We start from the raw sequence: 57671 nt of genomic DNA, 5'->3' as shown, positions 1-57671 counted from the left end.
CCAAAAGCAATTTCAGATAACAAAAGCGTAGACCAAGTACGCGATGTTATCGTTGACATGCAAACAAAATTAGACCGCGCTAAAGTATTGCTTGAAGAAGCGGAAAAAGCACGTAAGGATGTATTTTAAGTGAAGCGTAGGACCTTTATACAAGGCCTAGCTGCGTTAGGGGCGATTGGTTCTTTACCATTGCCTCTTTCTCACGCACTAGCTGCCAGCATAGCAAACCCTGTATCCGTTGATGATTTACCAAAGCTAAAAGGTCAATTGACCTTGTATTTAGGCCGTGGTGAAGGCGGTTTATATGAGAATGTGCTGCAAGCAATTGAAAATAAAAATCCTGACTTCAAATTAAACATTCGCCGTGGCCCTACTGCCGCTTTGGCAAATACCATTGTTGCCGAAGCAAAAGCTGGGGTTCGCAGAGCTGATTTATTTTGGGCTGTTGATTCGGGTGCAATTGGTTTAGTGTCGGATGCAGGTTTAGCGCAACCACTACCGAGTGATTTGTCAGCGCAATTGCAACCGCAATTTCGTTATAAAGATTGGGCACCGGTAACGGGGCGTATTCGCACGCTGCCTTACAATACTACCCGTTTAACTAAAGAGCAAATTCCTACCAGTATAATGGACATTGCTGATAGTAACTTAAGTATTGGTTGGGCACCTGCCTATGCATCGTTTCAGTCTTTTGTTACAGCAATGCGCATACTCGAAGGCGACGATAAAACAGCTAAATGGCTGAAAAAAGTCAAAAAACGTTCTAAAACCTACGCTGGTGAATTAGGTGTTGTAATGGCTGTTGAACGCGGTGAAGTAGACATAGGGTTCGCTAATCATTACTACACATTACGTTTAAAATCAGGTAAACCTGATGCTAAGCTTGATCTAGCTTTTACAGAGCAAGATGCAGGTTGCTTAGTCAATGCCTCTGGTATTTTGGCTTTAAACGAAGACCCACTGGCAACTAACTTTATGCGTTACCTATTAAGTAGTGAAGTACAAGGTTACTTAGCCCGTGAAGCTTATGAGATACCGTTAGTAAATGGGGTTGAACAACCTAAAGGGCTTCCTTCTTTAGCCAGTGTTTCTCCTCCTAAAATTGACCTTACTCAGTTAGCTGATTTACGGCCAACCATAGATTTGATGCGTAATAGCGGCGTATTGTAATGCGACTACCGGCTTCTTACCCAATGGCGCTGCTTGCAGCGCTCATTACACTGACCCCAATTTTTATTTTAATTACGCTGGCAACTGACGCCAGCTCTTTTTTTGATAGCCATAACTTAAAAATTTTAGGTAATACCCTTTCTTTGATGGTGTTGACCGTGATTGGCTCTATTTTAATTGGCGTGCCATTAGCGTTTATTAGCGCCTACGTACATCTACCTTTTAAAAAGTTTTGGCTGGTCTTTTTTGCCGCCCCTTTAGCTATTCCAAGCTATATCGGCGCATTCACACTATATGCTGCTTTTGGCTCTGGCGGCGAAATACATAACCTTTTGGGGCTTGACCTTCCTGCGATGGATGGCCTAAGTGGCGCAGCCATTGTTATGACACTATATACTTTCCCATTTGTCATGATGACAACTCGCTCTTCTTTGCTTAGCCTTGATGCCAGTATGGTTAATGCGGCGCGTACCTTAGGTATGTCGATGACCCAAAGCGTATTTAAAGTCATTTTACCCCGCGTGGTAAATGGTATTGCTGCAGGTTCTTTACTTGTAGCACTTTATACTTTGTCTGACTTTGGTACTCCTGCAATGATGCGCCTTGATACATTTACGCGGGTTATTTACGTTGAATATAATGCCTTTGCATTGAGCCGAGCGGCTATGCTGTCACTGCAACTATTAGTAATCGTTGGCTTTTTACTGTTAATAGAATCACAAATCAAAACAGCCAGCGAGCGCCATGGAAGAGCATTAACCTTATTCCCTAATAAATGGCAGCTTGGCGCTATGTTTGCTACTTTTGCACCTGTGTTGCTGTTGGCTATTGGTTTACCTTTAGCAATATTTTCTCTGTGGCTCGCCCGTGATGGGTATAGTTCATTTGATTTTAGCATTGCGTGGAACTCAGCTTATGCCTCAGCCATCGCTGCTGTAGTGGCTGTGATTGTTGCCATTCCCGTTGCTCATGCGGCGCTTAGTGGTAAAGCGGGCCGTGTAATGGAGCGTGTGACTTATTTTGGCTTTGGTATTCCAGGTATCGTGATGGGTACCGCGTTGGTATATGGCGGCCTTCAACTGCCATTTTTATACCAAACATTAGGACTTTTAATTATCGCTTATATGTTGCGTTTTTTACCATTAGCAGTCGGCTCCGTACGCACCAGCACCGAACACCTCGACCCAAGTTTAGTTAAATCTGCCCGAGTGCTGGGGGCAAGTCCTCGTGAAGCGTTTACACGCATCACGTTACCGCTGACCATGCGTGGTATAATTGCCGGTGCTGCCTTGGTATTTTTAGAATCAATGCGCGAATTAGAAGCCACCCTACTGCTTGGACCAACTGGATTTGAAACCCTATCAACTTATTTGTGGCGTGTTTACGAAGCGGGCTATTTTGGTCGAGCTGCAATACCCGGCCTATTATTAGTGGTGATTTCTGCATGCGGGTTAGCTATTATGATGTCTGGCGAAAAACGTAACCAACTCGAACACTGAGGATTTAAATTTAAATGCTATCTGTAAGCCAGTTGTCTATAGATTATGGCACTAACCGCGTAGTGAGCGAGCTCAACTTATCGCTCGAAAAAAGTGAAATTCTCATGCTCGTTGGTCCTACGGGCTGTGGTAAAAGTACAATATTGCAAGCACTTGCAGGACTTATACCTATCAGTGAGGGAGAAATCAAACTCGCTAAGTGGAAAGCAACACCTAAACTAACGGTTCCACCAGAAAAACGCAGTGTCGGTATGGTGTTTCAAGATTTTGCCCTATTCCCACATCTAACCGTGGTGCAAAATATCTGTTTTAGATTAAAAGACACAGCCATTGCCGATCACTGGATAAAATTACTCGGCCTTGACGACTTTCGTGATAAAAAGCCTGCAACGCTCTCAGGTGGGCAAAAACAACGGGTAGCCCTTGCTCGCACACTCGCCCACCAACCTGACTTTGTATTACTCGATGAGCCACTTTCTAACCTAGATGCCGCATTAAAAGACATGCTGCGCTGGGATATTCGTAATGCACTCAAAGAAGCTGGCGTTCCTGCTATTTGGGTCACCCATGACCAAGAAGAAGCGCTCTCTATTGGTGATCGTGTCGGAATTTTGCAGGCGGGTAAAATTCAACAACTCGATACCCCAGAGCACTGTTTTAGTATGCCAAGCAATCGCTTTGTCGCACGTTTTTTAGGTGAGGCAAGCTTTATTCGTGGTCAATTTAGTCAAGGTATAGCTCGCACAGATATCGGAAATGTTCCTGCGCACGGCGTAGATTGTGAGAACGGCGATGTCGACGTTCTGTTACGCCCAGACGATGTTGTTCTAGTGCAAGGTGACACAGGTAATAATGGTCATGTTGTGTGGGTGCGCTTTGAAGGCGGCAGTCGTTTATGCGCCGTTGAGCTTGATTGCAAAACACTGGTTACCAGCCGAGTAAGTCATGAAGTGGTCGTAAATCCTGGCGATAAAGTACATGTGTCATTAAGTACATCTCATCCACTTGCAGTTTATAAACGCTAAAATATATTAAACACAAAGCCCATTTTCATGGGCTTTGTGTAGTAATTATACTTTTATAACAAAGTGTTATTAACGGCAACCTTGGCTATTAAAATCAACCACCAAACTTGCGCCATTGCTATTTCCAGCCACTTTTAGATAACCCCAATATTCATTCTGAGCTGAGATATAAATACATTCAGCATTGCCACTATTATTAGACTGCGCTACTTCATTACTGCCATTAGGCCAGCCACTTGCTGCGTAGCTTAAGCTGATATCGCCTGAACCATTTGCTGTTGTAATTGCAATACCATTTTGGCTTTGCACATCGGCAATACTAAACCACATTGGGTCGCTGTTACCTAAGCAAATCACTTCACCATCATTTAAACGCCCATTACTACGGCTTCCTTGAGTCGAACATACATCGGGTACATTTGATGTTGCTTGCGTAAACGATGCCGTAAGCGCTACATTATCAAACGCATTATATCCGCGTAGCATTATTTGATATGTCCCTTGCTCGGCTGGTTCAATAACACATTGCTCATTGTTACCACCAACATATGGACGACAATCATAAATCGCTTCGTTTGGTGTGGCCTCATAACTAACATATAAATCGGCATCACCTGTACCACCCGCGATACTGAATGTAAGTTCGCTTGCGCCTTGCGGAACGACAAAAGTGAAATACTGAAGCTCGTCCTGTAAACCATTTACAGTAACTGATTGACCATTTTGCAGTACCCCATCCCCACCGCTGTTGCCTTGTTCGATACTTGCAGTCGTCGTCACAGATGTACTGGCACCTTCGTTATCAACAACTGTTAAGCTTACATTGTATTCGCCTGCACTCGTGTATGTATGGAATGGATTTGCTGCATTTGATGCACTGCCATCACCAAAATCCCATTGGTAGCTTACAATTGAGCCATCGCTATCTATACTACCATTGCTCGTAAAACTCATTTCACTATTTTGTACACCTGAGTATGGGCCATTTATTTGCGCTATAGGCAAACTGTTTGTTGGCGTGCCTGCCACTAAATCATCGCACCATTGCACAAATTCATTTTCATAACTATTTGCCCACTGTACCGTTTTAGCTTTATAAGCACTCCAGTTCCCGACTCGGGTATGTGCTAGCATGGCATTTACTTCATCATTATGACGCTCAAACATAAAGCGTACAGCCAAATAGCCCCAGCGGTAAATACGGTCTTGATCAAAGCCGTCGTAAGTGGTGGAAAACACTTGTGCTAAGGTATAACGCGAGCCATCACTAATAGTATTTTTAGCCGCATCATTGTTATCTAGATTTGCAACATACTCTGCAACGCCTTCAGACCACCAAACAATATCCTCAGTAGGGGAATTGAAGTTACCATATAAATCAAACCGTCCATCAAGATAATGAACATACTCGTGCTCTAAGTTCCATACATAATGCTCTGCATTGGCATAACTTGCTTCATAGGCAATAAAGTTTGCTTGATTACCTACTACTGATGGGTCACCTTCTAAATACATTCCGCCATTATCGGTATTGATCCCAAAGATTGCGCCTGCATATTTACCGTAATCATCACTGCTATCAAAAATATTAACTTGCAAAAAGTTGTTATTATCATCAGCAACGGGGGTGTTATTCGTTGCTAACTTAGTATGAAATAATCCTTCTTCAGCGCCCATTGCATCACACGCTGCCGCATGCTGGATAGCAGTCATGTTTTGCGAACGAATTTTAATAGTGCTACTACAGCTATAGCTTTGCGATAAAGCTTGTGTAATAAGATCATCCACAAAACCACAAATACCATAATCATTACAATCAGTGTAATAACTTACAGAGTCTGCCGCCGCAAGCCAAACAGCATCTCCATAGCCAAAGCTGCTATAAGTACTAAAAATTGCTTTTAAGCCATTATCAACCGTTGTTTGAATTGAGGTATTTGAATATTGCTTGAGCCTAGCTAATTCACTGGCTGCATTAACGATAAGAAACTGTGCATCCGAGCCAATCATCCATTGTTGTTGCGTAAACGCATTAAGTTTTATAACTAAATCTGTGTCTGTGCCCACAGCTGTGACAAACGCATTATTCCATTGCCCACGATACAGTAAGGTAAAGATACCATTCACTGCACCACGAATATTCCATTTGGTTGCATAGCTTTCATTAAAACGTGTTAGCCATTGTTTTACAACGTTCAAATAACGATGCTGCTGCTCTGAACTGTCCATTGTAATTATCACTTCATTTAATGTTTTACCATGCCCATCGTTGTCATCATAAAAATGGCTATTAGCAACAAATGCATCTATCGCACCGACTACAGCGGTTGTTACCCAAGTAGCAAAGCTCACATTGTCATTATAAAATTCAGCATAAAACCCTGTTCGTAAATATAAAAATAACGCTTCAAGCTCAACGTCTCCACCTCCTGCATAAGTCTGCGAAAGTGACTTTGCATGATTTGCAACAGCGAACATTTTATCTGATGTAAACACTTGGCTTTGTATTGACGCTGAGGCACTAAATAACTCATTAATACAACTTGTACCTTGGCTTTTTATTTCAGTGATAATGCTCGATGTATTTGCACTAGCCAATGCATTTAAATCACAGCTTAAAACAGCAGCCTGATGACTCATAATGCGGGCGCTAAAAAGCGATGGCTGACTTTCTACCTGAGCAACCGGCGCCTTTTCATTGTGGAGCTCCTCAACTCCATGATGGTGTACTCGTTCAATGACAGCAGACAGGGGCTTAAAAGTTCGTTCATTCAACGTATTTGCCAGCGTTACAGAACTCATACCTAATATAGGAAGAGCCAAAATCAATGTGTTAATTTTCATAATATACCTTTAATTATTTTTTATCTTTCAACCCAAAAGGGGTACTTGAAAACACATTTGTAACATTTAATTATCATTGCATACAATATATTTTATATACCATTAACGAATATCAATATATTAGTTTTACAAAAATAAATTAAATTAATACCTTTTAACTAATTTATAAATATGAATAATTAATGGATAAATAAATCGCCCAGGGGATTTTTTATCAAAACGAGCAAAACGAAGTTTTTATTGAGGAGAATTCAGCAGAGGTGAGCGTAGGAGTCTGCTCACCAATATTGATTTTTTAATTTTATATCACTGTTTTAAAAGGTTTTGTAATGCATCGGCTGACATTGATTTAGCATACATCCATCCTTGGCCGTAATTAACACCAGCACTCTTTAAGATCGTTTCTTGTTCTGGAGTTTCGATTCCTTCAGCAATGCAGATATAATCGAACTTTTTAACCAGCTCCATAATATTTGGGATCAAAGATGCTTTTATACCTTCTGTGGTTATATCTTGGACAAACGTTCTATCTATCTTAAGTTGGCTAAAGCTCAAGTGGTGAAGGTTAGATAAATTAGAGTAACCTGTTCCAAAATCATCAATAGAGAGCGAAAAACCTGCTGAGGCTAATTTTTTTAACTCATTATGTGCAGTGTTTGAGTCAAGGTACTCATCTTCAGTGATCTCTAAACAAATACTAAATTTTGATTTCAGTAGCGCCGGCATTTCTAATAATTTAGACACATTTGCGCATTTTACATCATACGGAAATATATTCATTGATACTTTAAAGTCATCAGGAAGTTCACTGTCTTCATTAAGCTGTGCCATTACGGTGTTAACCATAGTAGATGTAAAAGCCCACGTTTGATTATATTGACGTAATAAGGGAATAAATACATCAGGTCCAATAACACCAAGCTTATCTTTAAAGCGCGCTAATACTTCGCAACCCACGACTCGATGAGTATGAAGATCGACTATTGGCTGGTACTCCCAATAAAAAGCTCCCTTAGTGAGCCCTCTTCGAACTCTGCGCCCGATGGAGCGTTTAGTTGCCATGTAATAACTGGTCAATAATCCACTTGAAAGCCCTATTGAGGCACACAAAATCAATGCAACAATAAATAGAGCTTTATTGTCAGATATAAAATCGCGCCAAGGGTAAATAATTGCCACACAATAACGGCTATTAATTTGGCTACAGGTAACTAAACTCTCGTAGGGTAGTATGGAACGACTAACTTGATCGTAGATACCATTATGTCCTGCAAGGTGATTCGTACCATCTGTATTTTTATAAAAAACTTGCCAAAAACTAGATCGAATCGATTCAGGCTCTATAGCCCCTGGTTGAATCACCATATTATAATGACCTTGGCGAACAAGAATTCCCTGCATTCGCCGATTAGGAAATAACAATAAACTTAACGAAGGTTCAAACTTCACACTTATTCCCTTCGACTGCACATAATCTGGCTGTATCTCGTTTACAGGAGATTCCAATACACCTGTACCTGTCGTGCAAATTAATTTATCACCAACCAAAAAACCAATATCAATCGCATACTCAGCATCAAAAAGTGCTCTACGCATAGCTAATAGCGTCTTATCATCGCATTGGGTATAACCTAGTAAATTTAACGGAGTAAGTAATTTGTCTCTTTCAATTGACGCTGCATCTATATGTTTAAGGAGATGTGCCGTATCGGTAAGTTTATCGTTAATTATTTGACTACTTGCAATAACCGTAAGGATTATAATGCCTAAGCCAAAAATCATAATACCGGAAAACACAGCAAATAATGATTTTTGCGGATACTTTTTCATTTTTAAAACAGAGCAACTCTATTGATATCATTATGTTTATTTGCCTAGCTTAGATTACTATTCACGTTTAATCCATCTTCCTACCTAACTTTTTGCTGCAACAATTAAATTAACCTTAACGAAACCAGTCTGTTACAAAGTGTAACTAACTATTATGCTGTGAAGTACACTTTTTTAATTAACAGACTTTTTTACTAGCCCCTCGGATAAAATGATATTTGTGCAATTAACACTTTGATTCAACGCTAAATATGATAATTTACGTATTCATAAGAGAATATCTGGTTATACATTGACATGACTAAAAAAAACCACTGGACGCTAAAAAGTATTGCTAAAGAATTAGGTGTTTCAAATGCAACGGTATCCAATGCATTTAATCGCCCCGATCAGCTTTCTAAAAGCCGTCGAGAGTCTATTTTAGCTGCATGTAAAGAGCTTGGGTATTTTGGTCCAAATAAAGCAGCGCAATCACTTCGTCGTGGTAAATTTAATATTATTGCTTTAGTACTCCCTGATAGCGTTGAATACATGGTGTCAGATCCAGTTGCGAGTAGTTTTATGCGTGGTGTGGCATCTGTACTTGAGAAAAACGGTAATAACCTTTTATTGTTCTCAGGCAATAACGATAATTTAAACAGTGTAGTCGATTTTGTTGATGGCTTTATTTGTTATGGCCGCCCACGTAATCAGCTCTTAGTTGAACAATTAAAAATTGTTCCAAAACATGTTGTTACTGTCGACTTTGACATAGGCCGTAACGCTTCTGTGAATATCAATAATGAGCAGGCGAGTTATGAAGTAGCAAAACATGCACTGACAAGTAAAGATGATCAGGTGGCAATTTTAGGGCTACGTTTGCTTGATGAAAATGTGTTATGTCGTGTCTATGAGCATCATGAATGTGAAGCAGGACAATCAATTGCACATCAACGCTTACGCGGATACCAAACGGCATTATCAGAACTTGCCATCCCTATTGCTGAAGATAGAATTTGGAATATACCTGAAAGCAGCGAACGATTTGCAACTATTGCTGCAAAAGAAGCGCTATCGAGCATACCTCGCCCCACTGTTTTATTATGTATGAGTGATTTAATTGCCTTAGCAGCTATGCGAGAGGCTTTGACACTCGGGCTAACTATTCCAGACGATATTAAAATTGTGGGTTTCGATGGCATAGATGAAGCTAAACGCTTTGTACCAACGCTAACGACAATTCACCAAAATAGTGAAGAAAAAGGCGCATTAGCAGCGCAATTATTTATGAGTAAAGAAGAAGAAAAAGCACTTATTAACTGCCATTTGCAAGTAGGGCAAAGTGGCTAAGATACCCAAATCAGCTCAAGGTGTGATATGGGTATAAGTGCTTATTGTCGAATGAAATAATTTAACCGAGTAAATCACTTAGCGATGTAAGGGTCTGCTCATTTTCAGTGTGTTCGATAATTAACGCTTCACGACGCTCAAAGTTCACTCTAAGCTCAATTGCTATGTCATTTAGCTGCCATTTCAGAGCACATTCGTTAGCACTTCCTGCTACACTAAATTCACCGTTAAATGCGTTATGCCTATTACGTATAGAAATTAACTTTAACAGGCCTTGTACTACAGGCTTCGCTAATGATCGACTTATCTGTTCTGTGTCTAAATACGGGCGATTAATATCACGACCAACATTCGTGCTTGTTAGTAATTCCATGTCATTTTCACACGCAAATAATCCGCCGTAATAGACTTGCGGTACGCCTGGGGCAAAAAATTGTATTGCGCGAGCTACCAAGTAATCAAAGTCACTGGCGCCTAATGCATTATAATACGTACAATTTACTTGGTATAAGTCGACATTGCTGGCAGCTGCGCCTGTAGCTTGACGGCTTTGATCATGACTATTTGCATGAATCGTCTCAACCAAGTTATCAATTTGTTCGCCATTTAGTAGCCCCGCTTTATCACCCATTGGTCCCGCATCAATGATGCCAATGCCATCATGGGTATCAAGCACCGTTAAACAGTTTCGAGGTGAAATTTCTAACCATTGCACCAATGCATCGCTATTGTTAGTAAATAAGCTATGTAATATTAATGGTGGTAATGCAAAATCATAAACCATATTCACACGTTTTGCGACTTCAACCTGAGTTTGATAATGGCTGTGGATCTCAGCAATTGTTTCCATCCCTAATTCATTCGCTTTAGCTGAAAGTTTATCAAGATAATCAAATGTTTGATCAAGCATAAAACAGTTTGTACCGGCCTCTTTTATCGCATAACCAGCAGCATCTAAACGAATAATATTAACGTTATTTTGTGAGAACTTTGTCAGCACATTATCTAAATATTCAACACCTGCTGATGACTTCACATTGATATCGATTTGATTATCAGTAAACGTCGTCCAAAACTCATGTGTTTCTGCGTCTGCACAGGTTATTGGCGTAAAGCAACTTCCTGGGCGCGGGCGATAAATCGCTTGTTGCTCAGCATCACTCATGCCTTTTGGAAAAACATTTTCTTTTGTTAAGAACAAATCCCAATAAACTGATTTTTTACCATTTTTTAGCACATCTTTAAATTGATATGATTGCGCTGACACGTGATTAACAATCAAATCAGCCATCAAATCATACTCTTTACCTAAATTTTGAATGTCTTGCCAAGTGCCAATACGCTCATCAACAGCGCTATGATCAATAGGGTCAAAACCTGCATCACTGCCATCAATTGGGTTATAAAAAGGTAATAAATGTACCCCACCAAAAACCTCTTCAAGGGGGCCATTAAGTAAGTCGGTTAAAGCGTTAATGTCTTTACCTGTAATTCGATCTGCATAGGTGATCAGTTGAACTTTATTCTTCATCATGTGTAAATACCAAGTTGAATCTTAATCGATTAAGATATATCTTTAACTACGAAACCAATTTTTACAAGAAGTTTTTACAACTTTGATACAAAAACGGTGTGGTTAAACTATGATTTAATAATTAATCTATTGAGTTAATTACTAAAATGCTTAGCCACCTGACGAGGATATAAAGATGAATAAAACACACACACTCGTTAGCAATGCTTCATTGCAACACATACGCTGGTTAACATATATGATGTTTTTTATGTTTGCCATGACATCAGATGCAGTTGGTATGATCATCCCAGAGTTAATAAAAGAATTTAACTTAAGTATGACACAAGCCAGCGCATTTCATTATGCACCTATGGCCCTGATTGCCTTGAGTGGACTATTTTTAGGTTTTCTAGCTGACAGTTTTGGTCGAAAGCAAACCATTATGCTCGGTTTATTTATATTTTCTATAAGCTGCTTTTTGTTTGCGTTAAGCAGCAGTTTTATTATCTTCGTGATACTTTTATGCCTCATTGGTTTGGCCATTGGCCTTTTTAAAACAGGTGCTTTAGCCCTGCTTGGTGATATATCACATAGTAACAATGAACATACTAAAACCATGAATAAAGTCGAAGGCTTTTTTGGCATAGGCGCTATAGTTGGGCCTGCTTTAGTGAGTTTTTTATTAACCCAACAAGTTAGTTGGACATATCTGTATATTATTGCGGGCTTTATGTGTTTGATCCTCGCAGTACTGGCATGGCGTGCAGAATACCCACCTGTTGTTAAAACCACAGAAAAACCGACCTCTTTTGCCACAACCATGAAAATGGTCAGAAATCCTTATGCTTTGGGCTTTTCACTCGCTATTGCATTGTACGTTGCAACCGAAGTAGCTATTTATGTATGGATGCCTACTCTATTGGCTGACTACACAGGGTCTTGGACCTTAATGGCTACTTACGCTTTAACAATTTTCTTTATCTTACGTGCCGCCGGACGATTTATTGCCGTATGGTTACTCAATCGCTTTAGCTGGCAAAGTGTTATGGTTTGGCTAAGCTTAGGTATCGCTCTTTGTTACGTGGGTACATTAATTGGAGGTGTGGACGCCGCAGTCTTGTTATTGCCTCTTTCAGGTTTGTTTATGTCTATGGTTTACCCGACACTTAACTCAAAAGGCATTTCATGTTTTGCTGTACAGCAACATGGTGCCGTTGCTGGGGTGATTTTATTTTTTACCGCCCTTTCCGCAGCATTAGCACCCCTATTTATGGGGGTGATCAGCGATATGTTTGGCCATGTACGCTATGGCTTTATTCTCGCAACAGGGTTCGCTGTATTACTGTTTATAGCTATGCTGTACAACTATTTTAAAGACCCTTCGGCAGCGGCTTTGCAACAAATTAGCTCTCTAAAAGAATAATTTGATGTAAATAGACTCAAATAAAATGTCTTTAAAAACAACAATAGTTAAAAAAAGTACGATTAACCAGCAAAAAAAAGTTGCTTAATGTAAAAACTTTGTTATTTTTACTTAATCGATTAAGTAAAAATAACAACCCACTGGGTGAGTAATCAACGAGGCACACAATGACAACATACAACACATCACTTTATTTACTTAGTTCACTCGCTTTAGCTGTTAGCCAAGGGCTGTATGCTGAAGAGACACAACAAACTGATCAAGCAAAAAAAGGCTTAGAGACTATTGTTGTAACCGGCGTACCAAGACGCACGACAATAATGGCATCGAGCGTGTCAGTAAGCAGCGTTTCTTTAGATGAAATCCAAGTTGCAACACCTCGCTCTACAGCTGAAGCATTTAGAATTATCCCTGGTGTTCGTTCCGAATCAACCGGTGGCGAAGGTAATGCAAACATTGCAGTTCGCGGCTTACCCGTTGCATCGGGTGGTGCAAAATTTTTACAATTGCAGGAAGATGGCCTCCCTGTAATGCAATTTGGTGATATCGCGTTTGGTAATGCTGACATTTTCATGCGCCTAGATAGCACAGTGCAAACTGTTGAGTCTATCCGTGGTGGTTCAGCATCAACTGCTGCCAGTGATGCACCAGGCGGTATTATTAACCTTATTTCCAAGACCGGTGAAGAAGAGTCAGGCAGTGTTGCAACAACTATTGGTTTAGACTACGACTCTTTAAGAACTGATTTTGAATATGGCACCTACTTAAACGACAGTGTTCGCTTTCATGTTGGTGGCTTTATTCGCCAAGGTGAAGGCCCGCGTGAAGCTGGCTACACAGCAAATAAAGGCGGTCAGATTAAAGCTAATATCACTAAAGAGTTTGATACAGGTTATGTACGCCTTTACTATAAGCATTTAGATGACCAAAGCATTGGCTATTTACCTATGCCTATGTACTCTGATGGCAGCTCAATTGAGGGCTTTGATGCACAGTCAGATACACCCCACTCTGCACAATTTTTATCTACAACTCGCCTTGATGGCAACAATCAAATCAGCCAAGGCGACATGCGAAATGGTATGAACCCGCAAGTTGACGCCGTTGGTTTTGAAGCTGTATTTGATCTTGATAACGACTGGCGTATTGAAAACCGCTTTAGAAAATCATCAGTAAGCGGTAACTTTACTTCACTAATACCTGCAGAAGTTGGCAACGCAAACGATATTGCTGCCAGTATTGCAGGCTCAGGCGCTACGCTAAGTTATGCCACTGGTGGGGCGCAAGGGCAAGCATTTACCGATGACCTTGCTATGCGCATTCATACATTTGATGTAACCATGAATGATTTCGGCTCTATTGTTAATGATTTAAAGCTTACAAAAGAATTTGGCGAAGATACCAGCCTAACATTTGGTTATTATGCATCAAGCCAAACTATTAGCATGTCATGGCTTTGGAATTCTTACCTAATGGAATTAAAAGGCGATAATGCGGCTTTACTAGACGTATACGCAGCAAATGGCGATAGCTATTCTGATAGCGGTTTATATGCATATGGCACTCCTTTCTGGGGCAACTGTTGTCAGCGTAACTACGATACTGACTACGAAACGCGCGCGCCGTATGTTGCTTTTTCAACAAAGCTAGGTGATGTAAGTATTGATGCCAGTGCACGCTATGATAGTGGTGAAGCACGTGGTAATTACGCTGGTGCTGTGACATCAACGGTTGATATGAACCGCGATGGTTCAATTTCAATTCCTGAACAAAATGTAGCTGGTATTGATATTAGTAACCCAAGTATTGTTAATTACGACTGGGATTACGCATCATATTCTGTTGGTGCAAACTACCAGATCGATCCAAGCTTTGCTGCTTTTGCTCGCATAAGCCAAGGCGGACGCGCAAACGCTGACCGCTTATTATTTGGTAAAGTCGCGGCTGATGGCTCTGTGGCTGATGAAGATGCTGTTGATGAAGTAAATCAGTATGAGTTTGGTGTTAAAAAGCGCTTTGACTCACTCTCTGTTTTCGCAACTGCGTTTTATGCAGAAACAGAAGAGCAAAACTTTGAAGCAACATCACAAAAGTTTTTCGACCGCGAATATGAAGCAAAAGGGATTGAGCTTGAATCAACTTACTTCTTAGACGCGTGGGATTTTCGCGGTAACTTAACGTGGACCGATGCTGAAATTGCTAAAGACGCACTAACCCCAGATGTTGTAGGTAATACACCACGTCGTCAAGCAGATTTTATTTACTCACTAATGGCACGTTATAACTTTAATCAAGGCTCTGCTGGCCTTAACTTTATTGGCACTACCGATGCGTATGCTCAAGATAACAATGACCTTAAGTTTGATGGCTATACACAAGTAAATGGTTTTGTAAGCTATGACTTAACTGAAAACCTCAATCTTGCGTTTAATGTTAACAACCTCTTCGATACTGTGGGTATTACCGAGGCTGAAGAAGGCAGTGTGCCAGAGAATAACATTATTCGAGCACGTGCAATCAATGGTCGTACAACATCACTCACATTAAAGTACATGTTTAACTAATTAAGTCACTCTCCCTCTGTTTGTGCCCAGCCTTTAGCTGGGCTTTTTAAGGTTACAAAACATGAACAAATTACTAAGTTATGGCGAACTTCTCATAGATATGTTGCCTCATGACAATAGAAATTCGGCTTACTCGCCCATTCCCGGTGGTGCACCCGCTAACGTAGCTGTAGGCTACGCAAAGCTTGGCGGTAGTGCTACTTTTTGTGGTGGGATGGGAGATGATAATTTTGCAAAATTATTAACCAACTCATTAATTGAGTACAATGTTGGCACTGATTACTTGTTCACCATAAAAGATGCTCAAACTGCTATGGTCATTGTCAGTTTAGATGAGCAAGCCGAACGCAGTTTTAACTTTTATCGCCATAAAACAGCTGACTTATTAATTAATGAACAGCACTTAGAAAAAATTGAATGGAAAGATTTCTCTGTACTGCATTTTTGCTCAAACACTCTAACAGACTCCCATGCAGCAAACGCGACCGTGACCGCACTCGAGCATGCTTGTCAGCATGATTTATTAATCAGCTTTGATGTTAATTTACGCTATAGTTTGTGGAAAACCCCCGATCAAATTGAAAACGTAGTAGCGCGCTGCTATGGTTTATGTGACATCATAAAATTATCCCGAGATGAACTACAATTCTTAGCTAATAAAAAAGGGGTAACCCCACATTGCTATCTTGAAGAATTACTCACTCTGGGAGTTAAACTGATCTTTGTCACTGATGGACCTAACCCAGCCAAAGCAATAAGCCGTACATTTTCTATAGAACAAAATGCTCCAGAAATAACAGCATTAGATACAACCAGTGCTGGTGATGCATTTATAGCGGGTGTTTTGTTTTATTTCCATCATTTTAACTCGAACACCCCCGTTAATGAGCAAATTATTAATGAGCAAATAGTCGCCCAAGCGATGGCTTTTGGCTTACGCTGTGGTTCAAAGGCATGTCTAAAAAAAGGGGCTTTTCCCGCACTACCTTATCTAGAAGATGTGTTAACAAACAAACTTAACTAAATGAGTATAGTTAACCTGAACTCTGGATAATAAATCTATCTCCAGCGGCTACTTTCAACGCAAACTGCGTTGAATTTACTTGCAATAGGCTAGCTATTGACGCGTAAATTCGCCTTGTTATCGCTAAAAGTCTCCGGCTGGAGACTAATAAATATATTTGTGATTTAATATCAATACATTAGTACATCTCTTAACCAGAGTTCAGGTTAGTTACTTAATTCAAGCGATATTGATAATACATACCTTGCAACTAACACCTCTAATATCGTTAATAAGCTAACCATGATCGGAATATCAAGCACAAAAAAAGCGAGCAAATTACTGCTCGCTTTTTTATCTCAACTCGCGATTACTGCGCTAGCGGTTTCTTATGTTTCGAGTGCGTTATAACAAGCCCTATTAGTCCTACTACAGCAACAACTGCACCAATTGGTTTACCAAAATCACTTGATAAATTAAAGCCAATGGCCGCAGTCATTATGTACGAAAGAGTCACTGCGGTGGCAATTACTGCAGGTACACTTGCTATCCAGTGGAACGCGCCACGGTCAAATAAGTACTTAGTTGCCAGCCATAATACACTGGTCGATAACAACATATTTGAGAACGCAAAATAACGCCAAATAAGTGAGAAATCGAGTTTTGTCATAAAAAAGGCTATGGTCAAAATTGGCACAGCTAATAATAAACGATTGCGTAAACTTTGCGGTATATTAAAGGCATCAACCACAGTCAAGCGCAGCGAACGAAACGCTGTATCACCTGAAGTGATAGGGAATACCGCAACAGCGATAATAGCCATAATGCCACCCAGTACACCTAAATAACTATTGGCAATGTGGTTAACCACCAGCCCTGGGCCACCTAAATCAAGCATTGATTTTAAGCCTTCATAGCCTTCAGGGAATGCAGCAATACCGGCAAGTGCCCATACACAGCCGACAATACCTTCACACATCATAGCGCCATAATAAACTGGGCGTACGTACTTTTCGTTAGTTAAACAGCGCGCAATGATAGGCGCTTGCGTTGAGTGAAAACCACTAATAGCACCACAGGTTATAGTAATAAACAATAACGGCCAGGTTGGTAGTCCATCAGGGTTTGGCGATAAGAAGTCATGTGCGTGATCTGCTTCAAAGTAAGCTAAAAAATCGCCTGCAACAGGTAGATGCGGTGCATTCATTAATAATGACACGGCAACTGCCACTGTCATCACAATCATTAGTAAACCAAAGATTGGATAAAAACGTGTAATTATTTTATCTATTGGCAGTAAAGTGGCTAAAAAGTAATAAGCTAAAATAGCCAACACCCAAAATGTATTATTGGCTAAAAAGGTGTCTTTGAATAAATCTAAGTTACTCAATAAACCCGCTGGGCTCATGATAAATACAACACCCACAAAAAACAGTAGCATGGCGGTGAAAATTAACATAAAGCCTTTAAACACCACATTGTAATACTTACCAGCTATCTCAGGTAAACTTTTGCCATCTTCTTTTATGCTCATTACACCTGAGAAGAAATCATGAACAGCACCACCTAGTACATTACCCAATACAATCCATACCAATGCGACAGGACCATATAACGCGCCAAGGATCGGGCCAAAAATAGGCCCTACACCGGCAATGTTTAAAAATTGAATTAAAAATGCACGAACTGGATGAATTGGTACATAATCAACACCTTCGCTAAAACGCGTTTGTGGTGTGGCTACAGTCGAGTCCATACCCGCTTGTTTTTCTACAAAAGGACTATAGAACTTATAGCCCAGTATTAAAATAGTTAGACAGATGAAAAAGATTATCATTAGCACGTTTCTCTTTTTTTATGAGTGTATTAGAGCGTGTTGTCGGCCGCTCCGCCTTTCAATCCGTGAATAATCGCCGCACGTTATCAGTGCTTGGCTCGATAAACAATTAGACTATAAGATAATATTGCAAAATACATAGGTACAAAGTACTCATACCTACAAATCATAGGCAACAAAAAAGCGGTTAATAAAACCGCTTTTAAAAAAACCGCTTTCTAAATAGCAGTTGGATCACACAGGATCCATAAACTCATTAATTTGTTGATGGCTTAAAATTGGCGTAGCCCCCTGACTTTCTGCAACCATGGCCCCCACAGCACATGCAAAGTCAACGCTGTGTTGAGGAGCATTACTACTACACAATTGGTATATAAGCGCACCTAAAAATGAATCCCCAGCACCCACAGTATCAACCACATTGATTAAATAGCCAGAGTTGTAGTAATTAACCCCTTTAATCGTAAGTAAAGCACCGTGGCTGCCTTTAGTTACGCATAAGTAATCTGTATTCGTGTGCTTTGCGATAAATGCGAGGTTTTGCTCAAGTGAGTGATGCTTACAACCCATAGCTTTCGCTATCTCATAAAGCTCATCATCGTTAAGCTTGATAAAGTCTGCTTTATTCATAAGCTCTATTAAGGTATCAAGCTTATAATGAGGAGCACGAAGATTAACATCAAATACTTTAAAGTTCGCCACCTCAAGTAGTTGCTGTAAAGTAGCATGAGAGTGAGCACTGCGGCCAATGAGGCTACCAAATACAAATACATCATCCGTAGACACTTTGTTTACTAATGTATCGGTTAAAGCAATGTTATCCCATGCCGTATCCGCGACAATGGTATAACTTGCACTGCCACTATTATCGAGTGTCACTTCAACAGTACTTGTCGGTTTGCTGTTTGTTGCGATGAAGTCACAACTAACGCCCCTAGCGGCTATTTCACCGAGCAATTCACGGCCAAGCTCATCATTACCTACCGCGCTTATCATATCCGCTTTAATACCTAGTGCGTTTATGCGAACACACATGTTTAAAGGCGCACCACCTAATCGCTTACCGGAGTCAAAGCAATCCCATAAAACTTCACCAAAACAGCTAATAGTTAAATCGCTGGCTACTTTTTGCTTTATTAATACACTCATTTTTATTTACCCTTTTTAGCTAAGGTTGCAGCCATTACATCTTTTATTTGGCTCTGGGGTGCATAAATTGCAGCTATTGCATGAGTATACTGGCTGATAAACTCTTCATTATCGGCTAAGTCACCAAAAAGACTTTCAAGTTCAATAAATGACGTCGGCTTTATTGTCGTTAACTTAGCCGCGGTACTTAACTCTTGAGCCATATCATCATGAATTTCAAGCGTTTCACCTTGTTGATTTACACCCTTATCACTGTATAGGCACCAACTTGCAATTACCAATGTGGCCAATGCAATATCTCGCTCTTGGATAAGATTGTCACTGATAGTTGCGATTAAAAATTTAGGTAATTTTGCTGAACTTTGTGAGCAAATACGCGCGAGGCTGTCTTTAATATTTGGGTTAGCAAAACGCTCGATTAAAGTATCTTTGTAGCTATCAAGATCAATACCATGAAGTTCATCCAACAGAGGTGTTACTTCTAAGTCCATAAATGAACGAAGATATTTAGCGAATAATGGATCGGATACCGTTTCATCAATGGTACTATAACCATGAAGTTCACCTAACAACCCAAGCACTGAGTGACCTGCATTTAATAAACGAATTTTCATTTTTTCATAAGGCGTAACATCGCTGACAAACTGCGCACCAACAGTATCCCAGTCAGGGCGACCATTACTAAACGAATCTTCAATAACCCATTGAGTAAAAGACTCACACGTAATTGGCCAACCATCTGTAAGACCGTAGGTTTGGCTCACATAATCAATATCAGACTGTTTAGAAATCGGCGTTATACGATCAACCATCGCATTAGGAAATGCAACATGTTGCTCAATCCAATGCGCTAATTCCGCATCTTGTTTAAGCGCAAAAGCTAATAACATTTTTCGCGTAACGTGTCCGTTATGTTGAATGTTATCGCACGATTGCACTGTAAATGCCGCAAGGCCTTGCTCTTTGCGTAGTTTAAGCGCCGCAGTTATATAACCAAAAGCAGTAATTGGTTCTGATGGATTAGCAATATCATGCACAATATCGGGGTTAGTATAATCAAACTCCCCAGTAGCAGGGTGAAAATTGTAACCGCCTTCGGTGATGGTTAAAGACACTATCTTTGTCTCTGCGTGTGCTAGTTTATCAATAACTGCTTGTTTGTTTTCTGGTGCAAACAAGAACTCCACCATTGAACCTATAACCGTGTTTTCAACACGCCCATTTGGATGCCTAATAGTAAGTGTATAAAGATTGTCTTGTTTGGCCAGAACATCTCGCAAACCACGGTTTGCTTCTAACAGACCAACGCCGCAAATTCCCCACTGCTCGTTCCCAGGGGTTTTAAGCAACTCATTTATATAAGCTGCTTGATGCGCACGGTGAAAGCCGCCCACACCTATGTGTACAATACCTGCTTTAACTTTGCTACGATCGTAAGTAGGAACATCAACAATACTCGATAATGAAGCAATATTGTGCTGATTTAGCTCAGTAGAATGAGCTTGTGTGTGTTGTAATTTGGTCATATCGTTGCCTTACTAAACAGATTTACGATGAGGTATTCAATGCTTTATGACGCTTGAGCGACCAGTAAGCAGTTGCAAAATAAAGAAGCGTACAGATGAAGCACACTATTTCAAAAAGTGATTTGTTATCTTTATAAATGCTCATAGTGTCGCTAAAAAACATCACTTGGCTGGCAAAAATAAAAATAGTGATTAATGATAATGTTGATATCGCATTTAATACTTTCGTAAACACTGATGAGTCAATAACAACAGGTGAAAGGGTTTTAGCCGCTTCTTGCTGATACGCCTTAATTGCTTTTAACTCTTGTTCATCTGCAATAATTGCATCGCTGTAATCTTCATCAGCGCCATATTTTTTAGCTAAGGCGGTGTATATAACGATGGTAAAAAACCATGTAGGAATAAATAAATAATAAAACGACATCACATCAAGCGCATTTAAACCAAAACCAAATACCAATGCAGCAGCCCAAGAAGCAATGGCAGGTACACTGCGAGTAATATTTTTATATTTAGCCCAATAACGTGTTAAGCCAATTTTAGGAAATAACACGTGCTCAGCAAATACAATGCCGCCCACAGGCACAACTAATAAACCAGCGTAGGTAAGTAGCGGTAGCATTTGTGAAAATACAAATGGGAAACACGCAATAATTACAGTGACCACACCAACAATAGCGGTTGTGCGTTCACGTGATTGATTAACAAATATAGATTGCGCTGCAAGGCCTGCACGGTAAAGGTTTGCGTTAGCCGTTGTCCAACCAGCAATAATAACTATAACAAAACCAGTCCAACCTAATGCATGGTATGCAACGTCGCCCGGATCCAGTGATGAAATCGTTGTTTTTAGTAATACCGCAACACCTGCGCCCATAATACCCGCAGAGATCCACGCTAAGTAATGACCAAAAAACATGCCCACACCAGAGAACAAACCATAGCTTTTACGTTTCGCAAATCTAAAAATAGCCATGTCGATTAAACCAAAGTGGGTAATTGAATTAGCAGCCCATGCAAAGCCAATCACTTCTAAGAGACCAATGCCCTTTTCACCATCAGCATTTGTTCCGGTCCAAATTGAAGCGTCGCCTATCGCAATAAAGTCACTAAACCCTGATAATGTGGTTGACCCCAATACGTGATTTGATAACTCAGGAAAAAGCACGAACGAGCCACCCACAAAAATAACAAATAGCCACGGCGCGCACAGTTTTGAAAAGTCAGCAACCGTAGAAAAACCATACATAGCGACAAACACCACGATAGAGCCAACGGCTAAAACAATGGCTACAAACGACAAGCTATTTGGATACCAGTCAAGCTGCGCGGGTATATCAAACAAAAACCGCACTGCGGTGGAAGAGACCGTGATCATCGCCGCTGATATCACACTAAAAATAACTACGTTAGCCCAGTTATAGAGCTTGGTCATTGAGTTACCAGCAATTTTGTTTAAGTAGTTATATAAACTCAAGCGGGTTTCTACTGCGATGGGCGCTGTGATAAGCCACCAAGAACACATAGCAAGTAAATTACCAATTAATAAACCGAGTAATATATCCATTGTTGAGGCACCGAGAGCCACAAATGTTGCACCAATTACAAACTCAGTGGCTGCAACGTGTTCACCTGCATATAGCCCAGCAAAATGCTTCCAGCCATGAAGCTTATGTTGAGCAACCGGTAGCTGCTCCTCATTTACCTCACTAAAATTAGGTGTGTTTTGATGTGTTGTCATTATCACTTCCTATACCCGTGTCATTGTTAGTACCCTTGTACGAATAACGATTTAAGGCGTGTTATTAATTTTTATGAAATACGTTTAAGAATTTGTTCAGCAGTATATTCATTAGTAATTAACGAATTAATCAGCTTGCCTTTCAAAGCGCTTGTTAGAGCAGTCACTTTTTCAGGGCCTGCAGCAATACCAAAGACAGGTTTATCTGTATTAATTTGTAGTGGCGTACTCAATAAGCACTGAGTGAGCTCGTTACTAATAAGCTTACCGTTTTCGTCATAAAGCCAACTTACAACCTCGCCTGCTACGCCAGTCTCTTGAAATGAGTGCAGTTGTTCAGGCTCAATAAAACCATCCATAAGTAATGGTGAGTTTTTTGTCATATGGCCTATTCCCACGAAAGTCGCATCGGCATTCGCAGCTAATTGGAAGATATTTTTAACGGGAGCTAAGTCGTGTAATAAGTGTTTTTGCGCTTGTGTTTGTGCAAATAAAGGCAGAGGTAACGGGAAATGCTTAGCATTAACACGGTTAGCCATACTCACTACAATATCAAATTTTGAAGCTGAGCCATCTTGCATCATATTGCCCACTATCGAGACTAATTTATGCTGTTCGCAATCCATGTTAGGCAGCTCTTCAATACATGCTTTTAATGAGCGCCCAGTTCCAAAGGCAAGTGTCTTAGGCTGTTTTGATTTTAAGTAACGCTCTAATATTTTTGCTCCACTTTGTGCAAGGCCGTAAGTAGAATTAATATCAGTTGGATCACTGGGTGCAACCTCACATTCTAATAAATTAAATGCTGTTTTTAGCTGCTCGGCAAGTTCCATGCACCGTGTTATAGGATGCTCTAATCTAACTTTGATTAAACCTTCGCTTACAGCGAGTGCAATCAGTCGTTGCGCTGATTGACGTGATACATCTAATTTTTGCGCTATCTCATCTTGTGTATTTTTTGCCACATAATAAAGCCACGCCGCACGTGCAGCATCTTCTAGTTTTTTTAGTTCGCTGTTTGATTTTTGTTTCATAATAACGACTTACTTTTAAGCTCTGGATGGGAATTAAAAAACGACTGCCAATGATCAAGCAATGCAACTTCAGGGAAGTTTATATGTACATGATTAACACCCTTCTCTAAATGCTGACCGCCAAAATAGTGCATGACTTGCATATTTGCGCTTATTGCAGCTTGAATGCCTGCGCTACTATCCTCAATTACTAAACAGTTTTGCGGCAAAACACCCATCTGATTAGCGGCATGTAGAAATAAATCTGGCGCTGGTTTACCTAAAGTAACTTCTTCACTGGTAAATATCTTTGTAAATAATGAGTCAAATTTAACTGCATGTAATGCTTTTTGCGTTCTTTGTAAACTGCTACTAGTTGCGATACAAAATGGTACATTTAAGTTTAACAATATGTTCTTAATACCTGCCGTTGGCTGTAAGTGCTCTGCAAACATAGTAACCAGCGTGTGCCTGTAATCGCTTTCAAACTGATGTGGTAAATTAACCTCAAAAGCGGTTGCTATTTTCTCGCTAACTGATTTAAAGCTACAACCTAAAAAATGACGCTGAACATAATGCATGTCTATATTGATATTAAAATCTTTTAACATGTCTATTAACACTCGGGCACTTAGTACCTCGCTATCAATAACAACACCGTCACAATCAAATATAACTAGCTCTATCTTATTGGCCATTTGCCACCTTTTTGTGCAATTAAACCTATCACTCACCAATTTGGGCATTAGCCCACAGAGCGAGCATATTCTCTTCTATATGGATAAATGTCAATAAAAAGTGAATATCTAATGCACCAGAATGAATATCATTGGTGAAAAAAAGGAATAAAAACCTGTAGTTTCAAATGAGTTAACGTCAAGCATAAGACTTAAGTCTAAGAGTGATTAAAAGGCACTACAACGAACCAATCCAAAATACTAATCACAACAATCTAAACAATCAATTTTACCGAAATAAAAACATTCCATACACTGGGTTCAATTAAAGGGCTTGCACGGCGCAAGTTTATAAATAGATAAGGCCAACATATGAATACTCAATTAAACATAATAAACAATAGAGCAGCTCTAACATTAAGTGCCCTTGCGCTAGCGGTCGCATTACCTGCAAGTGCAGCTACTACACTAACAAAAGACAATGGCGCAGCCGTTGGCGATAATCAAAATTCAATCACTGCGGGTGAACGCGGTAGTGTGTTACTTGAAGATGTGCAGTTAATTCAAAAGTTACAACGTTTCGCTCGCGAACGAATTCCTGAGCGTGTGGTGCATGCCCGTGGAACAGGTGCACACGGCGTGTTCGTTGCAAGTAAAGAATTAGACGATTTAACTATAGCGGCACCATTTAGCGAAGCGGGTAAAGAAACAGACGTGTTTGTGCGCTTCTCATCTGTTATACACTCTAAAGGTAGCCCTGAGACCCTTCGCGACCCACGCGGCTTTGCAACTAAGTTTTACACTGATGAAGGTAACTGGGATCTAGTAGGTAATAACCTACCGGTATTCTTTATACGTGATGCGATTAAATTCCCAGATATGGTGCATTCATTAAAACCATCACCGGTAGATAATATTCAAGATCCAAATCGCTTTTTTGATTTTTTCTCGTATGAGCCTGGTTCAACTCACATGTTAACCTGGGTTTACAGCGACTACGGTACACCAGCCAGCCTGCGTAAAATGGATGGTTGGGGCGTACATGCCTACAAAATGATTAATAAAACAGGCGATGTTAAATACGTTAAATTTCATTGGGTAAGTCAGCAAGGTATCGACAATTTAGACAGCAAAGAAGTGGCTGAAGTACAAAGCCAAGACTTCCAACACTTAACCCGTGATCTTTATGCAGAGGTAGGCAAAGGCAACTTCCCAAAATGGGATTTATACATTAAAACCCTTGAGCCTTCTCAGCTTGATGATTTTGACTACAACCCATTAGATGCAACTAAAATGTGGTTAAATGTTAAAGAAACAAAAGTAGGCACAATGACATTAAATCGTATGCCAACTAACTTCTTCCAATCAACTGAACAAGTTGCAATGGCACCGGCTAACATTATTCCAGGTATTGAGCCATCGGAAGACCGCTTATTACAAGGGCGTGTGTTTTCATATGCGGATACACAAATGTATCGCTTAGGTGCAAACCACCAGCAATTGCCAATTAACCGTAGCAAAGTGGATGTTGTAAATTACAACCAAGACGGCGCAATGAACTATGGCAACACCACGAGTAACGTGAACTACCAACCGAGCCACGAAAATGTCAGTGAAAACCCAATTGCACGTAGAAGCCAAACGCAGCTGAAAGGGTATGTACAACAAGCCGCTATCAAAAAGCAGCAAAACTTTGCCCAAGCTGGCGTGTTATATCGTGGCTTTAGCAAGCAAGAGCGTACTAATCTCATTAATAACCTTGCAGGGGACTTAGGCAAAGTACAAAACAGCGATGTTAAACACAAAATGTTAAGCCACTTTTATAAAGCTGATAATGAATACGGCACCCGTTTAACTAAGGCCGTAAATGGCGACCTGAAAATGGTTAAGCAACTGGCAAACAAACTTTAACTGATACACCCATTCCCAACCTTGATGAGGAAGCTGAGGGTCTGTTGACCTTTTAAGATTAAATTTGCAGCAGTCTATTTGGTATTTAGGCAAGGCAGCGCCTATGTAGTGTGGTTATTCCCCATAAATAGGCGATAACGCAGCATCAATGCCAAACAGGCGCTGCCCTTCGGGTTCTGCCTCGGGGCGATTTACTCTTTGTTGCTCGGTTTTTACTTAGCCCACTAGGTTACAAACCTCGCGCCGCGATTAAACCGCCCCGAGCTTGAACAAACTTTAATCTACAAAGGTCAGCAGACCCTGTCTTCCTCTTTTTTTAAGGGTACACTTTTTTAAGGGCATATAAATGCGTAAACTATTTATTATTCTTATCACTGTTTTAAGTTTTAACTCCGTGGCAGTAGAGTCAGCACAAACTGACACGCAATCACAATATGACAACCTACTTGCCTACTATTTTGCAGCAGCCCGTACAGGCGATGAACAGGTAATTCAACAATTTGTAACCGCGGGCATTCCAATTAATAGCTATAACAACAAAGGTTACACAGCGTTAATGATTGCAACCTATCACGGTCACAAAAACACGGTAAATTCACTATTAAATTTAGGTGCTAATGCCTGTCTTGAAGACAACCGCGGTAACACAGCATTAATGGCAGCCATTTTTAGAGGCGAATTTAGTATAGCTAAAACCCTAGTAAGCCTGGATTGCGATACCAATCACGCAAATAAAGCAGGCCAAACAGCCGAGCAATTTGCACAAACATTTGGTCAAGATAAAGTACTAGCGTTATTAGATTCATTAAAACCAAAACAGTAAAAAGCCCTGCAGGGGATGTCAGGGCTTTGTTATAGGTTTGCTTAAACACCTAAAAACAACTCATTTATTAATGCGATATCATTCTCAGGAATTTGTTGTTTTAACGCCTGAATAAAATCCATTGCCGTTGCAGGCCAATTTGGGTATGCATACTCCTGCCATACTGATTTAAGTGCTTTTACTATTGGCTCATCGCCTACTTTAGCCCTTAATTTTGCAAATACGATTGTGGCTTTAGAGTATTGATCATAGCTTTTTGTTGAATCAATTAACGCCATTTTAGCGGTAATGTCCATACGTGATGCTTGCTCGTATCGCTGTGTTTCATAATCTACTAATACGTTCATAGCTGCTTTTCCAAAACGCTTTTCTATCACCACTAACTCGATATATTTTGCCATCGACTCAATTAAAAACGCACTGTCGGCAGGTACACTATTACCTATATCATGACCAAACCATTGATGCGCGGTTTCATGTACTGCACGGCGATAACGCTGATCAAAACCAGCATCAACACTTGGCCGAGCCCTAAAACCGACGGTATCCTCAATTAATATTATTTGTGGTAAGGCATACCCAGTGCCCCCAAAGGGTGGAGCTGCAAGTATGCTCAATTGCTTAGCTTTATAGGCAACAATATTATTTTTAAACCAATCAAGTGTGTCGATCATCGCTTGAAAGTGAACGGCAATTGCATCTGAACGCTCAATCAGCTCTTGTTTTTTTACAAATACTTGTAACGTAACACCATCATGCTTTTTAGTTTCAGCAGTAAAGGGCACTGACAGCCAAGCTGGTAAGTTATTAATTTTATTGTATGTTCTAAACTCAAATATCTCACGTCCTTGTTCACGTTTATGTGCTATTTGCTTGCCCTGTGTCACAACTTGATACCCAGCTGCCGTTGATACAGTGCTCGACATCGTTATGCGCTCATAGTGTTCAGGCCTTTTTTGCTGCTCAGTAAATAACGTTGCAGCTAAAGGCCTAGCCTTTTGTTGCAAACCATATTGAGCACGTAACTGTGTATCGGTTAGCTCATAGTTGGCTTGATAACCAATAGTTGGTAACGCAGGAACTGCGCGAATATAACTAAACTCTGGCGTAATTATTTGATGCCCACCAGCAGGCCACAATGTTGCTTGATGAATCTCAAATTGTGTGGTTAATTGTCGTGTTTCATGCGGTTTTAATGCAATATCAAACTCATACACAGCTTGATTTAAGTCAGGGTAAAACCCAATTTGGGTCGCACCAGCAATCTTCACATTCGCCCATTTATAAAACCCTGCCCTGCCCACTAAAATTTGCTTAATAGCCTTTGAATGAAGATTTTTTAAAGTGTATGTCAGATCAAACTTAGCAAACTGTTGATGCGGGTAAAAATCAATGTGTGCATCAATATGGCTAACTTGTGGTTGCAACTTATGCTGCCAATCGGCAAAGTTCCTTTCATAATTGGCTTTAAAGGCTTCACGTTTATGTGAATTGGTAAGGGGCTTTTCTTCAACTAAACGTAGGTGTAATTGCACAATTAAGCTAACGCAGAGCAACACTGGCATTATTAGCCATGCATCTTTTCGAACAACTGCACGCCTATCAAGCCCCGCACCACGGTGACTAAATACACACGTTAGCAATATTAAGCTTATACAGGCTGGTAACCACACCTGCATATAAGGCCAATAACTGCTAATACTCGCCCGATAACCCCAAAATTCACTCGGCGGCTGCAATGGCGTCCAAGCTAGGCTCCAAAATGTGTGTGTGAGTCCTAAATAAGTCATAACGGGTGTAAATTTTAGCAACAGCATCACAAAAATGATTGCTCCAGCAACCAGTGTTGAGCGACAAATATTAAATACACATACCGTTACCCAACCAATCAGCATTAAGGGTAGTGCCATTAAACACAGAATATATACATGGTCATATGCATTATATTGGCTATCAATAAACCATTGTGCTAAAGAAGCCCCCGCAAAGCTCATCGTTGAAAAAATAATAACCAGAGTAGCCAATACCAATAATTGACTATATAAAATAGTGGCAGTTTTGATAGGCGTTGCAGCAATTAGCTCAGCCATATTAAAGCGCTTTGCATAACAAGTTATTTGCCAGCTCCAAAGCACCGTCAGTAAACACCCAAACAGTATTTGCATATTAAAAGCATAGTGACTAATAGCATCAATGCTGGTTGCATTTATTACACTCAATGGCTCAGCATAAGCAGCAGAAGAGGCTACATTATTAAACACCATGGCCGGCCAAGCTAATAAAATTATTAATGTTATTGGATGCTTTAATACATTGAAAAGCGCTACTTTATAGAACGTGATAAATATCGCTAGTCCATGTTTTTCTGCAGCCACAGGTCGGTACGAGGCATTTGCTACTGTAACGGGTTGTAGCTTGCTCACTGGACTTTTTGCTGGCTTACTAAACGAGTTAGACCCATTACTTGCTACAGCACTAAAACAGATAAGACTTGTGAGTAATAAGATCAGCACCCGATTAACAGCGATAATCCAGCCTTGGGGGTCAATAAAGCTGGCTATAATGGTGGTGTATGCGAAAGGGTCTAACCATATAAATAGTTGATAGCTGGTTTCACTGATAATACTACTGCCTGCCAATATAGGATTGCCAGTAACACTTGCAAGCAATAAATAGCCAATCCACAAAGCTGCAAATGCCACATAATTCACCAAAGCACTGCAGAACTTTTGACAAAACCAAAATGCAATTACACTGAGAAAACACGTATTAGGAAACAACACAAAAAGGCTATTAACAACCAGGTGATTAATAATTTGCCAGTCAAACCCTTTACTAAACAACTGCGTTACAACCATCACCAGCATACTAATAAATGCAATCGCAAACACACACAGCACCAAAGCGCTTAAACGTAGCAATGCGCGTTGCTTTAACGTAACAGGTGTAGCAGCCACAAGCTCATGCATATTATGAATTTTATCACGTAAAAAAAATGTCGGTGCAAGCGCACCTGTTAGTAAAGCTAGTTGCATCATTTGCAGTGCAACTAGGTGCAGCTTTATTTGGTTTGTCGCATCACTTCCTTCAACAGCTAACCCTGCTGACAATGTAAACGCAAATAAAGGTGCTGCTAAAAAGCACAGCCAAAGCAGAGGCTGACGAGTGATATAACGAAGTTCATTGATCAATAACATGTGTGACACCCTCTAGCTTTCAATTCATAGAAATAGCTATCTTGCAGTGTCGGTTCTGCGGGTATTGCACTTTCAGCTGGGGTCGTTGTAGCATAAACACGAAATGAAGGTTTGCCGTAACGATAGCTTTTACTTAGTACAAAGCTCTCTTGTGGTAGTTCAATAGGAAGGGTGTCTAGCAGCCATACACATCCATGCAATGGCTTAATAAGAGCGGCGACTTCACCACTTTTAATTAGCCGGCCTTGGTTAATCATTGCAACAAAGTGACACTGATTTTCTATATCTTCCACAATATGGGTCGATAACAGCACTAGGCGCTGTTTACTAATGGTCACCAATAAATTATTGAGGCTTTCGCGCTCAGCCGGGTCGAGCCCTGCGGTTGGCTCATCTAGAATAATCAGTTTAGGGGAGCCTAGCAACGCTTGTGCAATACCAAACCGTTGTTTCATTCCCCCCGAAAAGTGGCTCACCTTTTTGTTTGCAAACTGAGATAAATTTAACAGCGCCAAAAGCTCATCTATTTGCTGCTTTCGGTCTTTTTTATTGAGTCCTTTTAAAATTGCAATATGTTCTAGCAATGCAAAACAACTCATATTTGGATAGACACCAAATTGTTGTGGTAAATAGCCCAGCTGTTTGCGCATCTGTTCGGGATGTTGCAATACATCTAAACCGTCAAAATTTATCTGACCATTATCAACACTTTGTAAACACGCAAGTGTGCGCATTAAACTTGATTTACCCGCCCCATTTGGCCCAAGTAAACCAACCATACCAGCAGGTAAGTGAATCGAGACATCATTTAATGCATGCGTACCATCTGCGTATCTTTTATTTATATTTGTAAGTGTCAGCATCTATTGCGCTCCTTAATTGACGAATAGTCACATTAAGCAACGCTTAACAAATCAGCTAGCAAGTAATGATCAAAGCCTATAACTAAGGGATAAGAGTAGCGATTTGCTTCTCATCATTAAAAACCTTACTTTCATCATTATTTGTGGTTTTTTAGCAACGTAAAGATGTGTTAATAATGTTTAAAGGGTAAAGTAGTGTGAAATTAAAATTATATTTAGGTGAAATGTGCAGGCGGTTATTTCCTTTTTATCACAACGGGTTAAGGTAAAATATGTCATTGCCTTATTGCCTCTTTTCGCTGCAATTTTACTTGAAGCACATATACACTTTTTATCGTTAAGGCTTAGCTCAGCGGCACTTTACTTACAAATAAATGCGCAGCTACTATTTGTATGCCTGCCTTTTTTAATCGCCCATGTATTAGCATTTAAGCACTCTTCAAGGCTGGCCTTAATAAGCTGGTTATTAGGTTTTATTGCTTACCCTATCTTGATATACGCGCTCAGTGTGCTGCTTCCACAATTTGCCTTGTGGCACTATTTAGTCCCACAAGGCTGGGCCTTATGTACGGGAGCAAGTCTTGTGGGGCTAATATCTCAACGTGTTGCCACTCGGCCTTCACTCACAAGTAAACGGCTAAGTACATTAATATCATTGGATAATGTAGTGTTGCTCACTCTTTTGGGCTGGTGTTTTCTAATGGCCGGGGTACTTAATACACATAAAGATCCACTATTAAATCAACCATTTGATTTAATTTTTGACCCAAGTAAAGTTATCTCGCAGTTTGGTCAATTTATCACTTACTTTTGGCAACTAGGCGTTTATACTGCAATTGTTTACGGGTTGTATTTATTTAACCGATACTTTCTCATTCGCCACTTGCTTGCAGTTCACGGCGTATTTTTGTTTGTAGCCGTTTGCGTTATTGTAATGCTGGTATTAACACCTTTGTTGATAGCTGCCGTTCTATCGCTACCAATTAATGACTTACCCCATGGCGTTGCTAACCTCACACCAAGTGGTGACCAAAATATTTTTAGTAAGTTTAATTATCAGTTTATGCTGCTTTTTCTTGTTATAAGTACACCGATTATTTTGGCGTTTGAACGTCAACAGCAACAAAGCAAGTTAAATGAAGTCGCTAAACAGCAAACTCAAACCGAACTAAAATTACTCCAACAACAAGTGAACCCTCATTTTTTATTTAATACATTAAATAACTTATATGCGCTTACGCTGACAAAATCAGAACAAGCTCCACAGTTAGTGCTGCATTTGGCAGACTTACTACGCTATACAGTTTATGAAGGGCAAAAGTCATCCGTGCCACTAGAAAAAGAGCTAGACTACCTTAAGAACTTTATTGAATTACAAAAGATAAGAAGCGCCAATAAGTGTAAGTTTAACCTTGTTTGGCCACACAATTTTAACGCCTTGTGCATTACACCACTACTGCTGATAATTATCGTTGAAAATGCCATAAAACATGGTGTTGAACCCGGGACCGACAAAACACATGTATCAATTGAAATAATAATCAACGACAATGCTTTAACACTTTATTGCGCCAATCCAATACCCGCTCAAGTAGCAAAAAATAAACAAGGGATGGGACTTGCTAATTTACAAAAACGACTGCAACTTTTATACCCTAATAAGCATTCTCTAATCACCCATAAGCAAGATGCAATGTGGCAAACAACACTGACTTTGGAGTTATTAAAATGATCAAAGCCATCATTGTCGATGACGAGCCATTGGCACACCAAGTGCTGCTGCATCATTTAACAGAACACACTAATATAAATGTGGTAGGCCAATACTATAGCGCTAAAGATGCCTTATGTGTGCTTGCCAAACCAGGTGTTGATTTAGTGTTTCTCGACATTAATATGCCTGAACTAACAGGGCTTGAGCTATTAAATGCGCTTGCTAATCCGCCGCAAGTAATTATCAATAGCGCTTATCAAGAGTATGCCTTAGCTGGCTTTGATTTAAATGTCACAGACTACTTGCTCAAACCCGTTTCAGCGCCAAGGCTAAAGCAAGCTCTCAACAAAGTGTGCCAACGTGCGGCACAGCCTTTAGATCAGCAACCCAAAGATATAACGCTTAAAGTAGACCGAGAAAAACGCAAATTCTCGTTAGACACAATTGAATATATTGAAGCTTACGGTAATTATGTAAAGTTACATCAAGCTGGCTCTTTTACCCTTGCCACAACGACACTTAAGCAACTGAGAGAACAGCTAGTAGGTACATTTATACAAATTCACAAGTCATATTTAATTAATAAAAACAAAGTGACTGCTGTTAATCATGAATATGTTGAACTAACAACAGGGGCTATTGTTAAAATAGGCAAATCATATAAAGAGCTCTCTCGCACGCTGCTTTAAACTAAAGGGAGTAGCTGTTTTGCAAGGCGAAAGTGCTCTTCATAAGGCCAATGTACACCTTCACTTTCGCAAGCACAGATAAGTGAAAAACCATCGATAAAAACACATGCGTGACGATCGGCGATGGCTTTAAATTCAAAAGATAATTGCTCGGCTTTATTACCTGCACCTGCGTAGATACTTTCATACTTCCCCACTTCATACACCTTGGCTGGGCTCAAGATGATTATTTTTGGCTGTGCTTTATCGTGATAAAACGCTTTAATGTGTGAAAGTAACGTCTCAAGCGCTTTGCCAATATCGATAGCAGACAGCCCAAAACGAACTTTTAAGTCATTAGTACCAAGCTGAATAATAACAACATCCAATGGCTGCGCTTCAAGATAAGGCTTTAGATACTTTACACCCGATTTATCGCCGTTGAACGGCGGGTTATTCACCAAAGTTCGATTTGGCTGCCCCGCTTCAATAACTAGGTGTTCTGACCCCAATCGCTCTGCTAGTATGCCCGGCCAGCGTTCATGCGCAGGCAGGCGCTTCCCATCAACCGGGGAGACTCCAAAAGTATTAGAGTCGCCAAAGCAAAGAATATTCATTTTTAAAACGGATTCAATGTATAGCCTTGTTGCTGTAACTGAGCGTGTGCAGTCATCGCTGAAAGTGCCATTTGCACTCCAGGTATTAATTGTTCAGGCTTTACTTTCATATGCGTTGCTGACTGCCCACACACATACACCTGGGTATTATTAGCGAGCAGTTGTTTAATCAAAGATTGGGTTTTGTTATCTTTGTCAAAACGGGCTTTATAAAAACTATTTTCTAACACATCAACACTCGCGCCACCATGAACTACTAAAGCCAACTGAATATTTTCTGGCTTTACACCATGAGCAACATGCATATTTATAAAACGCGCTAACGAATTAATATGATTATTTTGCGCGCCCTTTTGTGCGCCATCCCCTACATCAAACGCTATCTTAAACTGGGCTTGGCTTAAATCCGACTTATGGTTTGGCACATTATAAAAATAACCATAGTCTTTAATAACAGGTGCAGGCTCTGCCGCTAGAGTACTAAAGCTAGTTAAAAGAAGGCTAAAACCAGTAAGTAATGTTTTCATACATCATCCTTTTTTACTTTTTGTTCAGCCTACCCTAACGCTATTTAAAGTAATTAACTAGCCTGAACATGTGAATGCGTTTTAAAAGTCATACCCAAGTAGTTAAAAGTATGTTTAAACATATCAAGAAATGCATCTGGCGCAGAAGGTGAAGCCGCATTAGATAATATTGAAAATTGTTTTTGTCGAAGGGTTCGAAGCTTAGGCTTTAATACTTCATCATCCATATAATCAGTAATTCTATCCATAAACGCCTTCATTTGCGACGTCGTGCTGTACCAATAAACTGGTGAGGCTATAACCCAGTGATCGAAAGTAAGTAACTGTTCAAATAAAATGTAAAAGTCATCGCCTTGATATTGTTTATCATAACGATATGGCGAAATCACAAAGTCATCTAAACAAAAAACCTGCCCCCCCTGTTTTGCAGTATAATCATTTACTTGTAAGCTAGTATTTCCTATCTTACGCGCGCTTGAAAAAATAATGGCTGTATTTGAATTTAATTTACCTTGCATTTGTATCACTCCTTTTTTTATGATGGAGCAGAGCTTAAAACCTCAAGTTAAGTTAAGGTCAATAAGTAAATAAAAATTTTTAAAAGGAATTAAAACATATGACCGTTCAACAAAAAAAACTCACCGAAGCAAACTTAACCGTAGGCTTTGTCGCCAAGCGCAGTGGTGTAAAAGTCTCAGCCCTACACTTTTACGAAACCAAAGGGCTGATACGCAGCTGGCGTAACAACGGTAACCAACGCCGCTATAAACCAGACGTACTTCGTCGTGTAGCAGTCATCAAAGCCGCCCAAGCTATGGGTATAACGCTAGAGGAAATAAAACAAACGCTTGCCACACTGCCCGATGAACGCACTCCTACAAAAAAGGATTGGTCAGCACTATCTAAGCAATGGCAAAGCCAACTAGACGAACGTATTGCCTTTATGCAACGCCTGCGTGAGCGAGTTGATGGCTGTATCGGTTGCGGCTGCTTATCGATGGACAAGTGCCCTATTTATAATAAAGACGATTACTTAGGTGAAGAACAAAGTGGTGCTGTTTTATTAGAAAATGGTTAATTTTTATGAGTTTTTCAAAGCTTACAGGTTGTGTAGATAGTAAAGGTGTGACCATTGTTTTCAGCTATTGGTATGTCATATGTCTGTGGTTCTTGTGCGATATCACACTCTAGGCTACCTAATAATTCAATAAGCGTTTGGCTATCTGGGTTCAAGGAAATTATTGAATACCATACAATTACTCCCTCTAGCGTACCATTATCAATATAAATATGCTGATGCACAGATTCATTATCAAACATGTTACTAGGTTTAGACGTTCGAATAATTTTTTTAGGAAATGAAAAACGACCAGCCTCATCCGTAACTGACTTATCAATATACTCTTTGCCATATGTAAGTGATCTCAGTACCTCAACTCCCGATTGTGGATTGCCACCTTTCAGCAAAACTCCTTTGACTGGAGCTGATAAAACATAATCTTGTTTCTTTAAAAAGCCAAACATATCTGCATAAGCCTGTGTTGATATTAAAAACGTAATTGCCAATAGAGCAATATTTATTATTTTGCAGTTTAATTTAACTATCACATACACCTCAAATACAAAATACCAATTTTAAAAAATGCTAAGCGCCCTCGATAGAAGCTAAATAATTTATTGTCTAAATCTATAAATTAAAGTAGCCTTACGCGCTCAAAAAGGAAGCAACATAAAAGGAGCTTAATATTGGATCCCTCAAATCAAGCAGCTGCGCCTGCGAAAAAACCCAAACTAGCACAAGCTTTGAAAACTGTAGACAATAAAGAGCTTAAAAGTACAGGATTTTGGTTAAACCAAGTGTTTTTAGTGCTTTCAACTATTTTTGGAGTTTACCTAGCCGCACAAAGTGGTTTAGAACAAGCCTTGAAGTTTGATAGCTACAGCAAAATGGAAGACAACTTTTATTTACGTACGTCGCTTTATGATGAAGTTAATGATAACGCAAATAATATTAGGGCCTATGCAGCTCGTTTAGCTAAAAGCCCACCTAGCTCAGAAATGCAATATCACAAACCCACTTTAGAGAAGTATATTTGGCAAACGATGCAGTATTCGCCAACGACCCTTGAAACACCCAGTATATTTTTAACCCAAGTTAGGCGCTTTTACAGCCGTGCGGAGTATGTTGTTGAAGCCGTACTTAAGCGACAAATGTCTGCACGACAAGCATCAATTGAGCTTAATAAAATAACCGACATCATTGAAAAGCAAACCTTACCGCAACTACAAGCAAGTGCTTTGCACTTACAACAAGAATTGAAGAAAAACGATATTATTATCGGCTCACTAAAGGACTCTAGTAATGCCAACTAAAATTTGCCCGCACTGCAAAGATAGCCCATTAGATGTTACTCATTATCACGGTGAAGAAATTGATATCTGTCGCGAATGTGGTGGGTTATGGTTTGAAAAAAACGAAGTAAACCGTATGATTGCTGAGATCAATGAAGGGCCTATAGGTGAAAAATACGAAACTCATTTTGGTGAATCACTAGGTATTTCAAAGCTGGATTGCCCTGATTGTAATAAAAACCTTGAACGCTTCCATTTACTCGAAGATTTTCATACAGAAATTGATGTGTGTCGCCATTGTGATGGTAGTTGGATTGAAAAAGATCAATTAGAAAGCGTTGAAAACAGCCCTGAACTAAAAGCAAGTTTAAGTGAGCTGAATCAAAAAATTAACTGGAAAACGTATTTATTTCAATTTTTGACGCAGATGCCTGTTGAATATAACCTCAAGCCCAAACAAACACCTTGGATCACTCGTGGGCTAATAGCCATTAATGTGATTATTTTTGCATTGTACTTTTTTAATACCGACACGTTTATGGCTACTCTTGACCTGTTTGCTATGAATCCAAGTAAAATATCGCAAGGTGAACACCTATGGACGGTGCTCACCTGCGTTTTCTTACACGGTTCAGTTATGCATTTGGTAGGCAATATGTACTTTTTGTATATTATTGGTGATAACCTTGAAGATGTACTCGACCATAAAAAGTTTTTAATGTGGTATTTGATTTGTGGTTTGGCTGCATCATTTGCCAGTTTTATTGTTCACCCAAGTTCAACCATACCAAGCGTAGGTGCCAGTGGTGCAATAGCAGGGTTATTTGGTATGTATTTAATGTGGTTTAGACATGCCAGCTTAACGTTTATGATCATTATCTATCAGAAAAAAATCTCCGCTGTTTGGTTTTTTGTAATTTGGCTGGGTATTAATATTTTTGGCATGCTCTCTGCGCCGGATGGTGTAGATTATGGTGCACACATTGGTGGTTTTGTCGCTGGTTTACTGATTGGTTACCTGCTTAAGGCCAAAATAACCCAAGATAACCCAATTATTCGCTTATTAAATCAACCACAAGCACAGCTTAAACGTTAGCAATACTTTTAATAAACAGCCTTCAGAAGTGCATCTAGAGGCTGTTTATTCACTCACTTTACTAATAATCGCTTCACATTGCTCTTGGTTCATAAAAGCAGGCACGGGGTAATCCGGATGCGCCTCTTTTAATGCCGCTTTTGCTAGCTCTTTAATATCACTGCGTTGTATCTCTGGCAGGTGTTTAGGAATGTTGAGTACCTCTAATAACTGCTCTATGGTAGTAAGTAAAATGTTCGCTTTTTCTTCTACGCTTTGATCTGGCTGCGTCAATTTACAGTAATCGGCGATCTGTGCAAGTTTAGAGTATATAACTGGACCATAAAATTTAAGTACCGGCATAAGCAATACACTATTAGCCAAACCATGCGCTGTCCCATAACGCGCACCAAACTGATGTGCAATGGCATGAACATAACCTACCGATGCCCGCGTAAACGCTTGTCCTGCGTAAAATGATGCTAACAACATGTTTTCTCTGGCAACTAAGTTATCTCCATCCTTATAAGCTGTTGGCAAGTTATTTATTATAAGCTCGATGGCTTGCAATGATTTTTGATCACTAAAGTTTAGCCCTATTTTACCTATGTATGACTCTATTGCATGTGTCAGCGCATCGATACCGGTTGCTGCAGTAATAAAATCAGGGACTGACTGAGTAAGCTCTGCGATGAGAATCGCATCACTGGGCACCAAAGAAAAATCGGTAGCTGCATATTTTGTTTGAGTTTGTGGATCATTTACAACAGCAGCAACGGTTGTTTCAGAACCTGTACCTGCCGTTGTAGGAATAGCGCACAGAGGGGGAAGTTTTTTTAATACTTTAAATAGCCCCTTCAGTTGCTTAACTGACTTTTTTGGCTTTACTGAACGGGCTGCTATTAATTTAGCGCAATCTAACACTGAGCCACCGCCAACAGCGATGATACCTGCACATTGTTGAGCGTTATAAACTTGTACGCCCTTTTCAACGTTATCAATGCTTGGGTTAGGCGCTACATCAGTATATAAATACCACTTTATTTGTTGCTCATCTAATGATGCTAATGTTTTTTTAAGCACTCCGAGCTTTAATAATGTTGCATCACTTACGACTAACAAAGGCTTTTCTGTTTGCCAGGTTTGTAACCATTGCGCTAAGCCACTATACCCTGTGTACAAACGTGGATTAGGAATACCGATAAATATAACAATACATTTTAAAGCAAAGTGATAGCAACGATAAAAAATGGTCATAAAGGTAATCTTATAAATTTGTAGTACCTAATACTGCACTTAAATTAGAGATATTGCCAATAGTAAAGGTAAGCCAATGCGCTGCTGTTGATAATAATCGTTAACCATAATACAGCGATGAATGGTCGCTTCTTAGATTTATGCCGAAACCACTGCTGAGCTATTAATGCTCCTGGCCAGCCACATAATAAGGCTAAAATATGCAAGCTACGCTCTGGTACTCTGAGTGTTTGATTTGCTGTGTCTATCGCTAAACGCTTATCCCATTTGTACACCAAAATGGTGATCGTACTCATAAATGCATACACACTCGCTATGAATACAGGCCAATAGTTCAGCCAACTGCCAAGAGCTAAAATCGCAAGAAAACTTCCTGCAAACAGCAATAATACTTTTTTAATTAACAAACGTTAACCTATACTGGGACTATGAAGAATAACAAGATTTTATTATGTCATACTTAAAAACTATTTTACTAACCCTTTGTTTCACAGCGACAAGCTTATCTCTAGCGAGTGACTCGCCTGATATAGCAAAAGAGCTGGCTGTCTTTAAGCCCTATTTAGGCACGTGGCAGGCTGATTTTAAAGTAGAACCAGGAAAACCACCCATGCAAGATGTGAGTATGTGGGAGCGTGCTTTAAATGGTAAAGCCATTCGCACTTCGCATTCAATTAATGAAGGGGTGTATGGTGGAGAATCTATGATTTTTTGGGATAGCAAAGAGCAATCAATTGTTTTTTACTATTTCACTACCGCAGGCTTTTATACTAAAGGCACCATGAACGTCTTATCGCCCACAAAATTTGTCGCTTACGAAACAGTCACTGGCTCGAAAGAGGGAATAACAAAAGTTCGTTCCACCAGCGAATACATCGATAACAAATTTATTGTACTTACTTCGTATTTAAAAAAAGGCGAATGGACCAAACCTGAAGAGCGTATTTATATACGTAGTGGCAAGAAGGTAAAATTTAAATAACCTCTATTTGAACAATAACGCGGGCTTAAGCCCGCGTTTTGCATATTACTTAGCGAACTTTTTAAACGGTTCGTCTACCGGTGTATCTGCAAGGTGATTGGTGTAGTTGCTCATCACCTTTTGCGATAAACCTAACACAATTTCAAGCAACTGCTGCTGCGCATAACCTGCAGCAAAAAACTTTTCGATTTGTTCATCGCTGATCACCCCACGATTTTGCGTCATAGCAAGTGTTGTTTCACGAAGTGTTTCAAGCTTTTCATCTGCCAGTGGCGTTTTATTAACAAGCGCATCAACGATGCCTTCATCAACTTTCATACTCGCTGCAATCGCGCTGTGTGCAGGCACACAATAATGACATTCATGTTCAACGTTGATTGTTTGCCATACTACTGTTAACTCTTCTGCATTAAACGAAGTATTTTGAAATAGCTCATGAAGAACTTGGTAGCCTTCAAGCAATGTTGGCGCTTGTGCCATTACTGCGTGTAAATTAGGTAGCATACCAAACGCTGCTACTGACTTTTCCATTAAAGGTTTTGCCGCTTCAGGGGCGTTTTCTTGTGTGTATAAAGTAAATTCAGCCATTATTTAACTCCAAATTGAAAGTGTTTAAGTATGTTCGAGTTCATAATATTTGATTTTGAGCGACTGTTCAAGTTAAAATTGAGCAAGTGTTCAAATAGAGTAACTATGTGATGGTCAATAAAGTAAAATTCGAGCGTGATGAAGTAATACGCACAGCGGGACAGTTGTTCTGGAAAAAAGGCTTTAACGCCACATCGACTCGCGATTTGCAAAATGCTATCAATATGCGCCCAGGCAGTATTTACGCCGCATTTGGTTCTAAAGAAGGCCTCTATTGCGAAGCGATAAAAGACTATGCACAATTTATGCAAAGCCAGCTTTTATCTGCGCTTAATGAACACTCTAGTGTACTTGATGGTTTAACTGCTTTTGTGAAGAAGGTACTCATTGAAGATGCTCAATGTGCGCCAAGTATGTTGTGCATGTTAGTCAAAGCGAATAATGAGTTTACCGAGGATGAGCCAACACTAAAGTTATTGAGCTACGACCTTGCAAATCAATTTGAGGCATTTCTAACAACCTTGTTTGAAAAGGCTCAGCACGCTAAAGAGCTTGATACACGTATTACAGCAATCGAGTATGCGCGCTATTTTCAAATTCAATTTACAGGCTTACGTAGCTACTTAAATAGACCAAACACACAAGAGTTAGCTGATCCCTTGATTGACCAAATGTTCCTATCAATCAAGCAGCTTTAATTTAAAAATGGCAGTAAACACTGACTGCCATGTCACTATTAAGTTTTAAGTTTATTTAGCTCATCATCTTGCTGGGCAACCAGTTGATTTAGCATTTGGCTACCATCACCCGCTTGCGTAGAAAGCTCAGCCAATTGCGATGCGGCATCTGAAATTAATGTCAGGTTACGGTTAATTTCTTCTGTTACTGAACTTTGCTCTTCCGCTGCTGTAGCTATTTGAGTGATCTGTCCTGTTATTTCCTCTACTTTTGTCACTACGCTATGAAGCGCATCAAATGCAACGGTTGTCTCATCAACGGCTGTTTGAGCTCGAACTACCCCTTTTTCAATAACAGAAGATGCATTACCGACTTCAAGCTGAAGGCTATCGATCAAACCACTGATATCATCGGTAGAAGAACGAGTTTTTGACGCAAGCGCTCTGACTTCATCCGCGACAACAGCAAAACCTCGGCCCTGCTCTCCTGCGCGGGCAGCTTCAATGGCCGCATTAAGTGCAAGTAAGTTTGTTTGCTCTGCAATGGTGCGAATTACATCTAGTATTTGAGTAATATCATTACTACGTGCGGCGACCTTCTCGACCGCTTGATTTGCCTGTTGAATTTCATCAGACATAGTTTTAACTTGTGATACCGCAGATGATAAACTCGCCTCACTACTGACGACCAAAGAGTTTATTTCGTCAGCTTGTTGTGCTGACTGTTCAGATGCTCGCGCAACTTCTAATGCCGTGGCGCTCATTTCATTCATTGCTGTTACCACACTTTCAATTTCTTGAAATTGAGACTGAACATTTTGCTTGGTGTCTAATGCAACATGCGCGGCCGTTTGCGCTTGCTCTTTCGTTTGACCTGACACATCTTTTAACTGGGCAATTAAATCACGCAGTTTGGCTAAAAAGGCATTAAACCCATAAGCTAAGGCAATTAGTTCTGCATGTGAGTCAACACTTAGCGTTTGGGTTAAGTCACCTTCACTACTTGCCAGGTTATCGACCCTTTTTTGAATTTGTTGTAACGGTGCAATTATACTCTTAATAACGATTAACATGACAAAAAAGGCCACTGCAGCGATGACAATACCTGTAATTAGAATAAGTCCGCCGAGGGTGCTGGCATTCTCGTCCATAGTTTGGGCTAATGCATGTGGACCACTTAACGCAAGCTCTGTGGGAACTTCGATCAATAAGTTCCACTGTTTGCCTGCCAGCTTAATTGTAATTGGATAATTAACTAGGTACTCGTTATTAACTTTATGAATGCCTGCTTCTTTTTTTAATCGTTCAAAGCTCGTTACTAAGCTATTTGATACCGACTCTTTTAAAGGTCGTCCCAATTTATCTTTGTAGTGACTACTACCAACCACTAAGTCTAGCGAGCTTAAAAGTGTTACTCTGGCTTGGCCATTATATAAGTCTTTTGACAGCTGCTCTGTCATGGTTTGAAATACAGGAAGTGTTAAATCAACCCCCGTCACACCGATAAAGCGGCCATTTCTGAGCACTGGCACAACTAACGACGTCATCATTTCTGAGTAACCAGGAGAGATTTCGTAAAGGTAAGGCTCCATAATACAAGAAGTTTTGGTGTCCTTTGCACATAAATACCATTCGGCCTCACGTTGACCAAACTCATTTAAAGTCGTGACATATTTTTCAGCAGCATCATCAACAACTTGCTGCTCTATAACCCCTTCTCGACTGCGCGTAAAGTAAACTTCTAAAGTACCCTCTCCGGCCACTGAGTGAGTATACCCACGAGTAAATTGTGCGTCTTTGTTGTCAAAACCATTTGCTTCAAATTGCGAGTAAATAGAGGAAATATTGCTGTTTCTTTCAATCAATGATTTATTAAGTTGCACGACAGATTCACGGCTAAGCGTACTTGCAGCATCTTGACTTCCAACAATGGCTGCAAATGAAAATGGCACTCTATAAGCTTCATTGATAAAGCCTGCAATTCGCTCACCATAGGCTGCTGCATTTGCCGTGAGTTTTTCTTCAACTTCAGCAACAATAAGCTCTTCAGCTTCACCCGAAAGCACTTTGTTACTGCTTGATAGTTGCCACCACAAAACACTCGATAATACAAGCACAGTAATAAAAATACTGCCTACAGTTAGCCAAAGTAACTTTTTTGATAATGCTAGTTGCCGCATTCGTTCGATCCTATAATTAAAACTACCTGTAGAGTTTAGCCTAATTAGAGAATGGTGCAGTAGATTATTGAAAAAACATGATTAACTTATCAAATTTATAGCTTTAACGCGTGTAAATTATGATACCAACTTAACACACAGCTAAATTGGTATCGAAGCACTTTATATAACAGAGAGTTCAACAGCAATATTGCCGCGAGTCGCATTTGAATACGGGCAAACTTCATGCGCTTTGGCAACTAATTCGTTAGCAGTGTCTTTATCAACATCACCAACAAATACCGCAAGCTTAACGGCAATACCAAAACCACCTACGATAGGACCAATAGATACTTCTGAATCTATTCGTGTGTCAGCGGGTAATTTAACTTTTGCTTGGCCTGCAACTAGCTTTAACGCACCGATAAAACAAGCGGCATAACCTGCTGCAAATAATTGCTCAGGGTTTGTACCTTGGCCATCATCACCGCCAAGGCCTTTTGGAGTCGATAAAGCCACATCCAAACGGCCGTCATCAGATTTTGCAGTGCCTTCACGGCCACCCGTCGCTGTTGCATTTGCTGTGTATGCTACACCTTGTAATTCTTTCATAACTTTCTCCTGTGAATTCAATTAAACAAATTTATTTTGCATGCAAAATAATAGACTCATTAATTCAACATTGCAAATACTTTGTATGCAAATTAAAATATGAACATGACGAAAAAGAGTGCACAGATATGAAATTCCCACAATTAAAGCTAGATAATCAAATTTGCCACCGTTTATATATGGCATCAAATGGCATAGTTCGCTCTTATCGTGAGGCCCTCACGGCAGTTGATTTAACCTACCCACAATACGTGGTGATGATGGCGCTATGGGAGAAAGACAAAATCAGCATTAATGAGCTACTCGATAAAACCGCGATTGATGGTGGCGCAATGACGCAAATCCTCAAAAAAATGACCGAAAAGCAACTGCTTCATATAGTCAAAGATGAGCAAGATAAACGAAAACGAATGGTACAACTGCAAGCTGCGGGCACACAGTTGCAACTAAAAGCAGAAAGTATTCCTGCACAAATACGCTGTAAGTTTCCTTCAATTTCAGAATCAGAAGCCACACAGCTGATCTCTTTACTCGATAAAATAAATAGTGACTTAACTATCAAATAATTTTTGAAAGTGATTCATGATTACTGCTCTTTTTATATATTCGATATACGTTATAGTGAGGTATCACTTTCTTCCAAGGAGCTAATTATGAAAGCCATCGGATATCAAGCCGCAACAAAAACACTAAACGATAACTCTTTCGAGGCAATCGAATTACCCACGCCAACCGCACAAGGGCGCGATTTATTAGTTGAAGTCAAAGCGATTTCAGTGAACCCTGTTGATGCTAAAATTCGCGCAAATGTGACTCCAGAGCACGGCCATAAGGTCATTGGTTGGGATGCTGTTGGTATTGTTAAAGCCGTTGGCAATGATGTGAGTTTATTTAATGTGGGCGATCGTGTTTATTACGCAGGAGACTTAACACGAGCTGGCAGTAATGCAGAGTTTCAATTGGTTGACGAACGTATTGTTGGTAAAGCACCAGCATCTCTTAGTGACTCACAAGCTGCGGCACTGCCACTTACAGCGATCACTGCATGGGAGCTCTTGTTTGACCGCCTGCAAATATCGCGCGCTGTGAATGCTAAACCTGCCTCTTTATTGGTGGTAGGTGCTGCTGGCGGCGTCGGTTCAATTTTGGTGCAACTGGCAAAGCAACTAACCAACTTAACGGTTGTAGGCAGTGCCTCTCGTGCTGACAGTGTAACTTGGTTAAACGATTTAGGTATTGAGCATGTCTTAGATCACTCTAAGTGCTTAAATGAACAACGCCAATCTCATAATCTAGAAGAGTTTGATTATATTATTAGCCTCACTCATACCGACCAACATTTAGACAGTATTATTGAGGCAATCAAGCCACAAGGCAAACTGGCCTTAATTGACGACCCTGCCAGCTTTGATATTTTAAAACTCAAGCGTAAAAGTATTTCACTGCATTGGGAATTTATGTATACCCGCTCAATGTTTCAAACTGACGATATGATAGCGCAACATCAGTTACTGACTGAGTTAGCTAAGCTGGTTGATAACGGCACCATTAAAACCACGCTAGGCCAGCTCTTAGGGAAAATTACTGTTGAAAACCTACTCAAAGCCCACGCTATTCTTGAATCTCATAAATCACGTGGCAAGCTGGTACTTGAAGGGTTTTAATACTTACTAACTCATTAATATAAACAGTGTCACGTGGGTATAAGTGGCACTGAAATAACCACCTAGCTTCGAAAGTATAGAATAAAACTGCATGCTTAATTTTAGCTATTCTTTTGCGTTATATTAATCTAACTCATCACCCTGTCGACACATCAATTAATATAAACTTTTCGTAAGATTAAAAGCTTGATGCAGCCTTTCTTGCTCCAGTAAAGTGCAAATCCACCAGTTTTTTCACTACATTAGTGCTTATACTCAATCTTCAATATTTATTAAAAACACAAGCTATTGATATAATTCAATTAAAATTAATTATACAGGCTGGCATAGATCTTTCTTATAGAAGAGTAACTCTTTAATCATGAGTTTTACCTTCATTTACCTCGTCTACAGGGAGCTCGAGCTATGACTAACTTTTATCACACTTTATATCTATTGTGGCGCTTAGACATTAGTGTTTGGCATGTTCACGAAGCCAACGATACCCACACTACAGCTGAAAGGGAGCGCAGATATGTTAAGTAGTTACCCTTACTTAGATGAAGCATTAAAAAAACTATCTGTACACCAGCTCACAATTACCGAAGCGTCGGCACAGTATGATTTACCAAAGCGTGTGATCTATAAAGCATTGCGTCAACAGCAGGCTAAAATATCACAACAAAAAGCCTACTTGCTTGCAACTCAAAAGCGTTTGCAGCAAAATTTACAAACTGTAGAGTTAGAATTAGCAAACTTAAATTAGAGTTCGGTGCTAATTTTCACTATAGTTTAATAAACCTTCCAACCATGTTGTAACAGTATGAATAAAGCAGTAGAAGTAAATTTTGATGGTCTTGTCGGCCCGACTCACAATTATGCAGGATTGTCTTATGGTAACGTGGCTTCACTAAATAATGCCGCGAGTTATTCCAATCCTAAAGAGGCGGTGCTACAAGGCCTTGCTAAAATGAAGGCAATGCACGATCTGGGGTTAACACAAGGTGTTTTTGCTCCCCACGCACGACCAGATGTAAATGTTTTGCGCCGCTTAGGATTTGGCGGCAGCGATAGCGACGTTATTGGCAAAGCCTACAAGGCTGATCCTATTTTGCTCCGTGCTTGTTACTCAGCCTCTGCAATGTGGACAGCAAACGCAGCAACAGTATCTCCCTCAGCAGATACCCTTGATGGCAAAGTACATTTTACTGCAGCAAATTTGAATAATAAGTTTCATCGTTCATTAGAGCCAGAAACCACAACCCGCTTACTTAAAGCAATGTTTAACGACACGAAAACGTTTAGTCATCATACTCATTTGCCTGATCAAGGTTTTTTTGGTGATGAAGGGGCTGCAAATCACACCCGCCTTACTGACAACCATGCTAGTACAGGACTTGAAATGTTCGTCTATGGGGCAAGTGCATTTAATAGCGCTTTACCTAAACCCAAAAAGTTTCCAGCAAGGCAGACACTTGAAGCCTCGCAAGCAATCTGTCGATTACATCAATTGAAGCCCACCAGCCAGATTTTATTACAGCAAAACCCTGATGTGATTGATCAGGGTGTGTTTCATAACGACGTAATTGCGGTGGGTAACGCTAATGTGTTGATGTGCCATGAGCAAGCTTTTTTAAATCAGTCTAATGCACTACAGCAAATCAAAAACGCTTACTTAGGTGAACTACCACTGCATATTATTGAAGTGCCTACTGCGAAAGTTAGCATTACTGATGCCGTAACAAGTTACTTATTTAATAGCCAACTCGTTAGCTTAAGTAATGGGAAAATGCTTTTAGTCGCTCCACAAGAGTGCCAAAATAATCCCGCTGTAAATACATTTATCAATGAGATGCTCAGTGCCGACAACCCCGTCAATCAAGTTCAGTTTTTTGACTTAAAACAAAGTATGCAAAATGGCGGTGGCCCAGCCTGTTTACGTTTGCGTGTGGCACTCAATCAGCAAGAGCTCGCAGCTGTTAACCCAGCTGTTATTTTAACTGATAGTAAGTACCAACAATTGTGTAACTGGGCGAATGAGCATTATCGCGATAGATTAAGCAGTGAAGACTTTGCTGATCCAAACCTGCTGCTTGAGAGTTGGCACGCACTTGATGAGCTCACACAGATTCTTGAACTTGGCTCTGTATATCCGTTTCAATTAGAACTGCAATAATGCCTCAAACTCAGCGAGAAGAAGTCAAAATACATAGCATAAATTCATTAGCGGGTTATCACAATTCATTAAATAACCTGTTAATGGACAGTGTTAATAACGGGGCATCTATTGGCTTTATTGCTCCATTAACAAGCCAAATCGCAGAGGAATATTGGCATAGTATTGAAGTTGAATTACAAAATAACGAACGCAAACTAATTGTAGCTACTAAAGGCTCAAAAATCATAGCTGCCGTTCAGTTGTCGTTGTGCCAAAAAGACAACGGTAAACATAGAGGTGAAGTTGAAAAGCTTATGGTGCACAGCCAACATCAAGGCCTAGGGTTTGCCAAACAACTAATGCATACTCTTGAACAAGGTGCGTTACAGCAACAACTGAAATTACTAGTACTTGATACTCGTTTAGGGGATGTTGCCTCTGATTTATACCGTAAACTTGGTTACATAGAAGCTGGGCAAATACCTCTTTTTGCACTGAGTTCATCAGGCGAATTACAAAGTACCGTATTATTTTATAAGTTACTAGCTAAGAACTTAGGACATTCGCCAGTCGCCAGTCGCCACTTACAGTGATGCGACAAAGTCCTGATGTAAAGAAAACGCCAATCTAGGTTAACTGACTAACGTTATGCGGCACACTTAAATCACGACCTACAGGAGGTTATATTACTTGTAGGCAAGTGGCTTGCCTACAAGTAATAATTTCACTGTCGCAGGTAAACTCGCTGCTACCTGGGTAGGTGCGAGTTTACTCACAACAGAGATCACCGAGTTCATAGAAAAAACCTGTCAGTAATTAACTTTACAATTGTCTTCTCTATGTAGCGCGAAGAGCCTCCAGCCTTCGGTGGTCAAATACTATTGTCGCCATAAATGACGACCACCTATTTACACATCTTTATTAATCGTGATTGCCGATGCCATCGACTCCGAGATATGCAGCGTACGCTGCGGAAATGGAATTGTCAGCCCAGCTTCTTCAATAGACTCTTTTACTCGCTTATTTAAATCCCATACAGTTTGCCAATAATCACCGTTAACAGTCCAAGCGCGTAATTGAATATTTACCGCACTTTCACCGATTGATGCCACCATGACTTTTGGTGCAGGCTCCAATAATAAGCGACTCTCTGTTTTCGCGATTTCTCTAAGTACAGCTAAACCATCATCTATTGAGTCAGCAAATGAAATACCCACAACAATATCCATTCGCCTTTTACCATTACGGGTGAAGTTTTTGATATTTCCAGCCCAGACTTTTCCATTTGGTGACGCGATAAAAAGACCATCGGTGGTTTTAAAAATAGTGGTAAATAGATTTATTTCACTCACGGTGCCTGTTGTACCACTTGCATCAATAAAGTCTCCTACTTTAAAAGGTCTAAGTATTAGTAACATGATGCCTGCAGCGATATTACTGAGCGTATTTTTAAGCGCCAAACCAATGGCCAAACCTGCAGCTCCCATCAGCGCAATTAAGCTTGCAGTATTAACACCAAAAATATCTAAGATAAAAAGCCCAGCGATGATATATACCAAATAACTAACAACACTTGATAATATTGGTAATAAGGTATCGTCTAACTTTTTAAGCGGTGATTTGGAATTCTTAATTGCTCTTTTAACCGAGCGTGCAATTAAGACACTGGCAATAATTATCACCAATGCTAATACCAAGTTATACCCTAAAGTAATGATGGTATCTGAGTGGCTTTGCCAAAACACTAAAAGCTTATCTTTCATGTTATATTTCCGAAAATAATTGTTGTAAAAACAACACAATATAAAACTGAGCATTATGCTATAAAGCAGCCCAGTTTAGGTTCACTATTTAGCGAATGGCTAATAAAAGTAACTGACTTAAATTTGACCACACGCTGAGCGCGCGCGAGTATATAGTTATAGCGCTTATAAACCTATTATTTTATTCTATTTTCAAAAATATTAGATTAAAGCAATGCATTAACGGCTACAGCTCAACCTAGCCTGCTTTAAAAGATTAATTGATTGAACCACTTGCGTTATACTGCCATTGTTGATTTGAATAGCCTGCTGTGTATTCAATTTGTCTTTGTTCTTCAACGCTGAAATCACTTCTAAATAACTCGTTTGCCACTCCTTATTTGATAAAAACAACGACGGGTTTTTCTCTAACAAAGTTTGCCAGTTGTTAAGCTTGTTTGTTACTAAACTTAAATGCTCGTGATCACATGACTGTTGATAATCCACTATGGCAAAATCAAGTTGTTTTAACTGCAGACTTTCTACTGGCAAAACATTAACCAGCTTATCAAGCGGAGCATACTGATTATATTCATCACGTAAAAACGCTAGGTGATGTAAGGTATAATAGTGTGCAGGTTCAATAAGCTGACTAAAAACTCGTAACGTGTTGGTATCATCAGCGGAAGTTTTAGATAATGTTTGTAAGCGTTTATTTAGTTGTTGCTGATGCAATAGCCCTACTTTTTGCTCGGCGAAACGTTCCATTATCATTAATCGTGAATACATATCACGCTCATCCGTTAATTGCGCAGATGACCAAAAACGTTCGCCTATCGCGTATAGCCTTGGCCACAAGCGAGTGTCTAAGTTCTCTGTAGTGATAAGTTCAGCCCAAATCGTCGCTTCTCCACCAAGTACGTTACCCGCTTTCAGTGTATCTTGCTGACGCGATAATGCCGATTCCAGTGTTTGCATTGTTGATGTTGCTTTTGGGCTAACCGTTAATGGGTAAGGAGTATTACCTACCATGGCAATAGCACTTTTCCCTTTTTTTGAACCAAGTAATAATTTTGTTGGTCCCATCCAAGTGTCAATAGAAACAGCGGTATTTCTGTCGTTCATCACGACCTGTTTTGAAATAAATCCGCCTTTACCAACAATATTAACTAACGCCAATAGTTCATCTGCATTCGTTTTAAATAGTGTCACATCACCTTTAACTGCACTGCCTTTTAAGCGCTGAAGGCTAAAATTAACACTGCTAATTACTTGCTTTGCTGTAATTCGCTTTTCAGTAGGTGGATTGGGGTGGTTACGATAATGGTAACTAGTCCATTGAGGCTGATCGATATAAAAGCCACTGGAGAGTAAACCATCATAACCTGCTTCACGAATAGCCGCTAATGAATGATGACCTCGCCATGATTGCACCAAAGTATTTTTTGGTAAACTAGGGTGCAGTACTTCGTCCCAACCAATCATTTTTTTATTGTACTTTGCTAATATTTTTGCAACCCGTTGATTAAAGTAAGCATGTAATGCCGCACTGTCAGATATGTGCTTTTCTACCATATAAGCCTGTATTTGGCTGTTTGCTTGCCAATCACTGTCATCAACTTCATCGCCACCAATATGTAGATATGGATCAGGAAATAAGCCAGCTAGCTCAGCAACGACTTCATCTACAAACGTGTAAACATCTGGATTACTGGGGTCAAGCAAAGGTTTAAACACTCCCCAGTGTCGCTCCATATCAGTTAATGTCGTACCGCTACCAAGCTCTGGATAAGCAAGCACAATGCTACTTGCATGGCCTGGCACGTCAAACTCAGGAACGACTCGGATCCCCAACTTAGCCGCGTAAGCAACAACTTCTTTGATCTGACTTTGCGTATAATAAAGCCCGTCAGATGCGGTTTTATGTAGTTTAGGGTAGCTGTTTAACTCCACTCGCCAACCTTGGTCGTCTGTTAAATGCCAATGGAATACATTAAATTTAGCTGAAGCTAAACCTCGCAAAGTTCGCTTCACATCAGCTATGGGTAAAAAGTGACGAACACCATCAAATAATAAGCCTCGCCAAGGATAAGTTGGCTCATCATATATTTTCAAATTATCCAACTTTAGCGGTTGTTGAGCGCTAAATAATAGCTGAGATAGCGTTGCCAAACCTCTTAACATGCCATATTGATTAGCGCTGTTTAACTTTATTTTATTATCTGCAATCTCTAAGCTATAACTTTCATCCATATTTAGATAAGGAAGCTCATTCACAGCTTTTGAGATATTTATATGTAATTGCGCCTGCGCTGATTCAGTCAGCACTAACGTTTTAAATGAACTATTTATTAATGAATTTTCTAACAGCGGTTGTAATAACTCCACTTGTTCATTGGCAATATACACTTTGAGAGATGAGTTCAGCTTAGTTGTGCCGCTCAGTGGTTCTACCTTTGTAGGCATAGGCATTAAGGGCATTTTTACAGCAGCAAAAATGTAACTAGAGCAACTTAAAAAAACACTCGCTAAGATTAGTTTCATTATTATTTTCATTAGTTAATTCCTGTTCTTTTGTGGCTTTTATCACTAATCATGCTGCATTTCCTCACGCTGAGCTTTTAAAATAGCCAAAGCTTGCGCTGATGTGTGCTTTTGCATTGGAGTAACTAGAGTAACGATTACAGCGCATAATGCCGAAGCTAAAGTCGCGGGGATAATCGGGTTACTCCAAAATGCTTGCCACGTTGGAATTGCGATAATGGCCAGCGAAACAATCAACGACACGACTAAAGCAGCAATCGCACCTTGCCAGTTAAAACGCGGCCAAAAGTGACCGAGCAAAACACACACACACAAGCCAGACATCAGCGTTGCGATCATATTTGTTATATAGCCAATAACATCATTAGTCAGTAGCGCAAGTAACAGTGCAGTCCCGATGGTTAAAACCAATCCTATGCGCGAAAGGATGACCACATCTTTTGCATGGGGCATACGTTTAAACACTAAACTGTAGATATCTCGAATTAACACACTCACCGCAGCAATCGCATCTGAGCTTGCACTAGAAATAGTGGCTGATAGGCCTGCGATGATAACCAAAGCAGCTAGACCAAAAGGCAATAATTCAAATGCCATATAAGGGAATGAAAATGCACTATTCTCTAGTGTGGGGTTAAGTGCATAGGCAGCCATCCCGATAAGGGCAGGAACGATGGCAAACACTAAATATAACCCGCCAGATAAATAAAAAGACTGCTTTATACTATTTACATGTTTACCTGAATAGATACGCTGGCGAAACGAAGGAGCAACCAACACACCAACGAGTACCGCAAAAAATAATGATAACCCCTGCACAATCCCTATTTTATCAAGTGACAAAAAGCTTTGATTAAGAACTGGTTGAGCATTTGCCATTTGCGATAAGCCACCCACTTCATAAAGCGCGACTCCCGCCATTAAAAAAAAGCCCACAAATAAGACTATCGCCTGAATAGAATCAGTCCAAACAACAGCTACATAACCACCAATCACTACATAAATACTAAATCCTAAAGCTATAAGTAGTTTTGCCGAAAGCGGTGATAACCCAGTCAGCCACGCAAGATACATCCCACCACCTAAAATATGCGCCCCTAACCAGCCAATGCTGGCAACAAAAATAAATACCGCAATGGTGTTTTTAACCAAAGGATGAGCACCAACATAATAGGAGACCTCTTCACTCATGGTCATAAACTCATGATTACGCACTGGCGCAAACAGTTTTGCCAATAGTAAAATACCGCATGCTCCGCCTAAACCATAGATCATCCCTGCCCAACCATTATTATACGCAAAGCCAACAGCCCCCATTGACGAGCCAGTGCCCACCATAGTGGCAACTGTTGTGCCTAGCGTAAGAAAGAAGGGTAAATTACGCCCCCCTAGTAAAAAGTCATCCCCTCCTTTGGAATGTCGGCTAACCCACCAGCCAAACCAGATCATAAATCCTAAGTAGCCTAAAAAGGCCATTAATAGTTGCCACTTCATAAGATACCCTGCTCCACCATTCCACGCAGCGCTAGCTACAGCACGTCATTTTAATTACGTGATTGGTGATAATTATTATTCTGTTGATGACCTAAGAACGATTATTTTTTATATGTGCTCTTAGGTATAAATGTCAACGCTGTCATTGACGCGCTGACAAAACCTTAAGGTGCTTTATAACAGGTAACATCTACCTCAACTTTACAGTCGACAACTAAATCAGCTACCGCACAAATTCTAGCTGGTGGATGCTCGCCAAATACTTCTTTAAACACTTTATTAAACGACTGAAAGTAACGCGCATCAGTTAAAATTACTTTAACATGCGCAACGTGCTCAAGGCCGTAACCGGCTTCATCCATAATATCGAGGCAGTTTTGAATCGCTAAACGTGACTGGTCAATAATGCTGCCCTCAACCACTTCGCCATCTTTCATTGGGGTTTGCCCAGATACCATTAACCAACCACCGGCTTCTATTGCGCGAGAAAAAGGTAAATGCTGCCCACCTGTGCCTGTACCGCCTTCGATACCAATTCGTTTAATCATGTTTACTTGCTCCTAGTGATGTTAAAAATTTACCCGAATACGCAGGTAGGATCTGTTTATCTATTAATGTTGCTTGGCCGTTGGTCCACACGCGGTGAATACCTGAGGCTGGTAGTTCTGAATCGACAAATGTTGCGTTATCAATAACCTCATCGGCATCAAATAGCACTAAATCAGCAAAGTTACCGACTTTGACCACGCCACGATTCGCTAACCGATAATTAGCGGCACTGAGACCGGTCATTTTATGAATAGCGGTTGCCAGTGAAAAAATCCCTTCCCCGCGGCTATAATGTCCCAGCACGCGCGGAAATGCTCCCCATAACCGTGGATGCGGATGCGGGTCGCACGGTAAACCGTCAGAGCCGATCATGGTTTTATCAAACGCTAAAATAGTTTTTACATCGTCTTCGTTTAAACCGTGATATACCGCGCCCGCCGGTTGCAATTTTTTAGCAGCATCAAGCAAGCTCATGCCCCATTGCTTGGCTATATCTGCCAGTAATTGCTCAGCCACCTCAGGGTGCGTTTCTGACCAGGTAATAAAAATATCAAAGTCATCGGTTACTTGGTTTAAATCTAAGGTGCTGGAGCTGGCTGCATAAGGATATGCATCACAACTGCATTTTGAGTGCTCACCTTGCGCCGCAAATTTTGCCAATAGTTCAGGGGCACGCCCCCAATTATTTTTACCTGCACACTTTAAATGGGAAATAATCACTTTAATGCCAAACTCTTGCTCCATCGCAAATGCTTCATCCATCGCCTCAAGTACGGCATCAAATTCGGTGCGTAAATGCGTGGTATAGATCGCATGGTGTTTTTTCAAGACCTCGCCAAACGCGTGCACTTCAGAAGATGGTGATTGATTGGCATTTTTATAGGCAAGGCCAGTACTCAAGCCTAATGCGCCTTGGCTGAGAGCAAGATCAAGTTGCTGCTGCATTGTGGTTATTTCAGCTGCTGTAGCTGGGCGTAGTAAATCAACCATTACATTATTTCTAAGTGTTGTGTGCCCGACTAAAGCAGCCACATTGACATTAGCTTTTCGCACATTGTAAGCGTCGATATAATCGCGCAGCTGAGCAAATTTAAATTCAGCTTTATCACCTAATAGATTCATTGGATCTGGCGCATCCGTTGCTAACTCGGCAGGTGCGGCACTAATGCCACAATTGCCTGTAATAACCGTCGTTACGCCTTGGCTGATTTTAGCCGCCATATCAGGGTTTCTGAGTACTTCTAAATCATCGTGAGTGTGTACATCGATAAAACCTGGCGCTAAACACAGTCCATTAGCCTTAACTTTTTCTTTTGCTTGGTATGCAGATAACTCACCCAGTGCGACAATCTGCTGTCCTTTAATTGCAACGTCCATATGCACTGGCGCATTACCTAAGCCATCAAATACCTTTGCTTGATAGATAATGGTGTCTACTGGTTGCGAGATATCGTACTGCATCGTTAATCTCCTAGCGGTGCGCGATCAGGTCCTTGACGGTACTCATCTAGCTCATGTTTAATACGGCGCAGCTTCTCACGCGATTTTTTCTGCGTTAAAATAGCCACTTCACTGGCCAGAATGTCTACCGCAGCAAGCATGGCGTAGCGAGCCGTACTTGGCGTAAAAATATAATCGGATTCATTTGTTTTGATTGGTAAGTGAATTGTCGCTGTATCAGCAAGCGCACTATCAGGGCAAATAGCAATTACTTTTGCGCCGTAATCTTTGGCAATACTTGCTGCATCAATAAGATCGTTCGCAAGTCCTGTTAACGACAACACAATTACTACATCGCTCACGTCAACACTGGCTGCTGTCATACGCATCATCACGGGATCGCTATAAGCATTACTAAGTACATCAAGCCTAAATAGTCGGTTATGGCACTCTTGTGCTACTACTGAACTACCCCCTCCAACACCAAAAATGAGTGTATGACGGCTACCTGCAATACAGCGTGCTGCTTCTTCTACTAAAGACTGTTCAATAAGCCCAGCATTGATATCTAAAATATTGTGAATTGCTTGGTAAATTGCCGGAATATCTTCACGGGCTGAGGCGTTTTCACTTATAAAACGCTCCCCAACTGCCAGTGATTGCGCAAGCTGTAGCTTCATATCCCGTACGTTGTCGCAGCCTAATGCTTTTGCTAAGCGCGTAATTGACGCATGGCTCACTTTAGCGCTCAAAGCTAAGTCGCTAATGCTTGCAGATGCTGCATATTGCAGATCGGTTAAAATTAATTGTGCAACGAGTTGCTCTGATTGACGTAAATGGCCTAAGCGCTCTTTAATTCGCGAAACAATATCCAATTAATTATTCTCCTAAAAATACGTATCAAAGATCTCAATAACGTTATAGTCATCATCTATGACATTAATATAACGCCATTTATCAAATGTAAGACATGGGTGCGAAGTTGCAAATGCAATAATATCGCCCACTTTTAGTTGTTCAGTGTCGGTATAAGTCAGCATGGCATGTTGATCCATTATTTGTTCAACTTTCCAGTCGGCTCCTGCAGGTCGTACTGTACCAGATTGATCTACATATAAGTTGGGGATGGGTAATCCAGCATCAAAAGCGACATCTCGCTTACCCATACCAATAATGGCACGACCAGGCTCCGGCAATGATTGCACATACGCCCAAATCTCTAAGCATGACTGTAAGTCACTGCCAATATTGCATGCCAGCGGGTTACGCGCTAACACGCTCTGTTGTGCTTGTTGATAAATCCCTTGATCATGGGCTACGTAACAACCTGGGCGGATCACTGGAGTCATATTATCTAGCAAATTTTGTGGTGCAAATGCATCGCACACTAAGTCATACCAAGCAGAGCCACCAGCAGTAATGATTACTTGCTCTGTAGCGAAAGCCTGTTGAGCTATCAAAGCTTTACATTTTTCGACCGCATCTGCTAAAAATGCAGTCACTTCACTTTGCGTACTCAATACGCCTTCATATATTTCAATACCGGCAAGCTGTAATGCAGAAAACTGCTTGATATGCGCGGTCAATTGTTGAAGCTTTTGAGCATCAATTACACCACAACGCCCGCCAGGTACTCCTAATTCAATCAGCAATTTAACTTGTAAACCTTGCTCACAAAAGAATTCACCAAGGGCTGTTACATTGCTAACATCATCCACTAAACAATAAAAATCAATCTGATACTGTTTTAATAAATAGCTAAGCTGCTGCATATTGGCTTTGCCAACTAATTGGTTGGCCATAATAATACGCTCTGCACCAGCGCGAGCAGCCACCACAGCTTGTTGTACCGTTGCAATAGTGATCGCGTAAGCACCTGCATTTAACTGTTTTTTAAAAATACCCGGTGCCATAGTGGTTTTACCATGCG

The 57671-nt window shown here is 40.3% G+C and carries 49 protein-coding genes (2 of these 49 cut by a window edge); 22 read left to right on the top strand and 27 right to left on the bottom strand.

Going from position 1 to position 57671, the window contains the following annotated elements; translation table 11 throughout:
- The 4 genes in view from AAEU30_RS01680 to AAEU30_RS01665 are tightly spaced (at most 14 nt apart) and all read left to right on the top strand, a layout consistent with a single transcriptional unit that may run on beyond the window.
- Positions 1-129: the 3' portion of a hypothetical protein gene (locus AAEU30_RS01680; RefSeq protein ID WP_421959009.1), read on the top strand. It extends 684 nt beyond the left edge of the window; only the last 129 of its 813 coding nucleotides appear in the window; its start codon lies beyond the left edge, outside the window; its stop codon occupies positions 127-129.
- Positions 130-1170 carry an extracellular solute-binding protein gene (locus tag AAEU30_RS01675; RefSeq protein ID WP_421959008.1) on the top strand — a complete coding sequence of 347 codons (1041 nt, stop codon included), beginning with the start codon at positions 130-132 and terminating at the stop codon, positions 1168-1170.
- Positions 1170-2669 (top strand): ABC transporter permease, encoded by a 1500-nt coding sequence (locus AAEU30_RS01670; RefSeq protein ID WP_421959007.1) that lies wholly within the window; start codon positions 1170-1172, stop codon positions 2667-2669. Before AAEU30_RS01675 ends, AAEU30_RS01670 begins: the two co-directional genes overlap by 1 nt.
- Before the next feature lie 14 nt (positions 2670-2683).
- Complete coding sequence (locus AAEU30_RS01665) at positions 2684-3694, top strand: ABC transporter ATP-binding protein (protein ID WP_421959006.1); 1011 nt, start codon at positions 2684-2686, stop codon at positions 3692-3694.
- Between the two features lie 69 nt (positions 3695-3763).
- Here the strand turns inward: AAEU30_RS01665 and AAEU30_RS01660 are convergent, their stop codons facing one another.
- Positions 3764-6538 carry a collagenase gene (locus AAEU30_RS01660; RefSeq protein WP_421959005.1) on the bottom strand — a complete coding sequence of 925 codons (2775 nt, stop codon included), beginning with the start codon at positions 6536-6538 and terminating at the stop codon, positions 3764-3766.
- A 306-nt stretch (positions 6539-6844) separates the two neighbouring features.
- A complete protein-coding gene (locus AAEU30_RS01655) occupies positions 6845-8368 on the bottom strand; it encodes an EAL domain-containing protein (RefSeq protein ID WP_421959004.1) in 1524 nt (507 codons plus the stop codon).
- A 297-nt stretch (positions 8369-8665) separates the two neighbouring features.
- Between AAEU30_RS01655 and AAEU30_RS01650 the strand changes: the two genes are divergently transcribed.
- The gene (locus AAEU30_RS01650; protein WP_421959003.1) at positions 8666-9697 is read left to right on the top strand and encodes a LacI family DNA-binding transcriptional regulator; all 1032 of its coding nucleotides are present in this window, start codon (positions 8666-8668) and stop codon (positions 9695-9697) included.
- A 61-nt stretch (positions 9698-9758) separates the two neighbouring features.
- Here AAEU30_RS01650 and gtfA read toward each other — a convergent pair whose 3' ends face one another.
- Positions 9759-11231, bottom strand: coding sequence for a sucrose phosphorylase (gene gtfA / locus AAEU30_RS01645; protein ID WP_421959002.1), 1473 nt, complete (start codon positions 11229-11231; stop codon positions 9759-9761).
- A 175-nt stretch (positions 11232-11406) separates the two neighbouring features.
- On the opposite strand from gtfA, the gene AAEU30_RS01640 reads away from it, so the two are divergent.
- From AAEU30_RS01640 to AAEU30_RS01630, 3 genes are all read left to right on the top strand, one after another.
- The gene (locus AAEU30_RS01640) at positions 11407-12636 is read left to right on the top strand and encodes an MFS transporter (RefSeq protein WP_421959001.1); all 1230 of its coding nucleotides are present in this window, start codon (positions 11407-11409) and stop codon (positions 12634-12636) included.
- A gap of 167 nt (positions 12637-12803) precedes the next feature.
- Positions 12804-15200: a TonB-dependent siderophore receptor gene (locus AAEU30_RS01635; protein ID WP_421959000.1), complete on the top strand. Its 2397-nt coding sequence runs from the start codon at positions 12804-12806 to the stop codon at positions 15198-15200.
- 61 nt (positions 15201-15261) lie between these two features.
- Positions 15262-16224: a carbohydrate kinase family protein gene (locus AAEU30_RS01630; protein ID WP_421958999.1), complete on the top strand. Its 963-nt coding sequence runs from the start codon at positions 15262-15264 to the stop codon at positions 16222-16224.
- Between the two features lie 349 nt (positions 16225-16573).
- On the opposite strand, the gene AAEU30_RS01625 is transcribed toward AAEU30_RS01630, so the two are convergent.
- From AAEU30_RS01625 to AAEU30_RS01600, 6 genes are all read right to left on the bottom strand, one after another.
- Positions 16574-18040 carry a carbon starvation CstA family protein gene (locus AAEU30_RS01625; protein WP_421958998.1) on the bottom strand — a complete coding sequence of 489 codons (1467 nt, stop codon included), beginning with the start codon at positions 18038-18040 and terminating at the stop codon, positions 16574-16576.
- A gap of 234 nt (positions 18041-18274) precedes the next feature.
- Entirely contained in the window at positions 18275-19189 is a 915-nt protein-coding gene (locus tag AAEU30_RS01620; RefSeq protein ID WP_421958997.1) for a carbohydrate kinase family protein, read from the bottom strand.
- Positions 19190-19191: 2 nt separating this feature from the next.
- Entirely contained in the window at positions 19192-20715 is a 1524-nt protein-coding gene (locus tag AAEU30_RS01615) for a mannitol dehydrogenase family protein (protein WP_421958996.1), read from the bottom strand.
- A gap of 22 nt (positions 20716-20737) precedes the next feature.
- A complete protein-coding gene (locus tag AAEU30_RS01610) occupies positions 20738-22459 on the bottom strand; it encodes a purine-cytosine permease family protein (RefSeq protein WP_421958995.1) in 1722 nt (573 codons plus the stop codon).
- A gap of 71 nt (positions 22460-22530) precedes the next feature.
- A complete protein-coding gene (locus AAEU30_RS01605) occupies positions 22531-23493 on the bottom strand; it encodes a sugar-binding transcriptional regulator (RefSeq protein ID WP_421958994.1) in 963 nt (320 codons plus the stop codon).
- The gene (locus tag AAEU30_RS01600) at positions 23490-24170 is read right to left on the bottom strand and encodes an HAD family hydrolase (RefSeq protein WP_421958993.1); all 681 of its coding nucleotides are present in this window, start codon (positions 24168-24170) and stop codon (positions 23490-23492) included. Before AAEU30_RS01600 ends, AAEU30_RS01605 begins: the two co-directional genes overlap by 4 nt.
- Positions 24171-24521: 351 nt before the next feature.
- Here AAEU30_RS01600 and AAEU30_RS01595 point away from each other — a divergent pair, with 351 nt between their 5' ends.
- Complete coding sequence (locus tag AAEU30_RS01595) at positions 24522-26060, top strand: catalase (protein ID WP_421958992.1); 1539 nt, start codon at positions 24522-24524, stop codon at positions 26058-26060.
- A 346-nt stretch (positions 26061-26406) separates the two neighbouring features.
- Positions 26407-26883 carry an ankyrin repeat domain-containing protein gene (locus AAEU30_RS01590; protein ID WP_421958991.1) on the top strand — a complete coding sequence of 159 codons (477 nt, stop codon included), beginning with the start codon at positions 26407-26409 and terminating at the stop codon, positions 26881-26883.
- 41 nt (positions 26884-26924) lie between these two features.
- Here AAEU30_RS01590 and AAEU30_RS01585 read toward each other — a convergent pair whose 3' ends face one another.
- Positions 26925-30080 (bottom strand): M1 family aminopeptidase, encoded by a 3156-nt coding sequence (locus tag AAEU30_RS01585; RefSeq protein ID WP_421958990.1) that lies wholly within the window; start codon positions 30078-30080, stop codon positions 26925-26927.
- A complete protein-coding gene (locus tag AAEU30_RS01580) occupies positions 30071-30943 on the bottom strand; it encodes an ABC transporter ATP-binding protein (RefSeq protein ID WP_421958989.1) in 873 nt (290 codons plus the stop codon). The genes AAEU30_RS01585 and AAEU30_RS01580 overlap by 10 nt, the downstream gene beginning before the upstream one ends.
- Positions 30944-31169: 226 nt before the next feature.
- Between AAEU30_RS01580 and AAEU30_RS01575 the strand changes: the two genes are divergently transcribed.
- Positions 31170-32675 carry a sensor histidine kinase gene (locus tag AAEU30_RS01575; RefSeq protein WP_421958988.1) on the top strand — a complete coding sequence of 502 codons (1506 nt, stop codon included), beginning with the start codon at positions 31170-31172 and terminating at the stop codon, positions 32673-32675.
- Positions 32672-33346: a LytR/AlgR family response regulator transcription factor gene (locus AAEU30_RS01570; RefSeq protein ID WP_421958987.1), complete on the top strand. Its 675-nt coding sequence runs from the start codon at positions 32672-32674 to the stop codon at positions 33344-33346. Before AAEU30_RS01575 ends, AAEU30_RS01570 begins: the two co-directional genes overlap by 4 nt.
- Here the strand turns inward: AAEU30_RS01570 and AAEU30_RS01565 are convergent.
- From AAEU30_RS01565 to AAEU30_RS01555, 3 genes are read right to left on the bottom strand one after another with little or no spacing between them, the layout of a single operon-like run.
- Positions 33343-33942, bottom strand: a complete 600-nt coding sequence (locus tag AAEU30_RS01565) for an SGNH/GDSL hydrolase family protein (RefSeq protein ID WP_421958986.1) — start codon at positions 33940-33942, stop codon at positions 33343-33345. The two genes, AAEU30_RS01570 and AAEU30_RS01565, sit on opposite strands and share 4 nt — an antisense overlap.
- Before the next feature lie 2 nt (positions 33943-33944).
- Positions 33945-34469, bottom strand: a complete 525-nt coding sequence (locus AAEU30_RS01560; protein ID WP_421958985.1) for a DsrE family protein — start codon at positions 34467-34469, stop codon at positions 33945-33947.
- Positions 34470-34522: 53 nt separating this feature from the next.
- Positions 34523-34987, bottom strand: coding sequence for a flavodoxin family protein (locus tag AAEU30_RS01555; RefSeq protein ID WP_421958984.1), 465 nt, complete (start codon positions 34985-34987; stop codon positions 34523-34525).
- Positions 34988-35085: 98 nt separating this feature from the next.
- On the opposite strand from AAEU30_RS01555, the gene soxR reads away from it, so the two are divergent.
- Positions 35086-35547 (top strand): redox-sensitive transcriptional activator SoxR, encoded by a 462-nt coding sequence (gene soxR / locus AAEU30_RS01550; protein ID WP_421958983.1) that lies wholly within the window; start codon positions 35086-35088, stop codon positions 35545-35547.
- 14 nt (positions 35548-35561) lie between these two features.
- Here the strand turns inward: soxR and AAEU30_RS01545 are convergent, their stop codons facing one another.
- Positions 35562-36077, bottom strand: a complete 516-nt coding sequence (locus tag AAEU30_RS01545; protein WP_421958982.1) for a DUF6795 domain-containing protein — start codon at positions 36075-36077, stop codon at positions 35562-35564.
- 138 nt (positions 36078-36215) lie between these two features.
- Between AAEU30_RS01545 and AAEU30_RS01540 the strand changes: the two genes are divergently transcribed.
- Together AAEU30_RS01540 and AAEU30_RS01535 are read left to right on the top strand one after the other, a co-directional pair.
- A complete protein-coding gene (locus AAEU30_RS01540) occupies positions 36216-36842 on the top strand; it encodes a hypothetical protein (protein ID WP_421958981.1) in 627 nt (208 codons plus the stop codon).
- The gene (locus AAEU30_RS01535) at positions 36832-37917 is read left to right on the top strand and encodes a rhomboid family intramembrane serine protease (protein ID WP_421958980.1); all 1086 of its coding nucleotides are present in this window, start codon (positions 36832-36834) and stop codon (positions 37915-37917) included. The genes AAEU30_RS01540 and AAEU30_RS01535 overlap by 11 nt, the downstream gene beginning before the upstream one ends.
- A 45-nt stretch (positions 37918-37962) precedes the next feature.
- Here AAEU30_RS01535 and AAEU30_RS01530 read toward each other — a convergent pair whose 3' ends face one another.
- Together AAEU30_RS01530 and AAEU30_RS01525 are read right to left on the bottom strand one after the other, a co-directional pair.
- Positions 37963-39153 carry an iron-containing alcohol dehydrogenase gene (locus AAEU30_RS01530; RefSeq protein WP_421958979.1) on the bottom strand — a complete coding sequence of 397 codons (1191 nt, stop codon included), beginning with the start codon at positions 39151-39153 and terminating at the stop codon, positions 37963-37965.
- Positions 39154-39197: 44 nt separating this feature from the next.
- On the bottom strand, positions 39198-39560 hold the full coding sequence (locus tag AAEU30_RS01525) for a DUF1294 domain-containing protein (RefSeq protein WP_421958978.1): 363 nt from the start codon (positions 39558-39560) through the stop codon (positions 39198-39200).
- A 44-nt stretch (positions 39561-39604) separates the two neighbouring features.
- Here AAEU30_RS01525 and AAEU30_RS01520 point away from each other — a divergent pair, with 44 nt between their 5' ends.
- Complete coding sequence (locus AAEU30_RS01520; protein ID WP_421958977.1) at positions 39605-40135, top strand: hypothetical protein; 531 nt, start codon at positions 39605-39607, stop codon at positions 40133-40135.
- Positions 40136-40180: 45 nt separating this feature from the next.
- Here the strand turns inward: AAEU30_RS01520 and AAEU30_RS01515 are convergent, their stop codons facing one another.
- The gene (locus tag AAEU30_RS01515) at positions 40181-40723 is read right to left on the bottom strand and encodes a carboxymuconolactone decarboxylase family protein (RefSeq protein ID WP_087533176.1); all 543 of its coding nucleotides are present in this window, start codon (positions 40721-40723) and stop codon (positions 40181-40183) included.
- Between the two features lie 110 nt (positions 40724-40833).
- Here AAEU30_RS01515 and AAEU30_RS01510 point away from each other — a divergent pair, with 110 nt between their 5' ends.
- Positions 40834-41421, top strand: coding sequence for a TetR/AcrR family transcriptional regulator (locus AAEU30_RS01510; RefSeq protein WP_421958976.1), 588 nt, complete (start codon positions 40834-40836; stop codon positions 41419-41421).
- Positions 41422-41459: 38 nt separating this feature from the next.
- Here the strand turns inward: AAEU30_RS01510 and AAEU30_RS01505 are convergent, their stop codons facing one another.
- Positions 41460-43580: a methyl-accepting chemotaxis protein gene (locus tag AAEU30_RS01505; RefSeq protein WP_421958975.1), complete on the bottom strand. Its 2121-nt coding sequence runs from the start codon at positions 43578-43580 to the stop codon at positions 41460-41462.
- A gap of 162 nt (positions 43581-43742) precedes the next feature.
- Positions 43743-44171, bottom strand: a complete 429-nt coding sequence (locus tag AAEU30_RS01500) for an organic hydroperoxide resistance protein (protein WP_421958974.1) — start codon at positions 44169-44171, stop codon at positions 43743-43745.
- Positions 44172-44299: 128 nt separating this feature from the next.
- Here AAEU30_RS01500 and AAEU30_RS01495 point away from each other — a divergent pair, with 128 nt between their 5' ends.
- The 5 genes from AAEU30_RS01495 to AAEU30_RS01475 all read left to right on the top strand — a co-directional run bounded on the left by AAEU30_RS01495 (position 44300) and on the right by AAEU30_RS01475 (position 48565).
- Positions 44300-44737 carry a MarR family winged helix-turn-helix transcriptional regulator gene (locus tag AAEU30_RS01495; protein WP_421958973.1) on the top strand — a complete coding sequence of 146 codons (438 nt, stop codon included), beginning with the start codon at positions 44300-44302 and terminating at the stop codon, positions 44735-44737.
- Between the two features lie 87 nt (positions 44738-44824).
- Complete coding sequence (locus tag AAEU30_RS01490; protein WP_421958972.1) at positions 44825-45835, top strand: zinc-binding alcohol dehydrogenase family protein; 1011 nt, start codon at positions 44825-44827, stop codon at positions 45833-45835.
- Between the two features lie 514 nt (positions 45836-46349).
- Entirely contained in the window at positions 46350-46580 is a 231-nt protein-coding gene (locus AAEU30_RS01485; RefSeq protein WP_421958971.1) for a hypothetical protein, read from the top strand.
- 57 nt (positions 46581-46637) lie between these two features.
- Positions 46638-47990: an N-succinylarginine dihydrolase gene (gene astB, locus AAEU30_RS01480; RefSeq protein WP_421958970.1), complete on the top strand. Its 1353-nt coding sequence runs from the start codon at positions 46638-46640 to the stop codon at positions 47988-47990.
- Complete coding sequence (locus tag AAEU30_RS01475; protein WP_421958969.1) at positions 47990-48565, top strand: GNAT family N-acetyltransferase; 576 nt, start codon at positions 47990-47992, stop codon at positions 48563-48565. Before astB ends, AAEU30_RS01475 begins: the two co-directional genes overlap by 1 nt.
- 315 nt (positions 48566-48880) lie before the next feature.
- On the opposite strand, the gene AAEU30_RS01470 is transcribed toward AAEU30_RS01475, so the two are convergent.
- The 7 genes from AAEU30_RS01470 to AAEU30_RS01440 all read right to left on the bottom strand — a co-directional run.
- On the bottom strand, positions 48881-49735 hold the full coding sequence (locus AAEU30_RS01470) for a mechanosensitive ion channel family protein (RefSeq protein ID WP_421958968.1): 855 nt from the start codon (positions 49733-49735) through the stop codon (positions 48881-48883).
- Positions 49736-49954: 219 nt separating this feature from the next.
- Positions 49955-52270, bottom strand: a complete 2316-nt coding sequence (locus AAEU30_RS01465) for a beta-N-acetylhexosaminidase (RefSeq protein WP_421958967.1) — start codon at positions 52268-52270, stop codon at positions 49955-49957.
- Between the two features lie 33 nt (positions 52271-52303).
- On the bottom strand, positions 52304-53752 hold the full coding sequence (locus AAEU30_RS01460) for a sodium:solute symporter family protein (protein ID WP_421958966.1): 1449 nt from the start codon (positions 53750-53752) through the stop codon (positions 52304-52306).
- A 164-nt stretch (positions 53753-53916) separates the two neighbouring features.
- Positions 53917-54300 (bottom strand): RidA family protein, encoded by a 384-nt coding sequence (locus tag AAEU30_RS01455; protein ID WP_087534022.1) that lies wholly within the window; start codon positions 54298-54300, stop codon positions 53917-53919.
- Complete coding sequence (locus tag AAEU30_RS01450) at positions 54293-55762, bottom strand: N-acyl-D-amino-acid deacylase family protein (protein ID WP_421958965.1); 1470 nt, start codon at positions 55760-55762, stop codon at positions 54293-54295. Before AAEU30_RS01450 ends, AAEU30_RS01455 begins: the two co-directional genes overlap by 8 nt.
- Positions 55763-55764: 2 nt before the next feature.
- Positions 55765-56616: a MurR/RpiR family transcriptional regulator gene (locus AAEU30_RS01445; RefSeq protein WP_421958964.1), complete on the bottom strand. Its 852-nt coding sequence runs from the start codon at positions 56614-56616 to the stop codon at positions 55765-55767.
- Positions 56617-56628: 12 nt separating this feature from the next.
- Positions 56629-57671: the 3' portion of an amino acid deaminase gene (locus AAEU30_RS01440; protein WP_421958963.1), read on the bottom strand. The gene runs 205 nt beyond the window's last position; the window shows 1043 of its 1248 coding nt (coding positions 206-1248); its start codon lies beyond the right edge, outside the window — the gene reads right to left on this strand; its stop codon occupies positions 56629-56631.

The organism is Pseudoalteromonas mucoides (genome assembly GCF_049257175.1).
Taxonomy (GTDB): domain Bacteria; phylum Pseudomonadota; class Gammaproteobacteria; order Enterobacterales; family Alteromonadaceae; genus Pseudoalteromonas.
This window is presented reverse-complemented; position numbering and strand designations above follow the sequence as displayed.

What these genes read in the sequence shown, in the direction of transcription:
- AAEU30_RS01625 (WP_421958998.1), bottom strand. Translation starts at nt 18,040, where the DNA reads ATGATAATCTTTTTCATCTGTCTAACTATTTTAATACTGGGCTATAAG.
- AAEU30_RS01475 (WP_421958969.1), top strand. Translation starts at nt 47,990, where the DNA reads ATGCCTCAAACTCAGCGAGAAGAAGTCAAAATACATAGCATAAATTCA.
- AAEU30_RS01655 (WP_421959004.1), bottom strand. Translation starts at nt 8,368, where the DNA reads ATGAAAAAGTATCCGCAAAAATCATTATTTGCTGTGTTTTCCGGTATT.
- AAEU30_RS01455 (WP_087534022.1), bottom strand. Translation starts at nt 54,300, where the DNA reads ATGATTAAACGAATTGGTATCGAAGGCGGTACAGGCACAGGTGGGCAG.
- AAEU30_RS01650 (WP_421959003.1), top strand. Translation starts at nt 8,666, where the DNA reads ATGACTAAAAAAAACCACTGGACGCTAAAAAGTATTGCTAAAGAATTA.
- AAEU30_RS01620 (WP_421958997.1), bottom strand. Translation starts at nt 19,189, where the DNA reads ATGAGTGTATTAATAAAGCAAAAAGTAGCCAGCGATTTAACTATTAGC.
- astB (WP_421958970.1), top strand. Translation starts at nt 46,638, where the DNA reads ATGAATAAAGCAGTAGAAGTAAATTTTGATGGTCTTGTCGGCCCGACT.
- AAEU30_RS01530 (WP_421958979.1), bottom strand. Translation starts at nt 39,153, where the DNA reads ATGACCATTTTTTATCGTTGCTATCACTTTGCTTTAAAATGTATTGTT.
- AAEU30_RS01515 (WP_087533176.1), bottom strand. Translation starts at nt 40,723, where the DNA reads ATGGCTGAATTTACTTTATACACACAAGAAAACGCCCCTGAAGCGGCA.
- AAEU30_RS01565 (WP_421958986.1), bottom strand. Translation starts at nt 33,942, where the DNA reads ATGAATATTCTTTGCTTTGGCGACTCTAATACTTTTGGAGTCTCCCCG.
- gtfA (WP_421959002.1), bottom strand. Translation starts at nt 11,231, where the DNA reads ATGATGAAGAATAAAGTTCAACTGATCACCTATGCAGATCGAATTACA.
- AAEU30_RS01560 (WP_421958985.1), bottom strand. Translation starts at nt 34,469, where the DNA reads ATGAAAACATTACTTACTGGTTTTAGCCTTCTTTTAACTAGCTTTAGT.
- AAEU30_RS01505 (WP_421958975.1), bottom strand. Translation starts at nt 43,580, where the DNA reads ATGCGGCAACTAGCATTATCAAAAAAGTTACTTTGGCTAACTGTAGGC.
- AAEU30_RS01670 (WP_421959007.1), top strand. Translation starts at nt 1,170, where the DNA reads ATGCGACTACCGGCTTCTTACCCAATGGCGCTGCTTGCAGCGCTCATT.
- AAEU30_RS01500 (WP_421958974.1), bottom strand. Translation starts at nt 44,171, where the DNA reads ATGAAAGAATTACAAGGTGTAGCATACACAGCAAATGCAACAGCGACG.
- AAEU30_RS01665 (WP_421959006.1), top strand. Translation starts at nt 2,684, where the DNA reads ATGCTATCTGTAAGCCAGTTGTCTATAGATTATGGCACTAACCGCGTA.
- AAEU30_RS01580 (WP_421958989.1), bottom strand. Translation starts at nt 30,943, where the DNA reads ATGCTGACACTTACAAATATAAATAAAAGATACGCAGATGGTACGCAT.
- AAEU30_RS01660 (WP_421959005.1), bottom strand. Translation starts at nt 6,538, where the DNA reads ATGAAAATTAACACATTGATTTTGGCTCTTCCTATATTAGGTATGAGT.
- AAEU30_RS01610 (WP_421958995.1), bottom strand. Translation starts at nt 22,459, where the DNA reads ATGACAACACATCAAAACACACCTAATTTTAGTGAGGTAAATGAGGAG.
- AAEU30_RS01635 (WP_421959000.1), top strand. Translation starts at nt 12,804, where the DNA reads ATGACAACATACAACACATCACTTTATTTACTTAGTTCACTCGCTTTA.
- AAEU30_RS01590 (WP_421958991.1), top strand. Translation starts at nt 26,407, where the DNA reads ATGCGTAAACTATTTATTATTCTTATCACTGTTTTAAGTTTTAACTCC.
- AAEU30_RS01570 (WP_421958987.1), top strand. Translation starts at nt 32,672, where the DNA reads ATGATCAAAGCCATCATTGTCGATGACGAGCCATTGGCACACCAAGTG.
- AAEU30_RS01485 (WP_421958971.1), top strand. Translation starts at nt 46,350, where the DNA reads ATGTTAAGTAGTTACCCTTACTTAGATGAAGCATTAAAAAAACTATCT.
- soxR (WP_421958983.1), top strand. Translation starts at nt 35,086, where the DNA reads ATGACCGTTCAACAAAAAAAACTCACCGAAGCAAACTTAACCGTAGGC.
- AAEU30_RS01585 (WP_421958990.1), bottom strand. Translation starts at nt 30,080, where the DNA reads ATGTTATTGATCAATGAACTTCGTTATATCACTCGTCAGCCTCTGCTT.
- AAEU30_RS01555 (WP_421958984.1), bottom strand. Translation starts at nt 34,987, where the DNA reads ATGCAAGGTAAATTAAATTCAAATACAGCCATTATTTTTTCAAGCGCG.
- AAEU30_RS01490 (WP_421958972.1), top strand. Translation starts at nt 44,825, where the DNA reads ATGAAAGCCATCGGATATCAAGCCGCAACAAAAACACTAAACGATAAC.
- AAEU30_RS01495 (WP_421958973.1), top strand. Translation starts at nt 44,300, where the DNA reads ATGAAATTCCCACAATTAAAGCTAGATAATCAAATTTGCCACCGTTTA.
- AAEU30_RS01600 (WP_421958993.1), bottom strand. Translation starts at nt 24,170, where the DNA reads ATGGCCAATAAGATAGAGCTAGTTATATTTGATTGTGACGGTGTTGTT.
- AAEU30_RS01615 (WP_421958996.1), bottom strand. Translation starts at nt 20,715, where the DNA reads ATGACCAAATTACAACACACACAAGCTCATTCTACTGAGCTAAATCAG.
- AAEU30_RS01460 (WP_421958966.1), bottom strand. Translation starts at nt 53,752, where the DNA reads ATGAAGTGGCAACTATTAATGGCCTTTTTAGGCTACTTAGGATTTATG.
- AAEU30_RS01470 (WP_421958968.1), bottom strand. Translation starts at nt 49,735, where the DNA reads ATGAAAGATAAGCTTTTAGTGTTTTGGCAAAGCCACTCAGATACCATC.
- AAEU30_RS01450 (WP_421958965.1), bottom strand. Translation starts at nt 55,762, where the DNA reads ATGCAGTACGATATCTCGCAACCAGTAGACACCATTATCTATCAAGCA.
- AAEU30_RS01535 (WP_421958980.1), top strand. Translation starts at nt 36,832, where the DNA reads ATGCCAACTAAAATTTGCCCGCACTGCAAAGATAGCCCATTAGATGTT.
- AAEU30_RS01595 (WP_421958992.1), top strand. Translation starts at nt 24,522, where the DNA reads ATGAATACTCAATTAAACATAATAAACAATAGAGCAGCTCTAACATTA.
- AAEU30_RS01520 (WP_421958977.1), top strand. Translation starts at nt 39,605, where the DNA reads ATGTCATACTTAAAAACTATTTTACTAACCCTTTGTTTCACAGCGACA.
- AAEU30_RS01640 (WP_421959001.1), top strand. Translation starts at nt 11,407, where the DNA reads ATGAATAAAACACACACACTCGTTAGCAATGCTTCATTGCAACACATA.
- AAEU30_RS01630 (WP_421958999.1), top strand. Translation starts at nt 15,262, where the DNA reads ATGAACAAATTACTAAGTTATGGCGAACTTCTCATAGATATGTTGCCT.
- AAEU30_RS01510 (WP_421958976.1), top strand. Translation starts at nt 40,834, where the DNA reads ATGGTCAATAAAGTAAAATTCGAGCGTGATGAAGTAATACGCACAGCG.
- AAEU30_RS01465 (WP_421958967.1), bottom strand. Translation starts at nt 52,270, where the DNA reads ATGAAAATAATAATGAAACTAATCTTAGCGAGTGTTTTTTTAAGTTGC.
- AAEU30_RS01605 (WP_421958994.1), bottom strand. Translation starts at nt 23,493, where the DNA reads ATGAAACAAAAATCAAACAGCGAACTAAAAAAACTAGAAGATGCTGCA.